Source organism: Neotabrizicola sp. VNH66, assembly GCF_049445895.1.
Classification (GTDB): Bacteria; Pseudomonadota; Alphaproteobacteria; order Rhodobacterales; family Rhodobacteraceae; genus Pseudogemmobacter.
Genome location: NZ_JBMSDW010000006.1, coordinates 52,621 through 108,973 on the forward strand (window position 1 = coordinate 52,621; position 56,353 = coordinate 108,973).

51 protein-coding genes (2 of these 51 running past the window's edge) are annotated in these 56,353 nt (G+C 66.4%); 28 read left to right on the forward strand and 23 right to left on the reverse strand.

What is annotated here, in order from left to right; genetic code table 11:
* From dapD to ACO2Q5_RS10495, 3 genes are all read left to right on the forward strand, one after another.
* Window positions 1–230: the 3' end of a 2,3,4,5-tetrahydropyridine-2,6-dicarboxylate N-succinyltransferase gene (gene dapD, locus ACO2Q5_RS10485; protein ID WP_423290689.1), read on the forward strand. Its footprint begins 595 nt before the window's first position; 230 of the gene's 825 nt are visible here — the last part of the coding sequence; its start codon lies beyond the left edge, outside the window; the stop codon is at window positions 228–230.
* 200 nt (window positions 231–430) lie between these two features.
* The gene (locus ACO2Q5_RS10490; protein ID WP_423290691.1) at window positions 431–1,108 is read left to right on the forward strand and encodes a DUF421 domain-containing protein; all 678 of its coding nucleotides are present in this window, start codon (window positions 431–433) and stop codon (window positions 1,106–1,108) included.
* 46 nt (window positions 1,109–1,154) lie between these two features.
* Window positions 1,155–1,529: a hypothetical protein gene (locus tag ACO2Q5_RS10495; RefSeq protein WP_423290693.1), complete on the forward strand. Its 375-nt coding sequence runs from the start codon at window positions 1,155–1,157 to the stop codon at window positions 1,527–1,529.
* A gap of 108 nt (window positions 1,530–1,637) precedes the next feature.
* On the opposite strand, the gene ACO2Q5_RS10500 is transcribed toward ACO2Q5_RS10495, so the two are convergent.
* Window positions 1,638–2,663 (reverse strand): Hint domain-containing protein, encoded by a 1,026-nt coding sequence (locus ACO2Q5_RS10500; protein ID WP_423290695.1) that lies wholly within the window; start codon window positions 2,661–2,663, stop codon window positions 1,638–1,640.
* Between the two features lie 184 nt (window positions 2,664–2,847).
* On the opposite strand from ACO2Q5_RS10500, the gene dapE reads away from it, so the two are divergent.
* Window positions 2,848–3,999, forward strand: a complete 1,152-nt coding sequence (gene dapE, locus ACO2Q5_RS10505) for a succinyl-diaminopimelate desuccinylase (protein WP_423290697.1) — start codon at window positions 2,848–2,850, stop codon at window positions 3,997–3,999.
* The gene (locus ACO2Q5_RS10510) at window positions 3,996–4,421 is read left to right on the forward strand and encodes a GNAT family N-acetyltransferase (protein ID WP_423290699.1); all 426 of its coding nucleotides are present in this window, start codon (window positions 3,996–3,998) and stop codon (window positions 4,419–4,421) included. Before dapE ends, ACO2Q5_RS10510 begins: the two co-directional genes overlap by 4 nt.
* 164 nt (window positions 4,422–4,585) lie before the next feature.
* On the opposite strand, the gene ACO2Q5_RS10515 is transcribed toward ACO2Q5_RS10510, so the two are convergent.
* Complete coding sequence (locus tag ACO2Q5_RS10515) at window positions 4,586–5,821, reverse strand: lytic murein transglycosylase (RefSeq protein ID WP_423290701.1); 1,236 nt, start codon at window positions 5,819–5,821, stop codon at window positions 4,586–4,588.
* The gene (rnr, locus tag ACO2Q5_RS10520; protein WP_423290703.1) at window positions 5,818–8,070 is read right to left on the reverse strand and encodes a ribonuclease R; all 2,253 of its coding nucleotides are present in this window, start codon (window positions 8,068–8,070) and stop codon (window positions 5,818–5,820) included. Before rnr ends, ACO2Q5_RS10515 begins: the two co-directional genes overlap by 4 nt.
* 142 nt (window positions 8,071–8,212) lie before the next feature.
* On the opposite strand from rnr, the gene ACO2Q5_RS10525 reads away from it, so the two are divergent.
* Window positions 8,213–8,650 carry a c-type cytochrome gene (locus ACO2Q5_RS10525; protein WP_423290705.1) on the forward strand — a complete coding sequence of 146 codons (438 nt, stop codon included), beginning with the start codon at window positions 8,213–8,215 and terminating at the stop codon, window positions 8,648–8,650.
* Window positions 8,651–8,718: 68 nt separating this feature from the next.
* On the opposite strand, the gene ACO2Q5_RS10530 is transcribed toward ACO2Q5_RS10525, so the two are convergent.
* Window positions 8,719–9,015 carry an I78 family peptidase inhibitor gene (locus tag ACO2Q5_RS10530; protein WP_423290708.1) on the reverse strand — a complete coding sequence of 99 codons (297 nt, stop codon included), beginning with the start codon at window positions 9,013–9,015 and terminating at the stop codon, window positions 8,719–8,721.
* A 94-nt stretch (window positions 9,016–9,109) separates the two neighbouring features.
* Window positions 9,110–10,729, reverse strand: coding sequence for a CHASE domain-containing protein (locus ACO2Q5_RS10535; protein WP_423290710.1), 1,620 nt, complete (start codon window positions 10,727–10,729; stop codon window positions 9,110–9,112).
* Between the two features lie 185 nt (window positions 10,730–10,914).
* Here ACO2Q5_RS10535 and ACO2Q5_RS10540 point away from each other — a divergent pair, with 185 nt between their 5' ends.
* On the forward strand, window positions 10,915–11,649 hold the full coding sequence (locus tag ACO2Q5_RS10540) for an NYN domain-containing protein (RefSeq protein ID WP_423290712.1): 735 nt from the start codon (window positions 10,915–10,917) through the stop codon (window positions 11,647–11,649).
* Window positions 11,650–11,742: 93 nt separating this feature from the next.
* Entirely contained in the window at window positions 11,743–12,777 is a 1,035-nt protein-coding gene (locus ACO2Q5_RS10545) for an LLM class flavin-dependent oxidoreductase (RefSeq protein ID WP_423290714.1), read from the forward strand.
* Here ACO2Q5_RS10545 and ACO2Q5_RS10550 read toward each other — a convergent pair.
* Window positions 12,774–13,697, reverse strand: coding sequence for a rhodanese-related sulfurtransferase (locus ACO2Q5_RS10550; RefSeq protein WP_423290716.1), 924 nt, complete (start codon window positions 13,695–13,697; stop codon window positions 12,774–12,776). The two genes, ACO2Q5_RS10545 and ACO2Q5_RS10550, sit on opposite strands and share 4 nt — an antisense overlap.
* A 117-nt stretch (window positions 13,698–13,814) precedes the next feature.
* On the opposite strand from ACO2Q5_RS10550, the gene pncA reads away from it, so the two are divergent.
* Window positions 13,815–14,426: a bifunctional nicotinamidase/pyrazinamidase gene (gene pncA / locus ACO2Q5_RS10555; RefSeq protein WP_423290718.1), complete on the forward strand. Its 612-nt coding sequence runs from the start codon at window positions 13,815–13,817 to the stop codon at window positions 14,424–14,426.
* Window positions 14,427–14,496: 70 nt separating this feature from the next.
* Window positions 14,497–15,789 carry a nicotinate phosphoribosyltransferase gene (pncB, locus tag ACO2Q5_RS10560; protein WP_423290720.1) on the forward strand — a complete coding sequence of 431 codons (1,293 nt, stop codon included), beginning with the start codon at window positions 14,497–14,499 and terminating at the stop codon, window positions 15,787–15,789.
* A gap of 19 nt (window positions 15,790–15,808) precedes the next feature.
* On the opposite strand, the gene arfB is transcribed toward pncB, so the two are convergent.
* The 6 genes from arfB to ACO2Q5_RS10590 all read right to left on the reverse strand — a co-directional run bounded on the left by arfB (window position 15,809) and on the right by ACO2Q5_RS10590 (window position 21,162).
* Entirely contained in the window at window positions 15,809–16,231 is a 423-nt protein-coding gene (arfB, locus tag ACO2Q5_RS10565; RefSeq protein WP_423290722.1) for an alternative ribosome rescue aminoacyl-tRNA hydrolase ArfB, read from the reverse strand.
* 442 nt (window positions 16,232–16,673) lie between these two features.
* Window positions 16,674–17,294 (reverse strand): queuosine precursor transporter, encoded by a 621-nt coding sequence (locus ACO2Q5_RS10570; RefSeq protein WP_423290724.1) that lies wholly within the window; start codon window positions 17,292–17,294, stop codon window positions 16,674–16,676.
* A gap of 103 nt (window positions 17,295–17,397) precedes the next feature.
* Window positions 17,398–18,294, reverse strand: a complete 897-nt coding sequence (locus ACO2Q5_RS10575; protein WP_423290726.1) for an esterase-like activity of phytase family protein — start codon at window positions 18,292–18,294, stop codon at window positions 17,398–17,400.
* Window positions 18,267–19,178: a penicillin-insensitive murein endopeptidase gene (gene mepA / locus ACO2Q5_RS10580; protein WP_423290728.1), complete on the reverse strand. Its 912-nt coding sequence runs from the start codon at window positions 19,176–19,178 to the stop codon at window positions 18,267–18,269. The genes ACO2Q5_RS10575 and mepA overlap by 28 nt, the downstream gene beginning before the upstream one ends.
* Entirely contained in the window at window positions 19,175–20,545 is a 1,371-nt protein-coding gene (locus tag ACO2Q5_RS10585) for an MFS transporter (protein WP_423290730.1), read from the reverse strand. The genes mepA and ACO2Q5_RS10585 overlap by 4 nt, the downstream gene beginning before the upstream one ends.
* Before the next feature lie 83 nt (window positions 20,546–20,628).
* The gene (locus ACO2Q5_RS10590; RefSeq protein WP_423290732.1) at window positions 20,629–21,162 is read right to left on the reverse strand and encodes an acyl-CoA thioesterase; all 534 of its coding nucleotides are present in this window, start codon (window positions 21,160–21,162) and stop codon (window positions 20,629–20,631) included.
* 142 nt (window positions 21,163–21,304) lie between these two features.
* On the opposite strand from ACO2Q5_RS10590, the gene ACO2Q5_RS10595 reads away from it, so the two are divergent.
* Both ACO2Q5_RS10595 and recQ read left to right on the forward strand, forming a co-directional pair.
* Window positions 21,305–21,592 carry a YggT family protein gene (locus ACO2Q5_RS10595; protein WP_423290734.1) on the forward strand — a complete coding sequence of 96 codons (288 nt, stop codon included), beginning with the start codon at window positions 21,305–21,307 and terminating at the stop codon, window positions 21,590–21,592.
* Window positions 21,592–23,622 carry a DNA helicase RecQ gene (gene recQ, locus ACO2Q5_RS10600; protein ID WP_423290736.1) on the forward strand — a complete coding sequence of 677 codons (2,031 nt, stop codon included), beginning with the start codon at window positions 21,592–21,594 and terminating at the stop codon, window positions 23,620–23,622. The genes ACO2Q5_RS10595 and recQ overlap by 1 nt, the downstream gene beginning before the upstream one ends.
* Window positions 23,623–23,738: 116 nt before the next feature.
* On the opposite strand, the gene ACO2Q5_RS10605 is transcribed toward recQ, so the two are convergent.
* On the reverse strand, window positions 23,739–26,285 hold the full coding sequence (locus tag ACO2Q5_RS10605) for a response regulator (RefSeq protein ID WP_423290737.1): 2,547 nt from the start codon (window positions 26,283–26,285) through the stop codon (window positions 23,739–23,741).
* A gap of 177 nt (window positions 26,286–26,462) precedes the next feature.
* On the opposite strand from ACO2Q5_RS10605, the gene ACO2Q5_RS10610 reads away from it, so the two are divergent.
* Together ACO2Q5_RS10610 and pbpC are read left to right on the forward strand one after the other, a co-directional pair.
* Entirely contained in the window at window positions 26,463–31,913 is a 5,451-nt protein-coding gene (locus ACO2Q5_RS10610) for an alpha-2-macroglobulin family protein (protein ID WP_423290739.1), read from the forward strand.
* Complete coding sequence (pbpC, locus tag ACO2Q5_RS10615) at window positions 31,910–33,949, forward strand: penicillin-binding protein 1C (protein ID WP_423290741.1); 2,040 nt, start codon at window positions 31,910–31,912, stop codon at window positions 33,947–33,949. Before ACO2Q5_RS10610 ends, pbpC begins: the two co-directional genes overlap by 4 nt.
* A gap of 89 nt (window positions 33,950–34,038) precedes the next feature.
* Here the strand turns inward: pbpC and ACO2Q5_RS10620 are convergent, their stop codons facing one another.
* From ACO2Q5_RS10620 to ACO2Q5_RS10635, 4 genes are all read right to left on the reverse strand, one after another.
* Entirely contained in the window at window positions 34,039–35,208 is a 1,170-nt protein-coding gene (locus tag ACO2Q5_RS10620; protein WP_423290743.1) for an acetyl-CoA C-acyltransferase family protein, read from the reverse strand.
* Between the two features lie 91 nt (window positions 35,209–35,299).
* A complete protein-coding gene (locus ACO2Q5_RS10625; RefSeq protein ID WP_423290745.1) occupies window positions 35,300–36,049 on the reverse strand; it encodes a metallophosphoesterase in 750 nt (249 codons plus the stop codon).
* 172 nt (window positions 36,050–36,221) lie between these two features.
* A complete protein-coding gene (gene serA, locus ACO2Q5_RS10630) occupies window positions 36,222–37,817 on the reverse strand; it encodes a phosphoglycerate dehydrogenase (protein ID WP_423290747.1) in 1,596 nt (531 codons plus the stop codon).
* A 77-nt stretch (window positions 37,818–37,894) separates the two neighbouring features.
* Complete coding sequence (locus ACO2Q5_RS10635; RefSeq protein WP_423290749.1) at window positions 37,895–39,049, reverse strand: phosphoserine transaminase; 1,155 nt, start codon at window positions 39,047–39,049, stop codon at window positions 37,895–37,897.
* Between the two features lie 41 nt (window positions 39,050–39,090).
* On the opposite strand from ACO2Q5_RS10635, the gene ACO2Q5_RS10640 reads away from it, so the two are divergent.
* The 4 genes from ACO2Q5_RS10640 to ACO2Q5_RS10655 all read left to right on the forward strand — a co-directional run bounded on the left by ACO2Q5_RS10640 (window position 39,091) and on the right by ACO2Q5_RS10655 (window position 43,193).
* Window positions 39,091–40,227, forward strand: coding sequence for a helix-turn-helix domain-containing protein (locus ACO2Q5_RS10640; protein WP_423290751.1), 1,137 nt, complete (start codon window positions 39,091–39,093; stop codon window positions 40,225–40,227).
* Window positions 40,214–40,813, forward strand: a complete 600-nt coding sequence (locus ACO2Q5_RS10645) for a hypothetical protein (RefSeq protein WP_423290753.1) — start codon at window positions 40,214–40,216, stop codon at window positions 40,811–40,813. Before ACO2Q5_RS10640 ends, ACO2Q5_RS10645 begins: the two co-directional genes overlap by 14 nt.
* 87 nt (window positions 40,814–40,900) lie before the next feature.
* Complete coding sequence (locus tag ACO2Q5_RS10650) at window positions 40,901–41,416, forward strand: DNA packaging protein (protein WP_423290755.1); 516 nt, start codon at window positions 40,901–40,903, stop codon at window positions 41,414–41,416.
* Complete coding sequence (locus ACO2Q5_RS10655; protein ID WP_423290757.1) at window positions 41,406–43,193, forward strand: phage terminase large subunit family protein; 1,788 nt, start codon at window positions 41,406–41,408, stop codon at window positions 43,191–43,193. The genes ACO2Q5_RS10650 and ACO2Q5_RS10655 overlap by 11 nt, the downstream gene beginning before the upstream one ends.
* Before the next feature lie 135 nt (window positions 43,194–43,328).
* Here ACO2Q5_RS10655 and ACO2Q5_RS10660 read toward each other — a convergent pair whose 3' ends face one another.
* The gene (locus tag ACO2Q5_RS10660; protein ID WP_423290759.1) at window positions 43,329–44,015 is read right to left on the reverse strand and encodes a hypothetical protein; all 687 of its coding nucleotides are present in this window, start codon (window positions 44,013–44,015) and stop codon (window positions 43,329–43,331) included.
* A gap of 225 nt (window positions 44,016–44,240) precedes the next feature.
* Between ACO2Q5_RS10660 and ACO2Q5_RS10665 the strand changes: the two genes are divergently transcribed.
* From ACO2Q5_RS10665 to ACO2Q5_RS10710, 10 genes are all read left to right on the forward strand, one after another.
* Window positions 44,241–44,714 carry a hypothetical protein gene (locus tag ACO2Q5_RS10665; RefSeq protein WP_423290761.1) on the forward strand — a complete coding sequence of 158 codons (474 nt, stop codon included), beginning with the start codon at window positions 44,241–44,243 and terminating at the stop codon, window positions 44,712–44,714.
* A 5-nt stretch (window positions 44,715–44,719) separates the two neighbouring features.
* The gene (locus ACO2Q5_RS10670; RefSeq protein WP_423290763.1) at window positions 44,720–46,048 is read left to right on the forward strand and encodes a phage portal protein; all 1,329 of its coding nucleotides are present in this window, start codon (window positions 44,720–44,722) and stop codon (window positions 46,046–46,048) included.
* Window positions 46,045–47,796, forward strand: coding sequence for a prohead protease/major capsid protein fusion protein (locus ACO2Q5_RS10675; RefSeq protein WP_423290765.1), 1,752 nt, complete (start codon window positions 46,045–46,047; stop codon window positions 47,794–47,796). The genes ACO2Q5_RS10670 and ACO2Q5_RS10675 overlap by 4 nt, the downstream gene beginning before the upstream one ends.
* Window positions 47,796–48,017, forward strand: a complete 222-nt coding sequence (locus ACO2Q5_RS10680) for a phage head-tail joining protein (protein WP_423290767.1) — start codon at window positions 47,796–47,798, stop codon at window positions 48,015–48,017. Before ACO2Q5_RS10675 ends, ACO2Q5_RS10680 begins: the two co-directional genes overlap by 1 nt.
* A gap of 2 nt (window positions 48,018–48,019) precedes the next feature.
* Window positions 48,020–48,340, forward strand: a complete 321-nt coding sequence (locus ACO2Q5_RS10685) for a DUF2190 family protein (protein ID WP_423290769.1) — start codon at window positions 48,020–48,022, stop codon at window positions 48,338–48,340.
* Between the two features lie 231 nt (window positions 48,341–48,571).
* Complete coding sequence (locus ACO2Q5_RS10690) at window positions 48,572–49,579, forward strand: tyrosine-type recombinase/integrase (protein WP_423290771.1); 1,008 nt, start codon at window positions 48,572–48,574, stop codon at window positions 49,577–49,579.
* A gap of 195 nt (window positions 49,580–49,774) precedes the next feature.
* Window positions 49,775–50,560 carry a tetratricopeptide repeat protein gene (locus tag ACO2Q5_RS10695; protein ID WP_423290773.1) on the forward strand — a complete coding sequence of 262 codons (786 nt, stop codon included), beginning with the start codon at window positions 49,775–49,777 and terminating at the stop codon, window positions 50,558–50,560.
* 98 nt (window positions 50,561–50,658) lie between these two features.
* Entirely contained in the window at window positions 50,659–51,534 is an 876-nt protein-coding gene (gene serB, locus ACO2Q5_RS10700) for a phosphoserine phosphatase SerB (RefSeq protein WP_423290775.1), read from the forward strand.
* A complete protein-coding gene (locus tag ACO2Q5_RS10705; RefSeq protein WP_423290777.1) occupies window positions 51,531–51,998 on the forward strand; it encodes a GNAT family N-acetyltransferase in 468 nt (155 codons plus the stop codon). Before serB ends, ACO2Q5_RS10705 begins: the two co-directional genes overlap by 4 nt.
* Window positions 51,999–52,763 carry a TSUP family transporter gene (locus ACO2Q5_RS10710; RefSeq protein WP_423290779.1) on the forward strand — a complete coding sequence of 255 codons (765 nt, stop codon included), beginning with the start codon at window positions 51,999–52,001 and terminating at the stop codon, window positions 52,761–52,763.
* Here ACO2Q5_RS10710 and zapE read toward each other — a convergent pair.
* The 5 genes in view from zapE to ACO2Q5_RS10735 are tightly spaced (at most 59 nt apart) and all read right to left on the reverse strand, a layout consistent with a single transcriptional unit that may run on beyond the window.
* Complete coding sequence (gene zapE, locus ACO2Q5_RS10715; protein WP_423290781.1) at window positions 52,751–53,848, reverse strand: cell division protein ZapE; 1,098 nt, start codon at window positions 53,846–53,848, stop codon at window positions 52,751–52,753. The genes ACO2Q5_RS10710 and zapE overlap by 13 nt on opposite strands.
* Before the next feature lie 59 nt (window positions 53,849–53,907).
* On the reverse strand, window positions 53,908–54,306 hold the full coding sequence (locus ACO2Q5_RS10720; protein WP_423290783.1) for a RidA family protein: 399 nt from the start codon (window positions 54,304–54,306) through the stop codon (window positions 53,908–53,910).
* Window positions 54,303–54,710, reverse strand: coding sequence for an acyl-CoA thioesterase (locus ACO2Q5_RS10725; protein ID WP_423290785.1), 408 nt, complete (start codon window positions 54,708–54,710; stop codon window positions 54,303–54,305). Before ACO2Q5_RS10725 ends, ACO2Q5_RS10720 begins: the two co-directional genes overlap by 4 nt.
* Window positions 54,707–55,843 (reverse strand): acyl-CoA dehydrogenase family protein, encoded by a 1,137-nt coding sequence (locus ACO2Q5_RS10730; RefSeq protein WP_423290787.1) that lies wholly within the window; start codon window positions 55,841–55,843, stop codon window positions 54,707–54,709. Before ACO2Q5_RS10730 ends, ACO2Q5_RS10725 begins: the two co-directional genes overlap by 4 nt.
* 55 nt (window positions 55,844–55,898) lie before the next feature.
* On the reverse strand, window positions 55,899–56,353 hold the 3' portion of the coding sequence (locus ACO2Q5_RS10735) for an enoyl-CoA hydratase family protein (RefSeq protein WP_423290789.1). It continues 358 nt past the right edge of the window; the window shows 455 of its 813 coding nt (coding positions 359–813); its start codon lies beyond the right edge, outside the window — the gene reads right to left on this strand; it ends in the stop codon at window positions 55,899–55,901.

Consider the following 56,353-nt stretch of genomic DNA (forward strand, 5'->3'; position numbering starts at 1 on the left):
TCCGCGAAGGCTCGGTCCTTGGGATGGGCGTGTTCATCGGCAAATCGACCAAGATCCTGGACCGAGACACCGGTGAGGTGACCTATGGCGAGGTTCCCGCGGGTTCGGTCGTGGTGGCAGGCTCGCTGCCCTCGAAGGGGGGCGTGAACCTTTACTGCGCGGTGATCGTGAAGAAGGTTGATGCGCAGACCCGGTCCAAAACCTCGATCAACGAGCTGCTGCGCGACTGATCGCGCGAGGCTGATTGGACGGCGCGCCCTGCCGCGCCCGACGGGGGGCTTTGCGCCCCCCGCACCCCCCGCAGGATATTTTGGCCAAGATAAAGGTCGCCGGGGCAGGCCCGGGGCCACCCGGCCACCGGCCCTTTTCTGCGGGCGCCTGCAACCCTTCGCCCTGTCGTGCGTTCTTCTCCGCCCCATCGGAGAACCCCATGCAGGACATCGTCCCTTTCGACTGGCAGCGCATGCTTCTGGGCGATGCGCCGCCATTGTTCCTGCTGGAGATCCTGTTCCGGGTCGTGGTGATCTGGCTCTGGACCGCGGCGCTGTTGCGCTGGATCGGCGGGCGGTCGATTTCGCAGCTGTCCATCGTCGAGTTTCTGCTGGTCATCGCGCTCGGCTCGGCGGTGGGGGATGCGCTCTTCTATCCCGAGGTGCCGCTGCTGCATGCGATGCTGGTCATTCTGGCCATCGTCTGTCTGGACAAGGCGGTGGATATTGCGATCCGCCGCTGGAGCCGGGCGAAGACCCTGATCGACGGCAATCCGGTGCAGGTGGTGGCGGAGGGGCGCATCCTGCATGACAGGATCGGCGCGCGGCAGATGGGCGCGCTGGAGCTGATGGAAATGCTGCGGATGAAGGGTGTCGAAAATCTGGGCACCGTCCGGGCGGCCTGGCTGGAGCCTTCGGGCGGCTTGTCGGTCTTTCCGGCTGATCCGCCGCGGCCCGGTCTGCCCATCGTGCCGCCGGTGGAGGTGGCCGCGCTGCCGCCGCCCGGCAGTGACGGCGCCTGCTGCACCTGCTGCGGCCGGGTTCAGCCGCGGCCTGCGCCCGCCTGCCCGGACTGCGGCGGCAGCGGCTGGACTGCGCCGGTCACTGTGCCGGGTTGAAACCGCGGCCCGTCACTGGCAAGGCTGGCAGCGACAGGAGAGCGCCATGGCCGATGACAGCGACGACATCCCGCCCGAAGACGGTGCGGCGGACCGCCCGAAGAAGGAAAAGCGCCCGCAGCGGGTGTTCACCCTGATCGTCGAGGTCGGGCGCAAGGCGGGCGACGGACTGCCGGACAAGGCCACGGGCGCGGCGCTGATGTGCTATGCCAGTGGCGTGGACGAGGCCGAGGCGGTGCGCGAGACGGTGGCGCTGCTGAAGGATGCCGATCTGGCACCGCTGGAGGTTCAGGGCCTTGGCACGCTGGAGGAACGGCGCAAGGCAGGCGAGGAGATCGACGCCACCGAAGAGGCGCTGATGGAACGGGCCTTGGCGGAAAACTCGGTCGTGGTGGCGCAGATGTCGCCGTTCTACGACTAGCGCGGGGGCACGGCCTGGGTCCGCCCGCAGCGGGAGCCAGCCTGGCGGCCCGGTTTCTGACGCGGGTTCTCCGCCCCTTGGGTGATCCCGGCGCCGGGCTGCGAGTGTTCAGGCGGCATCCGCCGGGCGCATGCGGCGCAAGAGATCCATCAGCGGCAGCGCCTCGTAATCCATAAGGAGCCGCAGCGGTGGCAGCGCCGGGCCGGGCGCGGTCATCAGCAGGCAGCCGCCGCAGTCGATCAGATGCGGGGCGCCAAGGTCCAGCGACACGCAGGCGGTTGTGGCGCGGCGGTTGTCCGGCAGGGCGCTGCGCCCGTCGGCCAGCGCGCCCGCGGCGACCAGCACCTCATCCTCATCGAACAGATATTCCACCTCGGCCCCGGACAATGCCACCGGCTGATCGGCGGAGACCAGCAAATCCTGCCCGCGGGCGAAATAGGGTGCGCGCAGCACAACCGGCGCATGGCTGCCGCGACCGGGCATCCGCAGGTGATGTACGGCCTGCAGCCGCAGCGGTCCGGCATCGCGCGTCAGCACCCATTCGCCGGGTTTCAGCAGCGCCGCGGGCACATCACCTGCGGGCGTAGGCACCGGGGTGGCCCGGCCGATCCATGGCCGCCGGCGCGGTGGCCTGTCGCCTGCGGTAACCCCGAACCACAGGACCGAAGGATCGCGCCGCGCCACCCCCTGACCGGCACAGAGCGCGGCCAGGGCGGCCAGAGGGAACCCGGCCGGCGCCGTGCCGCAGGTCGAGGCGATCACCCGCTCTGTCCCGTCGTCCAGCCGCAGCGTCCAGAGATCATGCGCCAGATCCCAGCCCAGATGCAGCCGCGCCAGCCGCCCCTCGGCCCAGAGGGGGCCGGGCAGGAGATGGCGTGTCAGCCGGGCGCCCTCGCGCCAGAGGAGGATCAGGCCCCGCCCGCCGTCATGGAACAGCGACAGCGCGCGACCCGCGTCATCCTGCCAGTCCAGCAGCACATCCGAGGCGAGGGGCCAGGCCAGTTCCATGACCAGCAAACCGCGGTGCAGCCGCCCTTCGGCCCGGGGTGGTGCGCGCAATACATCGGACAGGAACAGCCATCCGGCCGTTTCCGCCCCGTCCTTGCCCACCATGGCCATGCTCTGCCCGCTCATCCGCCCTGCCTCACGGTCCGTCTTTTTCTTGCAGCCTAAGGGTGTTGCGGCCCGGCTGTCAGCTCTTCGCCCGCAGCTTGCGGCCGGAATGTGGCGAAAGGGTGGCGGCCTTGCCACGATCTGCGCGGCTGTTGCCCTTTCCGGGGCCGCGGCCTATCCCTTTTTCCAACAGAAAGGACCGCCCATGCCCGCCTCTCCCGTCGACCCGGTCGATCTGACCGCCCGCCTGATCCGCTGCGCCTCGGTCACCCCGGCCGAAGGCGGCGCGCTGGTCCTGTTGCAGGACCTGCTGGAGGGCGCGGGCTTCGAATGCCACCGGGTGGACCGCGGCGGGATTGCGAACCTTTTCGCCCGCTGGGGCAAGCGCGGCGCGAACCGCAGCTTCGGCTTCAACGGCCATACCGATGTGGTGCCGGTGGGGGACCTGTCGGCCTGGACGGCGGACCCGTTCGGCGCGGAAATCCGCGACGGCTGGATGTATGGCCGCGGCGCGACCGATATGAAATCCGGCGTGGCGGCCTTTGCCGCCGCCGCGGTGGATTTCGTCCGCGACACCCCGCCGGACGGGGCCGTGATCCTGGCCATCACCGGTGATGAGGAGGATGTGGCGCAGGACGGCACCGTGGCGCTTCTGGACTGGATGGCCGGGCAGGGTGAGCGGATGACCCATTGCCTTGTGGGCGAACCGACCTGCCCCGAAACCATGGGCCAGATGATGAAGATCGGTCGCCGCGGCAGCCTGACCTGCCGGTTTACGGCCACCGGGGTGCAGGGCCATTCTGCCTATCCGCATCGGGCAAAGAACCCGATGACGGCGCTGGTTCGTCTGCTGGCCCGGCTGGAAGAGGCGCCGCTGGATCAGGGCACCGATCATTTCGACGCCTCGACGCTGGCCATCACCACCATCGACTGCGGCAACCCGGCCACCAATGTGATCCCCGCCCGCGGCACCGCCACGGTGAACATCCGCTTCAACGACCTGCACAGCGGCGCCAGCCTCACGGACTGGCTTCAGACCCATGCCGCGGCGGTGGCGGCGGAAACCGGCGTGCGGATCGAGCCGGCGATCAAGGTCTCGGGCGAAAGCTTTCTGACCCCGCCGGGCAGTTTCTCGGCCCTTGTGCGGGCGGCGGTGCAGGCGGAAACCGGGGTCGTGCCGGAATACTCCACCTCCGGCGGCACTTCGGATGCGCGCTTCGTCAAGGATCACTGCCCGGTGGTGGAATTCGGGCTGGTGGGCAAGACCATGCATCAGGTGGACGAACGGGTGGAGGTGGCGCAGATTCATCAGCTGAAAGCGGTCTACGCCCGGATCCTGCGGGATTATTTCGCATGATCCGCCGCGCCGTGCCCGCCGAACTGCCCCTGTGTCTGGCGCTGCGCCGCACCGTTTTCATCGAGGAACAGGGTGTCAGCGAGGCCGATGAGGTGGACGGGCTGGACGACAGTGCGACCCATCTGCTGGCCTTTGTGGACGGGGCGCCCGCCGGCACCGCGCGGCTGTTGCAGGTGGGCGATACGGGCAAGATCGGCCGTGTCTGCGTCCTGCCCATGGCCCGCGGCACCGGCCTTGGTGCCGCCCTGATCCGCGCCGCCGTGGCAGAGTTCCGCGCCTGCCCGGGGATCACATGCGTCAAGCTGGGCGCCCAGACCCATGCGCTCGGCTTCTACGAACGGCTGGGCTTCACCGCCTTCGGCCCCGAATACCTGGATGCAGGCATTCCCCATCGTGACATGGTGCTGCCGTTGCAAAATTGAGCCGCTGGCGCGGCACGCCTTTTATGTCGGCTCTGGCGCGTGCCGCGCCAACCGCCTCCGTGATTTTTGGATATTTGGACAAAGTGGAAAGGCCATTCCAGTTTGCCCAAATATCCCGGGGGAGTCAGCCGGAACGGCTGACGGGGGCAGCGCCCCCTGCGCGATCAGCCGCCCCGCAATCCGGCCAGAACATCCGGGCTGGCATAACCGTCGGACGTCAGGCCACGCGCCTTCTGCCAGGCCTTGACTGCCGCCACCGTTTTGGGGCCGATCCGCCCGTCCACCCCGCCGGGGGCGAGGTAGCCCGCGTCGGTCAGCCTTTGTTGCAGTTCCTTGCGTTCGTCCAGCGTCAGCGCGCGCCAGTGGCGGGGCCAGTCCGCGGCGAAGGCGGGGCCGCCGGCCAGCCGGTCGGCCAGATGGCCGATGCCGATGACATAGGCGTCGGCCAGATTGTATTTCTCGATCACCTGGAAATTCGGGAAGATCAGGAAGGCCGGGCCGGTCGCCCCCGCGGGCAGCAGGACCGAAGCCTCCGGCCCGTCGGGCAGGGTGCCCCCGGCGGCGGGAACGACGCCGAGGGCGCGCCAGTCTGCCACAGGTTTCTTCACCCGTTCGCTGGTCTGGTCATAGTCAAAGCCTTCGGGTAGCCGCACCTCCAGCCCCCATTTCTGGCCGCGGGTCCAGCCCCAGTGGCGTAGGTAATTCGCAGTCGAGGCCAGCGCGTCCGCCGGATCGTCGCCCCAGAGGTTGCGGCGCCCGTCGCCATCGGCATCCACCGCGAATTCAGCCCAGCTCGTTGGCATGAACTGCGTGTGGCCCATGGCCCCGGCCCAGCTGCCCTGCATGTCTTTGCGGCTGACATGGCCTTCGGACAGGATCTTCAGCGCCTGCACCAGCTGAGCCTCGAAAAACGCCGCGCGGCGGCCGTCATAGGCCAAAGTCGCCAGCGCGCTGAGCGTATCGGTATTGCCGCGGAAGGTGCCGAAGCCGGATTCCAGCCCCCAGACGGCGGCGATCACCTCTTTCTCGACGCCGTATTCTGCCTCCAGCCGATCGAACAGCGCGGCATGGCGGGCCAACGCCTTCTGTCCCATCGCAACCCGCTCGTCTGACACGGCGATGTCGAGGTAATCCCAGATCGTCTTGGTGAATTCGTTCTGGTTGCGGTCGCGGCGGACCACATCGGGCAAAAGCGCGGCTGTGCGCATCTGCCGGTCATACTCCGCCCCTGGAACGCCCGCTTCCAGCGCGGTGGCGCGGAAGGCCGCGATCCAGTCGCGGAAACCCGCTTCGGTGACCTCTGCCCGGGGTTCCGCCATGGTGCTGCCCTCTGCTTCTTCGATGGTCTGCGCTGCGGCGGGCGCGGCGGCCAGCATCAGCGCAAGGGCCAGCCCCTTCATTTTCGCTTCCGCACCACGCGGCGCTTGGCGGCGGCGCGGGTTGCATCGGCCCGGCCTGCCATGCGCCGCGGGGCCTTGCCGCCCTTGCCACGGCGGCCGGGGGGCAGGGCGCCGCCGTCGATCTCCAGAAGCTCAAGGATCAGCCCGCCGGTGACCGGCACGGCCTCAGACAGGCGGACGGTGACCTTTTGCCCGATGCCGATGGTCAGCCCGGTGTCGGCGCCCATCAGCGTCTGGCTGTCGGCGTCGAAATGGAAGAATTCGCGCCCCACCTCGCGGATCGGGACCAGCCCGTCGGCGCCGGTTTCGTCCAGTTTCACGAACAGGCCGAAGCGCTGCACGCCCGAGATGCGGCCGGTGAAGGTGGCGCCCACCCGGTCCGACAGATAGGCGGCAAGGTAGCGGTCCACGGTTTCCCGTTCCGCCGCCATGCTGCGCCGTTCGGCGTCCGAGATCAGCTTGGCCGTCTCATCCAGATTTTCGATGTCGAATTCGGACAGGCCATCGGGGCCCCAGCCATGACCGCGGATCAGCGCGCGGTGAACGATCAGGTCGGAATAGCGCCGGATGGGCGAGGTGAAATGCGCATAGTTGCGCAGGGCCAGCCCGAAATGCCCGAAATTCTGCGGATTGTAATAGGCCTGCGTCATCGACCGCAGGGTCGAGATGTTCAGAAGCTCATCGAACTCGGTCCCCTGCGACTGTTTCAGCAGGTTGTTCAGGTGGCTGGTCTTCAGCACCTGCCCCTTGGCCAAGGTAAAGCCCGAAGCCTCAGCCACTTCGCGCAGGGCGTCCAGCTTGTCGGGGCTGGGCTCTTCATGCACGCGGAACAGAAGGGGCTGCTTCAGCCGGACCAGTTCCTCGGCGGCGGCCACATTGGCCAGCACCATGAATTCCTCGATCAGCTTGTGGGCATCCACCCGGTCCTTGAAGGCGACGGACAGCACCTTGCCTTCGTCCGACAGGACGATTTGCCGTTCGGGCAGGTCCAGCTCCAGCGGCTGACGCAGGGTGCGGGCGCGCTTCAGCGCGTCATAGGCGGCGTAAAGCGGGCGGAGCACCGGGTCGAGGAGGGGCGCCGTGCCGGCATCCGGGTCGCCGTCCACCGCGCGCTGCACCTGCGTGTATTCCAGACTGCCCTTGGACCGCATCACGCCGCGCACGAAACGATGGCCGATCTTCGCGCCGTCCGCGCTGATCCGCATGCGGACGGCCAGACACGGCCGGTCCACATGTTCGTGCAGAGAACACAGATCGCCCGACAGCACATCGGGCAGCATCGGCACCACCCGGTCGGGGAAATAGGTGGAATTGCCGCGCCGCCGCGCCTCGCGGTCCAGAGCGCTGCCGGGGCGGACATAGGCGGCGACATCGGCGATGGCCACCCAAAGGACATGGCCGCCGGGATTGCCCGCTTCGGTATCCGCCATGGCCAGAACCGCATCGTCGCGGTCGCGCGCATCGGCGGGGTCGATGGTGACCAGCATCAGATCGCGCAGATCCTCGCGGTGGTCCATGCTGAAAGGCGGCGCATTCTCCGCCTCTTCCATGGCCTTGTCGGGGAACTGGTCGGGGATGCCGTGCTGGTGGATGGCGATCAGGCTGACCGCGCGGGGACCGGCGGGGTCGCCCAGACGGGCCACGATCTTGGCCTGCGGCAGGCCCAGACGGCGGTTGCCCACCGCCTCGCCCTCGACCAGTTCGCCATCGCGGGCGCCCATGTCATTGTCGGCGCCGACGCGCCATTCCTTGTCCTGCCCCTTGTCGATGGGGACGATGCGGCCGCCTTCGGATCCCTTGCGGAAGACGCCCAGCACCTTCAGGGGATTGCTGCCGATCCGGCGGATCAGCCGCGCCTCCCAGACGTAATCGTCAAGGTCCACCTTGGCCAGCCGGGCCAGAATGCGGTCACCCCCGGCCAGCGCGGGATCGCCCTTTTTCGGTATGATCAGGATGCGGCCCGCGTCCTTGTCCACGCCCTCTTCCATCGGCTCGGCGTAGAGGTCGCCCGCCGGATCGGGCGGAAGCACTTTCAGCAGCGCCACCGGCGGCAGTTCGCCCTTGGGCTGGAACCGGCGGGCGCGCTTTTCCAGATCGCCCTCGGCCTCCATCTCGCGCAGAAGGCGCTTCAGCTCGGCACGCTGGTCGCCTTTCAGGCCAAAGGCCTTGGCCAGATCGCGTTTGGACGACAGGCCGGGATTTTCGCTGATCCACTGGCGGATCTGGTCTTTGGAGGGGAGCGGGGTCATGGCCCATGGCTAGCACGGCGCGCGCGGCCCGGAAAGCAAGGATAAACCCCCGGCGGATATCCGGCGCTCACGCAACCGTGAAACGGACCCTTGCCGTGCCGTGCTTACAGTGACCGGAATGTCCAGCCATCGGAGCCAGATCATGAATTTTGCCAGAATCGTCCTTGCCGGAGCCATCGTTGCCGTTGCCGGGGTTGCCTTTGCCAAGGGCGAACGGACCGAACCCGAGGCCAAGGCCCGGGCCGAAACGATGCAGACCATTGCGGCGCAGACCAAGGTTCTGGGCGACATGGCGGGTGGCAAGGTGGCGTTTGACGCCGCCGCGGCCGAAGCGGCAAAGGCGGCCCTTGTCGCGGCCGCAGGCAACATTCCCACGGCTTTCGAAACCCAGGGCGCCACGGATCCGGCTTCGGAAGCCAAGCCCGATGTCTGGACCAACTGGGATGAGTTCCTGGCCGATGCGGCTGCGCTGAAGACCGCGGCCGAGGCGGTCGACGTGTCCTCGGTGGACGGGATCAAGGCCGGAATGGGCGGCATCGGCGGGGCCTGCAAGGATTGCCACACCGATTTCCGCATGTAATTTCCGCACAAGGCCGTCAGGTGTGCGGCGGAAGGCCCCGGGCATGACCCGGGGCCTTTCTCTTTGGTTCAGCCGCAGCTGACACGCTCGATCCGGCCGTTTTCGGCGATCCAGATGTTCAGCCGCCCGGCCTGATAATCCATCGTCACGGCCATGCCTGGTTCGATGATCCGGGTGGTCTGGCCGAAGCGCATGGTGGCAAGCACCGTCCGCGGCTGGCCGACCAGCCCCTGCAGGGCAGACGCACCACAGGCGTCCTCGGCCGGGACGGTGGGGGGCACCTCTTCGATCACACAGGCGGACAGCAGCAGCGGAAAGGCCAGCAGCGGAAGCCAGCGGGTGCGGATGGGGGCAGTCTGGGTCATCTGATCCTCCTCTGAACGGGAACACGGTCTTCTTCGGTCTGACGCGAGGGCACCGGCGATCCTTGGTCGAATCTTGGCCGGCACGGAAAAAATGTCAGCCGGGCAGGGCCGCGGGTTCCGCCGTCTGTCCCAGCGGGACATGCAGTTCCACGGTCAGGCCGCTGGCGTGATACCGACGCGCGACCGTGCCGCCCAGTTCCCCGCGGATGCAGCTGTCGATCAACTGGCTGCCGAAGCCCTTGCGTTCCGGCGCGGCGGCGGCGGTGCCGGTCTCCTCGTCCCAGATCAGATGCAGCTGCGGCCGCGCGCCGCTGTCAACGGTCCAGCTGATCGACAATTGCCCGCCCTCGACCGCGCCCGCCCCGTATTTCAGCGCATTGGTGGCCAGCTCGTGGAAGGTCAGGCCAAGCGCCCGCGTCTCATGCGCGGTCAGCTGCACCTCCGGCCCGGTCATCGCGGGCAGGGCAGCATCCTCGCCCAGGATCTGCCGCAGCTCGGATGCCAGCAGCGCACGCAGGGCGATCTGCCCCGAGGCGCGGGTCAGCATGTCCTGTGCATTGGCCATGGACTGCAGCCGCCGCGTGACCGAGGCCACGAATTCCTCTTTCGTCTCGGCGCCACGCGCGGCCTGCCGGGTCATCGCCACCACCCTTGCGAGGGCGTTCTTGAGCCGGTGGGACATTTCCCGCAGATGCAGGTCTTTCTCGCGCACCAGCCGGTCCTGCGCGGCATTCAGGCTGCGTTCCTTGCGCACGGCCGCGGTAAGGAACTGAACCGAAAGCCCGATGCTGACCGACAGCAGCGCCATGGCCGCCGCGGCAAGCAGCGTGAACGGGTAAAGCTGCAGATAGCCGTCGCCTTCCCGCGACTGTGCGGTCAGCAGCCAGCGGCGCCCGGCAAAGCGGACCTCGGTATCCACGCTCAGGTGCCGTAGGCTGCGGCCGGTCTGAAACCCGTCCGTGCGGAACAGCGGCACGTCCGGCGCCTCGATATCCACGGCCATCAGATCATAGGCCATCCCCACCCGCGACAGGGCGGTATTGAACAGCTCTCCGGCGCGGATCGGTGAATAGACGAAGCCGGCCGGGACGGCGGCGGCGCGCTCCTCGGGGAGGTAGAGATAGATCAGGAACCCGGCCTGCTTTTCCGCGGTGATTTCCTGCACCAGCGTGACGGGCGCGGTGGCCGCGGGCTCCCCGGTTTCCATCGCGGTTTCCATGGCTGCGCGGCGATGCGGCTCGGTTGCCATGTCATAGCCGAGGGCTGCGCTGTTGCGCGGGTCCGACGGCTCCAGCAGGACAATGACGCTGCGCAGGTTTCCTGCCGGTTCGGGCCAGATTCCGCGGTCTGTGCCATAATGGCGGCGCAGCCGCGCGGCCGTGGCGGGTTCGTCCTCTGGCAGCAGGATCTGGGCAAAGCCCACGCCCATCAGCCCGTCCATCGGGGCGGAAAGGCCCAGTCCCGCCACGAAAGCTGCAAAGGGAGCCCGCTCCGGCACGCCGGTCTGGGTGGTCAGGAAGGCGCGGGTCGCAGTCAGATAGGCCATGTCCTGCGCCAGCTGGCGGCCCAGGCTGGCGGCGGCTGCATCCAGATGCTGCCGGAACTCGGCCTCAGCCCGGGCCCGTTCCGAGAGATGTACGCTCCAGGTCACCGCGCTGCCCAGAAGGGCGGAGCAGCCGAAGGCGACAAGGGCGACAAGGGGTTTTCTGAACACGTCCGGTCCCGCATCCCGGCGGGGGCCAAAGGGGCCGGGGCTTTCCCCCGGACCATAGGGCCATCCGGAAACCCGCGCAACGCCACCGGGAAGTTTCCGCCATCTTTCCGTGCATTAGCCGCGCAGTGCATGTGCTGATCGCGCAAGGGCTTTCCGCGGCGGCCATTCTCGCGCAGGATGTGGCCATGGCCAACGAACGCTCCCCCCGCCTGTGTGTCCTGATCGACGCCGACAATGTGCCCGCCGCCTATGCCGAGGTGATCTTCGAAGAGATCGCCGCCTTGGGCGAGGCTTCGGTGCGCCGGATTTACGGCGACTGGTCGGCGATCCGGCTGAACGCCTGGGCCAAGAAGGTGGCCGCGCTTGGCATGGTCGCGGACCAGCAGTTCGCCAACACCAAGGGCAAGAATGCCAGCGACATCGGCCTTGTCATCGCGGCGATGGATTTCCTGCATTCCGGTCTGTTCGACGGCTTCGTCCTTGTGTCTTCGGACAGCGATTTCACCCGGCTGGCCGCGCGCATCCGCGAGCAGGGCCTTGATGTCTACGGCATCGGTGAGAAGAAAACGCCCGAGGCCTTCCGCATGGCCTGCAAGCGGTTCATCTATGTTGAGAACCTCGGCGAAACGGAGCCGGAACCCGCGCGCCCCGGGGCCGCCGCGACCGAAACGCCGCGCGCCGCAGGCGGGAAAGAGCCGCCGGTGAATGCGACCCCGCTGATCGCCGCGGCCATGCGCGCCATCGACCCCGAGGGGGAGTGGTTCTCGCTGGGCCAGATCGGCCAGTTCATCACGCAGGCTAATCCGGATTTCGACACCCGCACCTATGGTTCGGCCAAGCTGTCGGACCTGATCCGCAAACTGGCCCGGTTCGAGGTGCGGCAGGACGGCAACCAGCTGATGGTGCGGGACAAGGCCTGATCTCTGCGTCTCCGCCACGGGCTCTCTGCGGGAATGCAGAGTTGGTTGCCGCGGATTTCTGACTATGTTCGCCTCTGAACAGGAGGCTTTGCCATGACGCAACAAGTCGAACTCGGTCTTCATACCTTTGGCGATGTGACGGTGGATGCCGCCGGTCTGCCGGTGCCGCAGGATCAGGTCCTGCGCGATGTGGTGGAACAGGCGGTAGTGGCTGACCAGACCGGGGTGGATTTCATCGGTCTGGGGGAACATCACCGCGACGATTTCGCCATTTCCTCGCCCGAGGTCATTCTGGGCACCATCGCGGGCCGCACCTCGCGCATCCGGCTGGGCACGGCGGTGACGGTGCTTTCGACCGACGATCCGGTCCGGGTGTTCCAGCGGTTTTCCACCCTGCATGCGCTGTCGGGCGGCCGGGCCGAGCCGATCGTGGGCCGCGGGTCGTTCACCGAAAGCTACGGCCTTTTCGGTCATGACATGGCCGATTACGACACCTTGTTCGAAGAGAAGCTGGATCTCTTCGCCAAGCTGGTGAAGGAGGAGCGTGTCACATGGTCCGGCCAGACCCGCACGGGGCTGAAGGATCAGGTGGTTTATCCGCCCCTGGCACAGCCGATGCCGGTCTGGGTCGGCGTGGGGGGCAGCCCGGAATCGGTCGTGCGCGTGGTGCGGCAGGATCTGCAGCTGATGCTGGCGATCATCGGCGGCGATCCGAAGCGGTTCGTGCCCTATGTGGACCTCTATAACCGCGCGGTGGAGCAGATGGGCCGCACCGCCCGCCCGGTGGGGGTGCATTCCCCCGGCCATGTGGCCGCGACGGATGCCGAAGCGCAGGAGCAGGCCTGGCCCGCCTATAAGGAAATGTATGGCCGGATCGGGCGCGAACGCGGCTGGTCGCCGGTGACGAAGGCCAGCTTCCTGTCTGAGGTCAACCACGGTTCCAGCTATGTGGGCAGCCCCGAGACGGTAGCGAAAAAGATCGCCGCCACGGTCAAGGCGCTGAACCTGCAGCGGTTTGACCTGAAGTATACGACCGGCCCCATCCCCCATGCGGTGCAGATGGAGGGCGTGCGGCTTTACGGTGAAAAGGTCATCCCGATGGTGCGGGACATTCTGTCGGGCCGCTAACCCTCGGCCAGATCGGGGTTCGCGCCCAGATGGCGGGTGCCCCGGTCCTCGGCCAGCCGCATCTGCCGCTCGCGCTCGCGGAACCGGGCGCGGTCGGCTTCGGAATATTCGCCGACGCAGGCCGGGCAGCAGACGCCGGGTTCAAACGCCGGATGGGTGCGATCCTCGCGGCTGACCGGGCGGCGGCAGGCCCCGCAAGAGGTATAGTCGCCGGGCACCAGACCGTGACCGACCGAGACCCGTCCGTCGAAGACGTAGCATTCGCCCTGCCATGCGGATTGCGCGGCGGGCACTTCCTCAAGGTATTTGAGGATGCCGCCCTTCAGGTGGAACACCTCTTCCACCCCCTGCGACAGCAGATAATTCGTCGATTTCTCGCACCGGATGCCGCCGGTGCAGAACATGGCGATGCGCTTGTTGTGAAAGCGCTCGCGGTTCGCCTCCCACCATGCGGGAAAGTCGCGGAAGCTGCGGATGTCGGGGTCCACCGCGCCGGTGAAGGTGCCGATAGCAACCTCATAGTCGTTGCGGGTGTCGATCACCGCCACATCGGGGGCCGCGATCAGGTCGTTCCAGTCGGCGGGCGCGACGTAATGGCCCACGGCGGCGCGCGGGTCCACGCCTTCGACGCCCATCGTCACGATCTCGCGCTTCAGTTTCACCTTCATCCGGCCGAAGGGATTGGCGGGGGCGGTGCTTTCCTTCCACTCCAGCCCCGCGCAGCCGGGCAGGGCGCGAAGATGGGCCAGCACGGAATCCACTCCGGCGCGCGGGCCCGCGATGGTGCCGTTCACGCCCTCAGCCGCCAGCAGGAGCGAGCCGCGCACGTTTGCCGCCTGACACAGGGCCAGAAGCGGTTCGCGCAGGGCGGCCGGATCGTCGAACCGGGTGAAGTGATACAGTGCGGCAATGATGAACATGCGGGCGGAATGAACCCCTTCGCCCCTGAAATCAAGGGCCGCGCTTGACGCAGGGCGGTGGGGAACCTAACCCCGGGGCAAGGGGTTTTCCGACGGACCCAATGGATGGAGGCCAGAATGCGCGACATCACCGAAGCCCTGATCGTGATCGACGTGCAGAACGATTTCTGCCCCGGCGGCGCGCTGGCGGTGGCAGACGGCGACAGCATCGTTCCCGGCATCAACGCCCTGATGGACGAGTTTCAGACCGTCGTCCTGACGCAGGATTGGCACCCCGCGAACCATGCCTCTTTCGCCGCCAATCATCCGGGGGCCGAGCCGTTCGGCGTGACCGAAATGCCCTATGGCCCGCAGGTGCTGTGGCCCACGCATTGCGTGATCGGCACACCGGGCGCGGCGTTGCACCGCGATCTGCGCACCGATCCGGCGCAGCTGGTGATCCGCAAGGGGTTCCGCCCCGAAATCGACAGCTATTCGGCGTTCTTCGAGAATGACCGCGAAACCCCCACGGGGCTGGAGGGGTATCTGGACACCCGCGGTATCACCCAGCTGACCTTTGTCGGCCTCGCCACGGATTACTGCGTGGCTTATTCCGCGCTGGATGCGATCCGTCTGGGTTTCAAGGTCTCGGTCCGGCAGGATCTGTGCCGCGGCATCAATCTCAACGGCTCGCTCGAAGAGGCGCGGGCGCAGATGCGCGATGCGGGCGTGGTGCTTCTGGACGCCTGAAGGCCGCCTGACCGCTGGACAGTGCCTGCGCGGGTTGCTTTAACGGCTCATCCGTCCGGAGGAGGCCCGCATGGTCGATATCGCCACCCGTGTCCATAATCACAACTGGAAGATCGACCCGGTCGTCCGGTCGCTGATCGACACGGACTTCTACAAGCTCTTGATGTGCCAGTCGATCTTTCGGAACCGGCCGGACACCAACGTCGTCTTCAGCCTGATCAACCGGACGAAATCCGTCCGTCTGGCCGAGCTGATCGACGAAGGCGAATTGCGCGAACAGCTGGACCATGTCCGCAGCCTGTCGCTGAAGCGGGGCGAAAGCACATGGCTGCGGGGGAACACCTTTTACGGCAAGCGCCAGATGTTCCGCCCCGATTTCATGGAATGGTTCGAGAATCTGCGCCTGCCCGCCTATCACCTGGAAAAGCGCGACGGCCAGTATGAGCTGACCTTCGAGGGCAAATGGCCCGAGGTCATGCTGTGGGAAATCCCCGCGCTGGCCGTGATCATGGAGTTGCGCAGCCGCGCCATCCTGAAGGACATGCGCAAGTTCGAACTTCAGGTCCTTTATGCCCGCGCGATGACCCGGCTTTGGGAAAAGATCGAACGGCTGCGGAACATCCCCGATCTGAAGATCGCCGATTTCGGCACCCGCCGCCGCCATGGCTATCTGTGGCAGGACTGGTGCGTGCAGGCGATGCAGGAAGGGCTGGGCAGCGCCTTTACCGGCACGTCGAACTGCCTGATCGCCATGAAGCGCGACATCGAGGCAATCGGCACCAATGCGCATGAACTGCCCATGGTCTATGCCGCGCTGGCCACCGACGATGCCCGTCTGGCGCAGGCGCCCTATCAGGTGCTGGCCGACTGGCACGAAGAACATGACGGCAATCTGCGGATCATCCTGCCCGATACCTATGGCACCGAAGGGTTCCTGAAGAACGCCCCGGCATGGCTGGCCAGCTGGACCGGCATCCGCATCGATTCGGGCGATCCGGCGGCAGCGGCGGAAATCGCCATCCGCTGGTGGAAGGATCAGGGCGAAGACCCGCGCGAGAAGCTGGTCATCTTCTCGGACGGGCTGGATGTCGAGATGATCGAACGCCTTTACGCCCAGTTCAACGGCCGGGTGAAGGTGTCTTTCGGCTGGGGAACCAACCTGACCAACGACTTCCGCGGCTTTGTGCCGGGTGATGCGCTGGCGCCGTTCAGCCTTGTCTGCAAGGCGGTGTCCGCCAATGGCCGCCCCACGGTAAAACTGTCGGACAACCCGAACAAGGCGATGGGTCCGAAGGACGAGATCGCCCGCTACAAGCGCGTCTTCGGCGTGGGCGACCAGATCGCGCGCGAGGTGCAGGTCTGACCGGTCGCGCTGCGGCAGGTCAGTCCTCGCCCTCAATCCGGCCACGCAAGGCCTTTACCTCGCCGCGCACCGCCTTTGCCGTCAGACGGCGCCGTTGGCTGCCCAATGTGGGTTTGGTGGCGATGCGTTTTTTCGGTGCGACCAGCGCGGCGCGGATCATCTCGGCCAGCCGTTCGCGCGCGATTTCGCGGTTGCGGGCCTGGCTGCGGGTGTCGTCCACCTGAATGACCAGCGCGCCCTCGACCGTCCATTTGCGCCCGGCGATCCGCCGCAGCCGCGCTTTGACGGGCGGCGGCAGATGGGGCGACCGCTCGGCCTCGAACCGCAGTTCTACGGCGGTCGAGACCTTGTTGACATTCTGCCCGCCGGGACCCGAGGCGCGCATGAAGCTTTCGCTCAGCTCCCAGTCGGCAAGGGCAAGGGTTTCGGTGATATACAGCATGGCGGTTCAGCGGCAGGGGCGGCCCGCCCGAAGAGAAGGCGAAGCCGCACGAGAAGGCTGCGCAAGGCACCACACAGCCACAAGAGAAAGGGTCGCCTGAACGGCGACCCCTTCCGAGTTCCAAGGAGATGGGCCAGTTAGGAAAAAGCCCAACCAGGTTCGGTGCACTGAGGGGCTGCCCTCAGAAAACATGCCCCCTGACTGTCCCGACGCTTCTCTCCAATATCCCTCTAGACACTGGATCACCTCCTTTCAATGGGTTGCCGATAAGCTCAGCCTGCCACAGATATGGTGTCGGTCAACTGAATTTCCGCTACAGATACGTCACATCCTGTGATGTGGCCGGAAAACAACCCCGGGGCCGGAATAGGGCGCCCAAAATATGAGCAATCCATATCTGGCACATCGAATCTGCCCGGTTTGCGGGCAGATTCGGGGGTAATCAGACCGGACGGGCGATGAAACGCCCGACGATCAGGCGGAATGGCACCAGCGCGACCAGCGCCAGCAGAAGCTTCACCCCCCAATCCGCCAGGGCGAGCGACACCCAGAACGGCGCGTCGGGGCCGATGCCCAGAAGCGGCATGACCTCGCCCGCCCAGGACACGTCATCGGCCGGATGGATGAAGGCCAGCGTGGCCGAGAAGGCGATGGAGAAGAAGATCACCGTATCCAGCGTCGAGGAGACCAGAGTGGAGACGAGCGGCGCCTTCCACCATTTGTCGCGACGGAACATGGTGAAGACGGAGACATCGGTCATCTGGCCGACCAGATAGGCCAGACCGGACCCTATGGCCACGCGCAGGGTGACCAGCGGGCCGAACTCTCCCATGATCTGGGTGCCAACGAAGGAACAGGCCAGGCCGGTGACGAAACCGGCCAGCACCACCTTGCGCGCGGCCGAGGGTCCCTGCAGGCGGTTCACCAGATCGCCCACCAGAAAGGCGAAAGGATAGCTCCAGGCGCCCCAGGTCAACCAGGCGCCCATGGGAAACTGCACAAGGATGTTCGAGGCCAGCACGATGGCGGCCATGGCAAGAATGCCGGGCAGAAGACGGGTCATGTTGTTTTCCGTTTTGACAAGGTAGCGGACACTTGGCCCTGCCGCGCAGGGCGGGTGGGGACGGCGCGGCATAATCCGCTCGCGTGGCTGCGTCAACGGTTCGTCAGCCCGGGGGCAGGCGGTATTCCACAATCTCGTTGCGCAGGAAGAACTGGTGATTGTCGTCCGACACCATGGTCAGGCGGATCGCGCCGGTTTCGTCCTGCCAGACCGACAGGCCTTCAAGGTTGTCATGCGCGCCGGCGGGCGTTTCGACGACGACCTCTTCGGCGGCGATCCCGTCCGTGGTCAAACGCAGCGCCCGCACCCGGCTGGCAAAGCCGCCCAGCCCGTAGAAGGCGCGCTCTAGAATATACAGCCGCCCGTCCGGCCCGAAATCCGCACCGACCGGCAGATAGGGGCCACGGCGGGGCAAAGAGAAGGGTTGGGTCCAGCGTTCGCCGTCAAAGCGGTAGAACGGAAAATCCTGCGTCTTGTCGCGGGTGTCTTCGGGCAGGGTCCAGAGGGCGCCCGAGGCATCCACCGCCAAAGCCTCCAGCGAGGCATTCTTCGGCATCAGGGCAAAGGCCTTGGCATCGGGCAGGTTCACCGCCGGGCCGCCGAAACGGTCGTAGCGCAGCACCCGGGCCACGCCCTCGAACGAGACGTAAAGCGTGCCGTCCGGGGCCATCGCGATTCCCTCGCTGTCCGAACGGGATTTCTTCAGCGGTGCGTCGCCGGTGGCGCGCAGTTCCTGCATCGGCTCCAGCTCCACCCCGGTGATCCGGCCCAGCCCGTCGCGGCTGACCGTGCCACGGGTCCAGGTGCCGCGGTCCGACAGCACAACGATCTGGCGCCCATCTTCCGACAGTTCCACGCCGGAAAACCCGCCAAAGCGGGGATCATCGGATTTCCAAGCATAGGACGACACGAAACCGGCGGGGACAAAGGGGCTGGCGCCCCCCTGCAATCCCACCGCCAGCAGTGCCGCCGTCAGTCCGAGGCGAGCACGTCTTTGCATTGCTTGGGCAGGTCCGCCATGGTGAATTCGCGCGGCCCCTTCTTGCGGGGCTGGTCTTCGTCCTTGGGCTTTTCGGCCCCTTTCTTGGGCGGGTTCAGATAATCCGTCACCCACCAGGTCAGCGTCTCGTCACAGCCGTCGCCGCCATTCGACAGGTCGGCCACCGTGGGCGTCTGCGTCTCGCACATGCGGGCGCCGGGCGGGCATTTCAGCCGCACGTGGAAATGGGTGTCATGCCCGGCCACGGGGCGGATCTTCTGCAGCCATTTCTTGTCGGATTTCTTGGCAGTCTTGCACATCTCGATCTTGATCGAGGCAGCCACGAAGATGCGGTCCACCCGCGGATCCAGCGCCGCCGTCTTCAAGAGGCGCGCGGCCGTCGGTCCCCAGTTTTTGGTGACCGACTTCTGATCGGCCGAGCGCATGGGGATGGAAGAAATATTCTCCCGCTCTTTCACCGACAGCTTCAGGCTTTTGGGGGCAAGCCACCAGATATCCGCATCCAGCCCGATCTGGTGGCTGGCATGGCCGCTGGTCATCGGCCCGCCGCGCGGCTGGCTGATATCGCCGACATAAAGTCCCTTGCCCCAGCCCATGGCCGCCGCCTCGGACGACAGGTCGGCCAGAAACTGGATCATGACCGGCTGGCCCCAGTTGCGGTTGCGCGACAGCCGCATCGCCTGCCAGGTCGGCCCCGTCTCGGGCAGCACGATCAGCCCCGCGGCGCAGCCCCGCGCATAGCTGCCCACCGGCATCGACTCCTGATTGGACGGGGTCGTATGCGCGCCGAAGAGCTTGTTGGCCAAGGGTTCGGCCACGGCAGGCATGGGCAGGGCAAGTGCGGCGCACAGGATCATGCGCCGGACGGTCGTGCGAAGGGTCATCGGGTCTGCTCACCTCTGGAATTGACGAAGAGTAGCAGGATCAGGCCCAGAAGAAACAGCACGATCAGCGGCACCATGCCGATGCGCTGTGATCCGCTGATCGTGGTGGCCAGCGCGATCATTGCGGGCGAGATGAAGCTGGCCACCTTGCCGGACAGCGCATAAAGCCCGAAGGCTTCGGTCGCGTGGTCCGGATCGGTATGGCGCACCATCATCGTCCGGCTGGCGGCCTGAATCGTGCCCCCCGCCGCGCCGATCAGCGCCCCGCAGAGGAAGAACAGGTTGTCCGAGGCGGCCGAGGCCGGGTCCAGCGGAATGCCCCAGACGCTTTCCCGGGTCAGGCCGACGATGACCAGAACGATGGCGCTCAGCACAAGGATCGACACGACGATCACCGGCTTCGGCCCCCATTTCCGGTCCGCCCGGCCGCCGACCCATGAGGCCGCCACCGCGGTGATCGCCCCCACCACGCCAAAGATGCCGATCTGTCCGATGGACCAGCCCAGCACGCCCGAGGCATAGACCCCGCCGAAGGCATAAAGCGCATTCAGCGCATCGCGGTAGAACAGCGAGGACAACAGATAGGCCGACAGGCTGCGGCGGTAGCGCAGCGAGGCCAGCAATTCCTTCAGTTGCGCCAGCGCGCGGCCCAGATGCATTTGCTGCGGTGTGGTCTTCGGCTCCTTCACCCACAGGAAGAACGGGATCATGAAGACCGCGAACCACAGCGCCGTGAAAGGCCCGACGATGCGGGTGCCGATCTGCGTCTCGCTGTCCTCGCCCAGCACCGGCGGCAGGCCCAGATAGGTCAGGCCGGTTTCGGGGCTGGCCACGAAGAAGCCCAGCATGATGATCAGCGCGATCAGCCCGCCCAGATAGCCGAAGGCAAAGCCGGAGCCGGAGATCGCGCCCATATCCTCATGATCCGACAGCGAGGGCATCAGCGCATTGGTGAATATCGTGGCGAATTCCATACCGATGAAGCCCAGGCCGAAGAAGCCCACGGCGAAATACAGCATGCCCACGCCGCCGCCGGGGGCCACCCACCACAGCGCCCAAGCGCCGATGACGTAGAGGGCCGAGAAGATCCAGACCCAGACCAGCCGCCGCCCGGTCGTGTCGGCCACCGCACCCAGGATGGGCGCCAGAACCGCGATGATCAGCGACGACAGCGTCAGCCCCACACCCCAGAAGCTTTGCGCGGCGGCGGCGGCGGTCTCCGCCTCCATCCCGGTGCCCATGTAATAGCCCCGGGCGACCTCGGCGAAATAGGGGCCGAAGACAAAGGTCAGCAGCAAGGTGTTATACGGCTGGCTGGCCCAGTCGAAAAAATACCAGCCCCAGATGCGCTTGCGTTTGCTGATCATGTCCCGCCCTCTTTTGGCGCGAGTGAATCCGCAAAACGGCGGCGGCGCAAGCCCGCGTTGTGGCAGACAGAGGGGGAGGCCGCTCAGGCCTGCGGTGGCCAGGGCCGTTCGGCATCGGCGTCGATCCAAGCCCGCACCCATGCGGGCAGGGCGGGGCTTTCGCCGGGCAGACCAAGCGCCACCGCCATCTCGGACGGCGGCACGATCCCGCGCTTGCCCTGCGTGATGGCCGAGCGGATCAGCACCTGCGAGGTGCAGTCCCCCCGGACCCACATGCTCTGATCCATATAGACGAACCGCCCGTCCCAGCCCAAAAGCCGGGTCTTCATTTCGATCCGGTCGAAGGCCTTCACCCGCTTGCGGTAGCGGACCGAGGCGCCCGCGACGGCCAGCCCCCAGCCTTTCGCCCGCGCCAGCTTGTCCAGCCCGGTGCGGGTGGCCATCGGGATACGCCCCAGATCATACAATGTCAGCGTGCGACCGTTGTTCAGCTCCATCCACGGGTCGATGTCCCACGGCCAGCAGAGGTGGTGGCTGATGTGGGTGTCGAACGGGTGCAGGCGGGGCGCGCTGCGGAACTTCACCACTTCCTTGACCAGCCGGAACCATGGATACATGCCGCCGCCTCCTGCTTTGCGGGTTCCGGCCTGCCGCGATGCGGCGAAAAGGTCAAGCATGACCCCGCGTCCGCCGCCTATGGCATTGCCCTTGGGCGCTGCCCGCGCTACCTCTTTCGCCATCCGGAAAAGCGAGGGCGCGATGAAGTCTGTCTACGACATCTTGATGCTGATACTCGGCGTGGTGCAATTCGTTGTGCTGGCGCATGTGATCATGTCGTGGCTGATCAACTTTCAGGTGCTGAACCTGCGCCAGTCCCTGGTGGCACAGATCTGGTACGGCCTGAACCGCATGCTGGAGCCGATCTACAGTCAGGTCCGCCGCATCCTGCCCGCCACCGCGGGAATCGACTTTGCGCCGCTGGTCGTGCTGCTGGCCGTCTATGCCCTGCGCATCATCCTGATGAACAACATCGCCGCCTTCTACTGATGGCCGATCCCGCGGCACTTCTGGCCCGGGTCTTCGGCTTCCCGGAGTTTCGTCCCGGGCAGGAGGAGATCGTCTCTGCCGTAACGGCGGGGCAGAACACGCTGGCCATCATGCCCACCGGCGGGGGCAAATCGCTGTGCTATCAGCTGCCCGCGCTGTGCCGGTCCGGGGTGACGGTGGTGATCTCTCCGCTGATCGCGCTGATGCGCGATCAGGTCCGTTCCCTGCGCGAGGCCGGGGTGGAAGCGGGGGCCCTCACCTCCGGCAACACCGAGGATGAGACGGAAGATGTCTTCCGCGCGCTGGACGAGGGGCGGCTGAAGCTGCTTTACATGGCGCCGGAACGGCTGGGATCGTCGCAGCCGCTGCTGCGGCGGATCGGCGTTTCGCTGATCGCGGTGGATGAGGCGCACTGCGTCAGCCAGTGGGGCCATGATTTCCGCCCCGATTACCTGCGCATCGGTGAATTGCGCCGCGCGCTGCGGGTGCCTCTGGCCGCCTTTACCGCCACCGCGGATGAGGAGACCCGGGCCGAGATCGTCAGCCGTCTGTTCGACGGAGAGACGCCCGCGACCTTCCTGCGCGGCTTTGACCGGCCGAACATCCATCTGGCCTTTGCGGCCAAGGACTCGCCGCGCGAACAGATCCTGCGCTTTGCCGCCGCGCGGAAGGGGCAGTCCGGGATCGTCTATTGCGGCACCCGCGCCAAGACCGAAACGCTGGCGCAGGCCCTGCGCGAGGCGGGCCATCCCGCGCTGCATTATCACGGCGGGATGGAGGCCGACGACCGCCGCCATGTGGAAACCCGGTTCCAGCGCGATGACGGGCTGATCGTGGTGGCGACGGTGGCCTTCGGCATGGGGATCGACAAGCCGGACATCCGCTGGGTCGCTCATGCCGACCTGCCGAAATCCATTGAATCCTATTATCAGGAAATCGGCCGTGCGGGTCGGGACGGGTCCCTGGCCGAGACGCTGACGCTGTATGGTGCGGATGACATCCGCTATCGCCGCACCCAGATCGACGAAAGCGCCGCGCCTGCGGAGCGCAAGATGGCCGACCACGGTCGGCTGAACGCGCTTCTGGGGCTGGCCGAGGCTTTGGCCTGCCGCCGTCAGGTGCTGCTGCGCTATTTCGGCGAAGATCCGCGGCCCTGCGGCAACTGCGATCTTTGCGACCGCCCGGCCGAGGTGTTCGACGGGACCGAGCCGGTGCGCAAGGCGCTGTCCGCCGTGCTGCGGACCGGGGAAAGCTATGGCGCGGGCCATCTGATCGACATTCTGACCGGCACGATGACCGACCGCATCCGTGAACGCGGCCACGACGGGCTGCCGACCTTCGGGGTGGGGCGCGAACGGTCAAAGGCGGCCTGGACCGGCATCTTCCGCCAGATGATGGGCCGCGACTTCCTGCGCCCCGATTTCGAACGCCATGGCGCCCTGCGGATGACCGACAGTGCCATTCCGGTGCTGAAAGGGCAGGAGCAGGTGCTGCTGCGCAAAGAGGTGGCGCCCGACCGCCGCATCGCCGTGAAGGCGATGGTGGCCGAAGAGGATGCGCCGCTCTTGTCCGCGCTGAAGGCCAAGCGCCGCGCTTTGGCCGAGGCGGCGGCCGTGCCCGCCTATGTGATCTTCACCGACCGCACCCTGATCGAGATGGCCGAACGGCGGCCGGCGACGCTGGACCAGATGGCAGGCATCACCGGGGTCGGCGCGAAGAAGCTGGAAAGCTATGGCGCGGCGTTTCTGGCGGTCATCACCGGGGCGCAGGACAGCACCCATCCCGCCCGTCGCGCGCTGTCCGGACGGCCCGAGGGCGACCTGTTCGACCGGCTGGCCGAGGCGCAGGCCCGGCTTGCACGGGGCGAAGACGGCACGGAAAAGCCGATGTCCTGCACCCACAGCACGTTGCGCCAGATCGCCGAACGCCGCCCCCGGACCCTGGAGGAGATAGAGCGGGTGCAGGGCATGGGACCACAAAAGGCGGACCGCTTCGGCCAGGCCTTTCTGGCGGTTCTGCGCGAAATCTGATCTTCGGTTCGGACGGCGCTATCCACGTGCAGATTCAGCTGAACTCTACGTCCGCACTCCGCAATTGTCCGCGGCGGACGGCTTCGGCCCCGTGAGGGCCGCCGCGGCGCAAGCTTTCATGCCGCATCCTCGGCAGCGGCGGTCACGGGCAGGGCACCTTCGGGGCAATGTTCGGCCAGCGCGGCCAGGATCTCTCCCCGCCGCAGCGGCTTGGTCAGATAGCGGTCGATCCCGGCCGCCAGGATCGCCTCGCCATCGCCGTCCATGGCATGGGCGGTCAGCGCGATGATCGGGACATGCGCCCCGGCCGTTTCCGCCTTGCGGATGGCGGCGGCGGCCTCCTTCCCGTCCATCTCGGGCATGGAGATGTCCATGAACACCAGATCGGGGCGGAAGCTGTGCCATTCCTCGACCGCCGCGCGCCCGTTGGCCGCGAAGCGGAGGTCGATCTCCAGCCCGCGCACCATCTTCTGGAACACCAGCTGGTTGGTCTTGTTGTCTTCGGCTGCCAGAACCCGCATCCGCCGCGGCGGCCCGGCCGTGACGGCGGCGACGGGTGCCTCGGCCTCCGGCTCGGCGGTCAGTGCCCGCAGGCGGCGGTAAAGCTCGGCCCGCAAAGCGGGTTTCTGCAGGATCGCATCCAGCGCCGCTGCACCCTCCCGCTCCCGCGCGGCGGCGGGATGGGCCGAAAGCAGCACCACCGGCATGGTGAACCCTGCCGCCCGCATTCGCACGGCGAGAGTAACTCCGTCCATTTCCGGCATCTCATGATCTGTCAGCACCAGATCAATGCCGGGATCGCGGTCCAGCAGCGCCAGCGCCTCCGCGCCGGAGCGGCACTGCACCACCTCCACACCGCAGGGAACCAGCTGGCGTTCCAGAATGGTGCGGTTGATGAAGCGGTCATCCACCACCAAAGCGCGGCGGAAGGCGGCGGGCGGCTGCGCCGGGGCTGCGGGTTCCCCGGGTTGCAGCGTCAGCCGGAAGCCGAAGACCGAGCCGGTGCCCTTGTCGCTGTCCACCCAGACCGCGCCGCCCATCCGCTCGATCAGGCGGCGGGTGATGGCAAGGCCAAGGCCGGTGCCCTCATATTTGCGGTTCCGCTCCTCCTCGACCTGATTGAACTCGCCAAAGATGTGGTCAAGGTGTTCGGGCGCGATGCCGATGCCGGTGTCTTCCACCGTCACATGCAGCTGCTGGCGGCCATCCTCCACCTCCATCCCCACGACGCGGGTCAGCACATGGCCCTGATCGGTGAATTTCACCGCATTGCCGATCAGGTTGGTCAGCACCTGCCTGAGCCGCCCCGGATCGCCCACGAAAAGCGTGGGCAGGAACACGTCGTAGTCGATGGTCAGGTCGATTCCCTTGGCACGTGCCTGCGGCTGCAGAAGCATGGTCACCTCATGGATCGTGCGTTCCAGATCAAAGGGTTCCGGGCGCAGGGTGACGCGCTCTGCCTCCAGCTTCGAATAGTCCAGAATGTCGTTGATGATGACCAGCAACGCCTCTCCGGACGAGCGGATGGTGTCGGCGAACAGCCGTTGTTCATCGGTCAGGCTGGTGTCGCACAACAGCTCTGCCATGCCGACCACGCCGTTCAGGGGCGTGCGGATCTCATGGCTCATATTCGCGAGAAAAGCCGATTTCGCCCGGCTTGCCGCCTCAGCCGCGCGGCGGGCGGCATCCAGTGCGGCCTGCTGTTCGCGCAATTGGGTGATGTCGCTGCGCAGGCCCACGCGGCCGCCGTCCGGCGTGGCATGTTCCTGCTCCATGATCCAGCGGCCGTCCGACAGCTGGCAGATGCTGTGGCCCTTTGCCGCGCGCATCTGGGCCAGCCGTTCGGCCAGCCATTCTTCCTCGCGCCCCTGCGCCTCGGGCACATGACCCCGGTTCAGCCCGTCGCGCAGGAGCTGTTCGAAACTGATGCCGGGCACCATGCCGGCAGCGCTGTCCGGGAACATGTCGCGATAGCGTTGGTTGAAGGCCAAGAGCCGTTCCTCCCTGTCGAAAAGGACAAAGGCATCGGGCAGCGCCTCAATCGCGGCCCAGATGCGCATCTGTTCGGTGATGTCGATGGCAAGGCTGACCAGATCGCCGCCCTGCGTGCGCCGCTCCACCAGGCGCACCCATGCGCCCGAGGTGAATTCCAGCGTCTCGGACGGGATGGGGTCGCCGTCCAGCCGGCCGATCATGCGGGCGATCCAGTCTGGGCCGTCAAGACTGCCGGTCTGCACCAGTTGCCGGTCGACCAGCATGTGCAACAGGGTGCCGTAGGACAGGCCCGGGGGCATTCCCGTGCGGCCGAACCCGTCCAGCCAGGAGCGGTTGGCCGAGACGAGAGCAAGCTTGCTGTCGAAGACGGCAAAGCCGTCGCGGATCGTGTCGATCGAATCCCAAAGCCGCCGCTCTGCCATGACGGCCTGGGTGTTGGCGCGGTCCAGCGCGTCCAGAACCCGGCTGTTCTGGCCTTTCAGACTGGCCGCCTCATGCTGGGCGGTGCGCACCACCTCGCGCTGTTCGACGATCTGTTCGGACAGGGAGCGGGCATGCAGCGCAAGCTTTTCATTGGCGGTGAAAAGCTCACGCGTGCGCTGTTCCAGCAGGCGTTCCGCCGCCAGCCGTGCCCGCCGTTCCTTTGCCAGTCTTTCCGTCAGGTCCATGTATCCCAGCCGACATCCTGCCGTGCCCGGTGACGGCGGAAAGGGGCCGACGTCCGGATTTCGCGACTACCTTCGCCGCTTCCGGTGAACCAAGACTTAACGCAAACCGCTCCTCGTTGCGCTTGCCCCCCGCCGGGGCGGCGTGCCAGAGTTGCGCCATAACAGGAGGGATTTCCGATGCGCCGTTTTGCCAGAGCCGCCGCCGCGGCGCTGCTTTTCGCCATTCCGACGCTGGCCGCCGGACAGGATCTGATTCCGCAGAAACGCACCATCGTGACGGTCGATTCGGATTTTCCGGGCGGCGATATCTCTTCAATCTTCGACACCACGCAGGATGCCTGCGAGCGGGCCTGCCTGACCAACACGCGGTGCGAGGCCTATACGTTCAACACCCGCAACGGCAGCTGTTTCCTCAAGGCTGACCCCGGCCAGCCCACGGCGTTTCAAGGCGCGCAATCGGCCATGGTCGTGGCGGCCGATCCCGCGGCGGTGATGCGCGCCGCAACCCGGCGGCCGGAACTGACCTTCGTGCCGGACTGGGACATTTCCTCGGCTCTGGACATGGCGCAGACGCTGGGCCGCACCCATACGACCGGCCCGTGGAGCGCGGAAGAACATCTGCAAGCCGCGGCTGAGAATGAAGCGAACGGCGATTGGGTGATGGCCACGGCCTTCACCGGGGCGGCCCTGAACCGCGACGATTCGGCGGATCTGTGGCTGGAATATTCCCGGCGTGCGGCCCGCGCGGCCGAGAGCGTCTCGGACAAGTGGTGGTATCAGAGCCGCGCCTTCTATGCCGCGGTCAACGCCTATCTGCGCGCCGACAGTGCCGCGCAGCGCCACACCATCCTTGTGCAGATGGCGCAGACGCTGGAGGTGATCGGCCGCGGGCGTGACATGGTGCAGGCGCTGCGTCTGGCGCAGTCGCTGCAGCCGCGGGACGACACGGCGGCGCTGCTGGACGATGCCATCGGCAAATACGGCTTCCGCATGGCCGAGAACCGGGTGGAAGCCGATCTGGCCCGCCCGCGGATCTGCGCCTCCTTCACCGAGGATCTGGTGACCTCGGGCGTGGATTACGGCGATTACGTCAAGCTTCCCGATACCGGCATGGCGGTCGAGGCGGGGGGCTACCGCGAGCTGTGCGTGACCGGCGTCACCCATGGCCAGCGCTATACCGTCACCTTCCGCGAGGGGCTGCCCGCGGCGGATGGCCAGACGCTGGCCAAGGATGTGGAGCTGACGCTTTACGTGCGCGACCGCAATCCCGGCGTTAAATTCCCCGGCCGCGGCTATGTGCTGCCGAAGTCCGACGATGCGGCGCTGCCGGTGGAGACGGTGAACACCGAAAAGCTGGATCTGGTGCTCTATCAGGTCACGGACCGCAATCTGTTGCGGGCCATCCAGAGCAGCTATTTCGGCCGCCCAATCTATACCTATGACGAATACACCTTCTCCGATGAGATCGGGCAGGAGGTCTGGACCGGCACCGCCACCGTCACACAAGAGGTGAACCGCGACGTGACCACCCGCCTGCCGATGGGTGAGGCGCTGGCAGGCCGCCCCGCGGGCATCTATGCGCTGAAGGCCAGCGTGCCGGGCGTCGACCCCTATACCATCGGGCCGGGCTGGCAGTGGTTCGTCGTCTCAGACCTTGGCGTCACCACGATGACCGGGGTGGACGGGCTGCATGTCTTCGTGCGCAGCCTTGGCACCGCGGGCGCCAAACCGGGCGCTACGGTCGATCTCCTCAGCCGTGGGAACGCGGTGCTGGGAACGGCGACGACCGACGATCAGGGCTATGCGCGCTTTGACGCCGGGCTGGTGCGCGGCACCGGCTCTTCGGCGCCGGGCATGGTCGTGGTGCGGGACGGCGAGACCGATCTGACCTTCCTGTCGCTGACTGATCCGGAGTTCGATTTGTCTGACCGCGGGGTCGAAGGGCGCGAGGCCGCGCCGCCGGTGGATGTGTTCCTGACCACGGACCGCGGCGCCTATCGTGCGGGCGAAACGGTCTATGCCACCGCGCTGGCCCGCGATCCGCAGACCGAGGCGGTGGAAGGCCTGCCGCTGACCGCCGTGCTGAACCGCCCGGACGGCGTGGAATATTCCCGCCAGCTGGTGCAGGACGGCGGGGCGGGGGGCCATGTCTTTGCCCTGCCGGTGGCGGGCAGCGCGCCGCGTGGCGTCTGGACGCTGGCCATTCTGGCCGATGCCGATGCGGCCCCGCTGGCGCAGACCACCTTCCTCGTCGAAGATTTCCTGCCCGAACGGATCGACTTCACCATTGCCGCCGATGAGGCGCCGGTCTCGCTCGCCACGCCGGTGGTGCCGCTGACCGTTTCGGCGAAATACCTGTTCGGCGCCCCGGGGGCCGGGCTGGCGGTCGAGGGCGAGGTCTCGCTCCGCGCGGCCACCGGTCTGCCGCAGTTCCCGGGCTATGTCTTCGGGCGCAGCGACCGCCCGTTCTCCACCCTGTTCGAGACGCTGCCCGCGGCCGAGACATTGGAGGATGGCACGGCCTATCTCGACGCGGCCCTGCCGCAGACCGAAGACCCGGGCCGTCCGCTGCAGGCGACCTTCACTGTCCGCGTGGCCGAAGGCTCGGGCCGGCCGGTGGAACGCCGGATCACCCGTGATGTGGTGCCCGCGGCGGCGATGATCGGGGTTAAGCCGCTGTTCGACGGCGTGGCCGGCGAAGGGCAGGATGTCAGCTTCGAGGTGCTGGGCATCGGCCCGGATCTGGCGCCTGCGCCGATGGACGTGAAGTGGACCCTGACCCGGGTTGAGACGGATTACCAATGGTATCAAAACTATGGCAACTGGTATTGGGAGCCGGTGACCTATCGTTCCCCGGTGGCCGAAGGCACGGCGACACTGGGCACGGACCCTGTGCAGGTGACGGGCCGGGTGGACTGGGGCCAGTATGAGCTGGCGGTGACCCGCACGGATGCGGGCGGCCGGGCCGAAACCTCGACCACGTTCTGGGCGGGCTGGTATGCGCCCGCCGATGTTTCGGCCACGCCGGACACGCTGGAACTGACGCTGGACAAGCCCGCCTATGCGCCGGGTGAAACCGCGCAGCTGCGGATCGTGCCGCGGGCGGCGGGCACGGCGCTGATCACGGTGCTGTCGAACCGGCTGGTGCATATGCAGGCGGTCGAGGTGAAGGAGGGCGAGAACCTGATCCCGCTGACCGTCACCGACGATTGGGGCGCGGGCGTCTATGTCACCGCCTCGGTTCTGCGGCCAATGGATGTGGCGGCGGGCCGCAACCCGGCGCGGGCGCTTGGCCTGTCTTATGCCAGCATCGCGCCCGGCAAGCGGGCGCTGACCGCGACGGTCGAGATGGCGGTCGAGTCGGCGCCCCGTGCACCGCTGGACGTGGCGGTGAAGGTGGAGGGTGTTCAGCCGGGTGAGACGGCCTATGTCACCATCGCCGCGGTGGATCAGGGCATCCTGAACCTGACCGGGTTCAAGGCCCCCGATCCGCAGGGTTATTACTTCGGCCAGCGCAAGCTGGGCGTGGGCATCCGCGATGTCTATGGCCGGCTGATCGACGGGCTGAACGGCGCCACGGGCGAGGTCCGCTCTGGCGGGGATGCGGGGGCACAGGCGCGGTTGCAGGCGCCGCCCCCCACAGAGGAGCTGGTGGCCTATTTCACCGGCCCTCTGCCCGTGGGCGAAGACGGCTATGCCCGCACCAGCTTTGACCTGCCGGCCTTCAACGGCACTGTGAAGGTCATGGCGATTGCATGGTCGAAGACCGGCGTCGGGCAGGCCAGCGCAGATGTGCTGGTGCGCGATCCGGTGGTGGTGACGGCCAGCCTGCCGCGCTTCATGGCGCCGGGGGATGAAAGCCGGGTGCTGTTGGAGATCGTCCATGCCACCGGCCCGGCGGGCAAGATGGCGCTGGCCGTTGCGGGTGAGGGCGTGACCCTTGGCCCCGTCCCGGTGGAGGTCACCTTGGCCGAAAAGGGCAAGCAGGTGGTCGAAGTGCCGCTGACCGCAGGCAGCCCCGGCATTCATCAGGTGAAGGTCACGCTGACCACGCCCGACGGCAAGGCGCTGGAAAAGGTGCTGACCCTGCCGGTGCAGGTGAACGATCCGGAAATCGCCAAGGTCAGCCGTCTGGACCTGAAGAAGGGGCAAAGCTTCACCTTCGATCAGGCGGTATTCGCGGATATGATTCCCGGTTCGGGCAAATCGGTCATGGCGATTGGCCCGATTGCGCGGCTGAACGCGCCGGGGCTCCTCGCCTCGCTGGACCGCTATCCCTATGGCTGCACGGAACAGATGACTTCGGTCGCGCTGCCGCTTCTCTATTTCGATGAGGTGGCGCGGGTGATGGACCTGAAGGGCGCGGAGAATATCCAGACCCGGATCGACCAGGCCGTGGCCGAGATTCTGACCAATCAGGGCAGCGAAGGCGGCTTTGGCCTGTGGTCCCCCGGTTCGGGCGACATGTGGCTGGATGCCTATGTGACCGACTTCCTGTCCCGCGCCCGGGCGCAGGGTTATGCGGTGCCGGATCTGGCCTTCCGCAACGCTTTGTCGAACCTGCGCAATCAGGTGAACTACGCGCCGGATTTCGACGCGGGCACCAATGGCGGCGGCACGGCGCTGGCCTATGCGCTGATGGTGCTGGCCCGCGAGGGGGCGGCGGCCATCGGCGATCTGCGCTATTACGCCGATGTGAAGGGCGACGACTTCGCCACGCCCTTGGCGCAGGCGCAACTGGGCGCGGCGCTGGCCTCCTACGGCGATCAGACCCGGGCCGATGCGATGTTCCGTAAGGCTGGGGCGAAGCTGAACGCACTGCCCGCGACCGAGAAGGAACAGCTGTGGCGCGCCGATTATGGCACGACCTACCGCGATGCTGCGGCGCTGTTGGCGCTGGCGGTGGAGGCGGGTTCCACGGCGGTGGACCGCGAGGAACTGACCGATCGGGTGTCCCGTCAGGGCGCGCATCTCTCCACCCAAGAGGCGACATGGGCGCTGATGGCGACCAATGCGCTGATTGACCGGCCCGATACCGCGGGCGTGTTGATCGACGGCCAGCCCGCCGATGGCCCGCTGGTCAAGGTGCTGACCGACGGCGCCGCGCCGGTGGTGGTGACCAACGAGGGCGCGGATACCACGATCACCGTCACCACCTACGGCGTTCCGGCCGAACCGGAACCCGCGGGCGGCAACGGCTATGCGATCACCCGCAGCTATTACACGCTGGACGGTGAGCCGGTGACGCTGGAGGGGGTGAAGGTCGGCGACCGGCTGGTCACGGTGGTGGAGGTGACGCCCTTCGCTTATTCCGAAGGGCGGCTGATGGTGGCCGATCCGCTGCCCGCCGGGTTCGAGATCGACAACCCGAACCTGATTTCCGGCGGCTCCACCTCGCAGCTGGGTTGGCTGGATGCCTTGCAGGACGTGCGCCATTCCGAATTCCGGCAGGACCGATTCCTGACGGCGGTCGACTGGACCTCGGACCAGAGCTTCCGGCTGGCCTATATCGTGCGGGCGGTGTCGCCGGGGACGTTCCACCACCCCGCGGCCTCGGTCGAGGATATGTATCGCCCTGACTTCCGCGCCCGCAGCGACGTGGGCACGGTGACGATCGCCGGCAAGTGATGCGCGCGCGCTGGATCTTCGGGCTGGCGGCGGGGCTCATCCTCGCCGCCGCCGGGCGCGACCGGTTCGATGACTGGATCGACGCCACGGCGCTGCCATCCCTGGTGCTGGAAACCTCGGTCGAGGTGACGGATCGCAATGGCGCGCTGGTCCGCGCCTATACGGTGGCAGACGGGCGCTGGCGGCTGCAGGCCGATCTGGCCGATGTCGATCCGCGCTATATCGCCATGCTGCTGACCTATGAGGACCGGCGGTTCTACGACCACGGCGGCGTGGACCTGCAGGCCATGGCCCGCGCGGTGGCGCAGGCTTTGTGGAACGGGCGCGTCGTCTCGGGCGGGTCCACGCTGACGATGCAGGTGGCGCGGCTGCTGGAGGATGGCACCACCGGCCAGATGGGCGGCAAGCTGCGGCAGATGCGTGTCGCGCTGAAGCTGGAGCGGGAGCTGACCAAGGATCAGATCCTGTCGCTTTATCTGCTGCTGGCGCCCTTTGGCGGCAATCTGGAAGGGGTGCGGGCGGCCAGCCTGTCCTATTTCGGCAAGGAGCCTTTGCGCCTGACCCCGGCGGAGGCGGCGCTTCTGGTGGCGATCCCGCAATCGCCGGAAAGCCGCCGCCCCGACCGGGCCGCCGACCGGGCCGAGGCCGCGCGCGACCGGGTGCTGGCCCGCGCGGTGACCTTTGATCTTCTGGAGCCGGAGGAAGCCACAGCCGCCCTGCGCGAGCCGGTGCCCGGGGTGCGCAAGCCCTTTCCCGCCCATGCCCCGCATCTGGCCGACCGCGCCCGGGCCGAAGATCCGGCGGCCCGCGAACATCATTTGACCATCGACCTTTCGCTGCAGAAAAAGCTGGAAGAGCTTGCCGTGCAGGCGGTGACCGGCAAGGGGAACCAGCTGCAGATTGCCATGGTGGTGGCCGATCACCGCTCGGGCGAGATTCTCGCCTCGGTGGGTTCCGCGGGCTTCAAGGCTGATGCCCGGCAGGGATTCGTCGACATGACCACGGCGCTGCGCAGCCCCGGGTCGACGCTGAAACCTCTGGTCTATGGCTTGGCCTTTGATCAGGGCCTCGCCCATCCCGAGACGCTGGTGGATGACCGGCCGATGACCTTCGGCACCTATGCGCCGCAGAATTTCGACCGGCAGTATCGCGGCGAAATCCGTGTGCGTGAGGCGCTGCAACTGTCGCTGAACATCCCCGTCGTGGCGCTGACCGATGCGCTTGGCCCGGCGAAACTGCTGTCGGCCATGGGCAAGGGTGGCATGCGCTATGCCCTGCCGGGCGATCAGCCGGGACTGGCCGTGGCACTTGGCGGGGTAGGGGTGACGTTGCAGGACATGGTGCAGCTTTACGCCGCGCTGGCCCGTGGCGGGGTGGCCCTTCCGCTGACCTGGCGGATGGAGGGCGACCGGGCGGAGGGGCAGCGCCTGATCTCCGCCGTGGCGGCCTGGCAGGTGGGCGACATTCTGGCCGGGCTGGCCCCGCCACCGGGCGCGCCGCAAAACCGGCTGGCCTACAAGACCGGCACCAGCTACGGTCACCGCGACGCCTGGGCCATCGGCTATGACGGGGCGCATGTGATCGGGGTCTGGATGGGCCGGGCCGACGGCACACCGGTACCCGGCGCCTTCGGGGCCGAGGTGGCCGCGCCGGTGCTGTTTCAGGCCTTCAGCCGGCTGAAGCTGCGGCTGGACCCGCAGCCGCCCGCGCCTGCGGCCACGCTGCTTGTCTCCAACGCGCAATTGCCGCAGCCCTTGCAGCGGTTCCGTCCGCGCAACGGCGCCTTCGTGGCCGAAAATGCACCCGCCGTGGTCTTTCCGCCGGACGGGGCCGAGGTGGAGCTGCTGGCACGGGGCCTGAAGGTCAAGGTTGAGGGGGGGAAAGCCCCGTTCACCTGGATGGTGGACGGGACGCCCGCGGCCACCGCCTCATCCGACCGCGAAACGCTTCTGTCCCTGAACGGGACGGGTTTTGTCACCGTGGTGGTGATCGACGCCGAGGGCCGCTCCGCCCGGTCACGCGTAAGGGTCTGGTAGAACGCAGGCTCGTCAATGCCCTGCGGGCACTTCTAAGATGCCTCCCCCGAGGCTTGCCCGAAGGGCATCGACGAGGGAGGTTGCGGGGATTACACCCGTTCGATGGCCAGCGCGATGCCCTGACCGCCGCCGATGCACATGGTCACCAGCGCGGTCTTGCCGCCGGTCCGCTCCAGCTCATACAGCGCCTTCGTCGTGATGATGGCACCGGTTCCGCCGATCGGATGGCCAAGCGCGATGGCCCCGCCGTTCGGGTTCACCTTGGCCGGGTCCAGATCCAGCGCGCGGGTCACCGCCAGCGCCTGCGCGGCAAAAGCCTCGTTCGATTCAACGACATCAAAGCTTTGCGGGCTGACCCCCAGCTTGGCGCAGAGCGCCTGCACCGCCGGGATCGGGCCGATGCCCATGATCTTCGGATCCACACCCGCCACCGCATAGCCCATGATCCGCGCCCGCGGCGTGCGGCCCGCCAGCGCATCGCCCCGCGCCAGGACCAGCGCCGCCGCCCCGTCATTCAGGCCCGAGGCATTCCCGGCGGTCACCGTCCCGTCCTTCTGGAAGGCCGGTTTCAGCTTGGCCAAAGCCTCGGCCGTGGTGGCCTTTGGATGCTCATCGGTGTCAAAGACCACAGTGCCCTTGCGGCCTGCCATCTCCACCGGGACGATCTGGTCGCGGAAGCGGCCTTGGGCGATGGCTTCTGCCGCCCGCCGCTGGCTTTCCAGTGCGAAGGCATCCTGTGCCTCGCGGGTGATGCCGTCCCGGGCGGCAACATTTTCCGCCGTCACGCCCATATGACCGGTGCCGAAGGGGCATGTCAGCGCGCCGGTCATCATATCCACGACCTTGGTGTCGCCCATCTTCTGGCCCCAGCGGGCGGTGGTCATCGCATAGGGCGACCTGCTCATGCAGTCCACGCCCCCCGCCAGCGCCATTTCGGCATCGCCCAGCATCAGCGCCTGCGCGGCCGAGACGATGGCCTGCGCGCCCGACCCACAAAGGCGGTTGACGTTCATCGCAGGCGTCGTCTCCGGCACGCCCGCGGCCATGGCGGCGACGCGGGACAGATACATGTCGCGCGGCTCGGTGTTGATGACATGGCCAAAGACCACGGTGCCGATCTCGGCGCCCTCAACACCGGCACGGGAAAGGGCGGCCTTGGCGGCCACCGTGGCCACATCGCAGGGCGCCAGCGCCGACAGCGCGCCGCCAAAGGTGCCGATGGCGGTGCGGGCGGCGGAAAGGATATAGATGTCGGTCATGGCTCACCTCAGGCTGATGCCGCAGCGCGGCTTTGGTGGCAGTCTAGCGCCGGGGGCGGTGAAGGGCAGGCTGACGTTACGTCAGACCGCGTCACCGCACCGGCGCACCGGGGGTCACGGGCAGCGGCTGGCGCCCCTCGGCCGTCAGCAGAAAGACCTCGCGCCCTTCGATGGCCACGGCGGTCAGCGGCCCGCCATAGGCGGCGGAACTGTCGATATTGACCCGATGGCCGTAGTGCACCGCCGCGGGCAGGGCGGTATGGCCGTGCACGATCAGCGGGCCCGGCACCGGCGGCGCATCCAGCCAGCCGTCGCGGATCCAGACCAGATCGGTCTCGGCCTGATCGGCAATATCTATGCCGGGCCGGATCCCGGCATGGACGAACAGCACGTCTCCCGCGCGGTGCCACGTCGGTCGGGTCTCAAGGAAAGCCGCATGGTCCGGCGGCACCGCGGCCAAAGCATCGGCATGGACGGGCGCCACCGGCCGGTCCCCGGCAGACCGCACCCCGTAAGAGGCCAGCGTTTCCACCCCGCCCAACCGCGGATGCAGCCAGGACAGATCGGGGCGCAGGCCCGGCTCATGCTCCTGCGGATCGCGCAGAAACCGGCTGAACATCCGGTCGTGATTGCCCTTCAGCACCACCCAGTCTTCCCCCGCGGCGATACCCTGCCGCAAATGCTCCACCACGCCGCGGCTGTCTGGGCCGCGGTCCACCAGATCGCCCACATGGATGACCGGGCCGGAGCCATGGCGGTCCATATCGCGGCGGATCAGATCATGGGCGGCGGTCAGCAGGGCCAGATGGCCATGAATGTCGCCGATGGCATAAAGGGGCATCGCATTCTCCTGTCGCCGCCCCGGTGTAGGCGCGGGTCTGCGTCGCGGCAACCGGCATCCGGCCGCGCAGCACATGAAAAAGGGGCCGCACTCCGGCCAGCCCCTTCATCTTGGCTCAAATATCCCACGGGGGTGCGGGGGTGTGAAACCCCCGCTTCCGCGGGCGCGGCGGTCACGCCACGTCGAACTCCAGCGGCTTCACCTGCTGGAACATGCCGGTGTTTTCCAGCGTCTCCACCACCTTGGGGTCCAGCGCTGCATCCAGATAGAGGATGGCGATGGCATCCTGCCCGATCGAGGTCCGGCCCAGCGTGAAGTTCGCGATATTCACGTTGTTCTTGCCCATGGTCATGCCCAGAAGACCGATGATGCCCGGCACGTCCTCGTTCGTGGTGTAAAGCATGTGCTGGCCGATCTCGGCGTCGATATTGATGCCCTTGATCTGGATGAACCGCGGCTTGCCGTCCGAAAAGACGGTGCCCGCGACCGAGCGTTCGCGCTGGTCGGTCACCATCGTCACCTTCACATAGGCGTCGAAGGCGCCCGACTTGTCCTGCCGGGTGGTGGAGAGCTGGATGCCCTTTTCCTTGGCCACGATGGGCGCCGAGACAAGGTTCACATCCGGGTTCGCCGCTTTCAGCACGCCCGCGATCACCGCCTGATTCAACGCGGCCAGGTTCATGTCGGCGACGCGGCCGTCATAAAGGATGTTGATCGCCTTGATCGGCTCCTCGGTCATCTGGCCGATGAAGCTGCCCAGATGGCCGGCCAGCTTGATCCAGGGGCCCATCACGGCGGCCTCTTCGGCGGTGACGTTCGGCATGTTCAGCGCGTTCTGCACGGCGCCGGTCAGCAGATAGTCCGACATCTGCTCGGCCACCTGCAGCGCGACATTTTCCTGCGCTTCGGTGGTCGAGGCGCCGAGGTGCGGGGTCACCACCACATTGGGCAGGTTGAACAGGGGGCTGTCCGTCGCGGGTTCGGTTTCGAACACGTCAAAGGCAGCGCCGGCCACCTGACCGGATTTCAGCGCCTCGGCCAAAGCCGCCTCATCCACCAGACCGCCGCGGGCGCAGTTGATGATGCGGACACCCTTCTTGGTCTTGGCGATGTTCTCGGCGTTCAGGATGCCCTTGGTCTTGTCGGTCAGCGGCACATGCAGGGTGATGAAATCGGCGCGGGCCAAGAGCTCGTCCAGTTCCACCTTCTGCACACCCATGGCCTTGGCCCGCTCTTCCGAAAGGAAGGGGTCATAGGCCACGACTTTCATCCGCAGGCCCACGGCGCGGTCGCAGACGATGCCGCCGATATTGCCCGCACCGATCACGCCAAGGGTCTTGTTGAACAGTTCAACGCCCATGAACTTGGACTTTTCCCACTTCCCGGCATGGGTCGAGCTGCTGGCCTCCGGCAATTGCCGGGCCACGGCGAACATCATCGCAATCGCATGTTCGGCGGTGGTGACCGAATTGCCGAAGGGCGTGTTCATCACGATCACGCCGTTCTTCGACGCGGCGGGGATGTCCACATTGTCCACGCCGATGCCCGCACGGCCCACGACCTTCAGCTTCGTGGCGTTCTGAAGCAGCTTTTCGGTGACCTTGGTCGCCGAACGGATGGCAAGGCCGTCGTACTGGCCGATGATCTCGGCCAGCTTTTCCTTGTCCTTGCCGAGTTTCGGCATGTAATCGACCTCGACCCCACGGTCGCGGAAGATCTGGACGGCGGTTTCACTCAGTTCGTCAGAGACGAGAACGCGGGGGGCCATGGCAGGCTCCTGTAAATTGGGTTTTCCGGGGAAAGGGGGCGCGCAGCGAGGCGCCCCCGGAAAGATCGCTTCAGGGATCAGGCGGCTTTCGCCAGCGCCTCGATCTCGGCGGTGAAGGCATATTCGATCCACGGCATCAGTGCCGCGACATCAGCCTGTTCCACCGTGGCGCCGCACCAGATCCGCAGGCCCGGAGGCGCATCGCGATAGGCGCCGGCGTCCAGCGCCACGCCCTCTTTCTCCAGACGTTTTGCAACATTCTTGGCGAAGGTTGCCCCGTCCGTGATGCGCGGATCTGTGAATTTCAGGCATACGCTGGTGCAGGACGCCGTCGCCGGATCCACCGCCAGATTGGCGATCCAGTCCTTCGTCGCGATGAAATCGGCGATGGTCTTGGCATTGGATTCCGACCGCGCGATCAGCGCCTTCAGGCCGCCCAGCGACTTGGCCCACTTCAGCGCGACGAGGTAATCCTCGACGCAGAGCATCGACGGCGTGTTGATCGTCTCGCCCACGAAGATGCCTTCGCTGATCTTGCCCTTCGATGTCAGGCGGAAGATCTTCGGCAGCGGCCAGGCGGGGGTGTAGGTCTCCAGCCGCTCCACCGCGCGCGGGCTGAGGATCAGGACGCCATGGCCGCCCTCACCGCCCAGCACCTTCTGCCAGCTGAAGGTCACCACATCCAGTTTCGCCCAATCCATGTCCATGGCAAAGGCGGCGCTGGTCGCGTCACAGATGGTCAGACCGGCGCGGTCCGCCGGAATGGCATCGGCATTCGGCAGCCGCACGCCCGAGGTGGTGCCGTTCCAGGTGAAGACCACATCCTTGTCGAAGTCGACAGTGGCGAAATCGACGATCTCGCCATAGGGGGCCTTCTTCACGGTGGCCTCCAGCTTCAGCTGCTTCACCACATCGGTGACCCAGCCTTCTCCAAAGCTCTCCCAGGCCAGCATTTCCACCGGGCGGGCGCCCAGAAGCGACCACAGCGCCATTTCGACGGCGCCGGTGTCCGAGGCGGGCACGATGCCGATGCGGTAATCCGCAGGCACGCCCAGAATGTCACGGGTGAGGTCGATCGCCTCTTTCAGCTTTGCCTTGCCGACGGCGGCACGGTGCGAGCGGCCCAGAGGCGCATCAGCCAGCATGTCGAGGGAGAAACCGGGGATCTTCGCGCAGGGGCCCGAAGAAAAGCGCGGATTTGCCGGCCGCACAGCCGGAGCGGTATTCGCCATATCTGGTATCCTTACAGATATATGCCCTTCGTTGGGGAAGGGTGTCCCACCCCGGGCAATACGCTTCCCCTGAAAAAAACGCAAGAAGCAAAGACTTCTGCGAACAGCAAGATGCAGTATCGGGCATCATCACGCAGTTTGAAGTCGGAAAAAACGGGTCCGGCTGGCACAAAACTGACACGCCGGCGTTTGGCGACTGCGCTGATTCGCAGCCGTTCGGGATAGAAAGCGACCTGACAGGAGAAACGGAAAACCCCGGCGCGCTGGCGGGCGCGACCGGGGCTGATGTGGATGAGGAAAATATCCACCCGAACGATACCCCGAAACTGCCAATCGTCGCAAGCGGCAATGGCCTGCGCGGCGAGTGGAGTAAGGTCCGCTGGGGATGGAAGCGCGCAGTTAAGCGTGACGCGCGCCTGAGCAAGACCGCCAAGCTGATCGCCGTGACGCTGGTTGACGAGTTCGCCAATCATGCCAACGGCAGGTGCAACCCGTTCATCGCGACCCTAGGCGAGGCGACCGGCGACCCCGAGCGCACAGTCCAGCGCGCCCTTGGCGATCTGGAAGCCTGCGGCTGGATCATCCGCAGCAAGGGCAACGGGCGGGGGCGACCGTCCTCGATCACCTTCACCTCAGACAGCGCAAAGGGTGCCATTGCGCCGCCGAATGTCAGCGAAATCACCGCCCGTCACACCGATAACCGGGGTGCCGATATGTCCAAAGGGGTGCCATCGGTGGCACCCGTTCGCGGGGCTTATAGGGTGCCAGAAACCGCACAAAAGGGCGTCACCGGTGGCGGGTCTCATAGTGAACCACGAAAGAACCAAAAACTGCGCGCCTATGCGCAGACACCTGCGGGAGGGGCTTCGAAAATAGATCGCATCCCAGCGACACACACCCAACTGCCGAGCCGGATACCGGAACGGCCCCAGCTGAACCTCGCCGCTGTCGCCCATCACGGCAGCGACCGCGAACGGGTGTGGGATGATTGGCTGAGAAGAAGGGGCTTCCCGAAGCTGGTCGATCTCGGGGTGAAGTCCAGCGATGCCGAGGGCCGAGGGTGGGAGATCCCGTGCCGATACCCCCCAACAGAACACAACGCGGTTGAAAGCATGATGGCGCACCGCTGGGCAACATGGGCGACAGCGAGAATGGAGGCTTGCAATGTTCGAGCGTGATCACGACCAAATCGGGTTTATCGGGCGGCACGTCAACCGCAGCGCAGGAGCGCCATCACCGGCTTCGCACTTCGACTGGCTGGACGTGGTTCTGCGCTGGCCGAGGCTGCGGGCGCGCGAAAAGGTGCTTGGATCGACCATCGCAACATGGGCGATCGACCCGGTGACGGGCGAAACGGATTGGCCCGTGGAGCGCATGGCAGAGGCTTGCGGATCGACCGTGCGGAGCATGGAGGTTGCCTTGACCAACCTTGCCGCAGGCGGCTGGATCGAGCGGCGCGAGACAGCGGACGGCAGGACCGTGCATCGGCTCACGCTGCCGATCTTCGACGGCGCCCATCCCGATTTCGAACCGATGGCGCGGCTATCGGCGATCACGGTGGGCGCGGCGATGGAACATCTGGAACACCATGACGGCATCCCCCGCGAGGCGATCCTTTCCGGTGCGCTGGCGGCTGTCGCGGCAGCGATAGGGTTCCATCACGGCGACGCCGAAACCGCGCATCGCTTGCGTGACCTTGCCCTGATGCTGACTGACCCCGAGGCATGGGCCAGTGCCCCGCTCACGGGTCCTTCCGGGGGGTAGCCGTATACGGGTGGCGAAGGCGCGAGGCATCCGGCTTTGCAAGGTTTTACAAGGGCTTGAAACAAGCTGCTGAAAAGGAAAGGCAAAATGCGGATCGTATCGGAATTGGACCTTGGCGGCGTGGGAAATCCTGTCCATCGCATCGACGGGCCGGGCCTGTGCGAACTGCTGGGCATTTCCCCTGCGATGCTGACGGAGTTGAAAAACCGGGGCATCGCCAAGCACCTTGGCCGCGATGCGTGGGACATGGCCGCGACGGTGCGGGGCTATTGCGCCCATCTGCGCGGCACGGCCAGCGGGCGAGGCGGTGAGGAGGAAGTGGCAAACCTGACCGCCGAACGCGCCCGGCTGGCGCGGGAACAGGCGGATGCGCAGGCCCTCAAGAATGCCGCCCTGCGGCGCGAACTGGTGCCGGTGGCCGAGGTCGCGCGGGAATGGGGCGATGTGCTGCGCGGCGTCCGGGCCCGCATCCTTGCCGTGCCGTCGCGCGTCCGGTCTGCCCTGCCGCACCTGACCGCCGCCGATGTGGCGGTGCTGGACCGCGAAGCCCGCGCTGCGCTGGCGGAACTGGCCGGGGACAAGGGGGCCGATCATGCCGCTTGACCAGATCGCCGCCCTTCGGGCCGAGGCGCTGCGCGCCCTGATGCCGCCGCCGAAGTTGATGCTGTCGGAATGGATCGAGGCGGAAATGATCCTGCCCGAGGGCGTCAGCGCCACGCCCGGCCCGGTGCGGCTGTGGTCTTTCCAGAGGGGAATCGCCGATGCCATTGGCGACCCGATGGTGGAGCGGGTGACGGTGTTGAAGCCCGTGCGGGTCGGCTATTCCATGCTGCTGTCGGCCACCATTGCGGGGTTCATCGGCAATGATCCGGGGCCTGTCCTGATGGTGCTGCCTACCGAGGCCGATGCGCGCGGCTTTGTGGTCGATGACCTGGAGCCAGCTTTTGCTGCATCTCCCGTGCTGGCATCCGCGCTTGCCGATGATCGGGACGAGGCCGAGCGCAACACGCTCACTTCGCGCCGCTTTCCCGGCGGCAGTTTGAAGGTCGTGGCCGCGCGCAGCCCGCGCAACCTGCGCCGGCACAATGTCCGGTATCTGCTGCTGGACGAAATCGACGCGATGGAAATGACCGCAGAAGGCTCGCCCATCGCCCTTGCCGAGCGGCGCACCCTGAGTTTTGCGGATCGCAAGATCATCGCGGGCAGCACCCCGACCTTTCAAGAAACGTCGCATGTGCTGAAACTCTATGCCGCATCCGACATGCGGGTGTTCGAGGTGCCATGCCCCGATTGCGGTGCATTCGCGGAAATCCTGTGGTCTGGCATAGTCTGGGATGCGGGCCAGCCCGAAACCGCCCGCTGGCGCTGCCCGCATTGCGCATCCGAGGTGGCCGAGCGGCACAAGCCCGCCATGGTGGCCGCCGGGCAATGGCGCGCAACCCGCCCCGAGGTGCAGGGCCATGCCGGTTTCAAACTGACGGCGCTTGTCTCGCCCCATGCCAATGCCAGCTGGGCCAAGCTGGCAGCCGAGTTCCTGGCGGCGAAGGATGATCCATCGCTGATGCAGGTGTTCGTCAACACGGTGCTGGCCGAGGGCTGGCGATCCGAGGGCGAGGAACTGGACGAGGCCGCACTTGCCGGGCGGGCCGAGGCGATCAGCCTTGATCCGGTTCCCGCCGAGGTGCTCGCGATCACGGTTGGCGTGGATGTGCAGCGCGACCGGCTGGAAGCTGTGGTTATCGGCTGGGCGGAAACGGGCGCGATGCTAGTGCTGCATCATGTCGTGATCTGGGGGGCGTATGATGATGATGACACATGGGCGGCATTGGACGCGCAGCTGACGACACGCTGGCCCCATGCCCTCGGGGGGCGGATCGGCGTTGATGCCTGCGCCATAGATGCGGGCGACGGCGTGTCCATGCCGAACGTCATGGGTTTCTGCGGCCCGCGTTTCCGGCGCCGCGTGGTGGCGATCAAGGGGGCACCGGGCGCAAGCCGCCCGGCGATCGAGCGGGCAGGCAAGGCCAAGGGGCGCGCGCCCTTGTGGATTGTCGGGGTGGACGGCCTGAAAACTTCGCTTTTCGCGCGCCTGCCGCAGGCCAGCGCCGTGCGGTTTTCCGACACGCTGCCGCCGGTCTGGTTTGAACAGCTGGCATCCGAGCGGGCCGTGGTGCGCTATTCACGGGGCCAGCCGGTGCGCAGTTTCGAGCGTATCCCCGGCCGCCGGGCCGAGGCGCTGGACGCGGTCATCTATGCCATTGCGGCCCGTGCGCTGGTGACGATTAACCCCGATCAGCGCCGCGCCGATCTGGCCCACGCGGAACCAGTCGCATCGGCCCGCCGGCCGGTTCTGGAAAGCGCGTGGATGCGGCGCGGATAGTTCGGGCCGAAGGGGGCGTTTCTGGGCGAGTGGCCCCCCCGGCTTCTGCGGCACCGATCCGCCGCAGAGCATTTTCAACCCCCAGAGCGCGCGGATTTTCTCCATGAAATCGCGGCGCGCAATCGCTCACAAAAATTAGTTACCACCAAGCATTTCACAGCGCCGATCCGCTGCGCATGAAAGAAGTAAAGTAATGTGCAAAAATGCCTGCTTTAGCTCTCTGAATCTTTCGGGATCTTCGCTCGTATCAATCGGGTTCATGCTAATGTGGTGCATTAATAAGCTGCCATCATCTAGAAGGCTTCTCTCAGATTGGTCAAAGACCTGTCGAATGTGAAAGTCTGAGAAATGAATCGCGCCCGATGCGCTCTTGTAGACATTTTCGATCCACGGGGCTAATGGTTTGATTTTATTAATCAGCCACCAATCTTGAGCCTTCCCTGGAGCGCCTTGGAACTGAAAATCTTTTATCTGCTTTCCAAGGAATACCTCTTTGGCAAAATTTTCAGCGTCCATGCCGATAGTGCCATCTGCCCAATAAAGAGTGTAGAAGCGCGCAACCGTATCAAGGTTTAGTCTAATGAGAGTTAGAGACATTTGGCCATTTTTAGATTCGATGGCCTGTCGAAATGCTAAGGAAAGAGAGTGGTTTCGACGAATCGCACCCCAAATAAATGATCTTTGATACTCGCAGTCATCGGGAAGTTTCGTGGACCTTTCGAATATTCTCTCCAATATCTCTTTTGCGCGATCATGTTGCGCGAAGTCGCCAAAGATTTCCCCTTTGCCTACAATCTTAGATATTTCATAGTCATGAATCATTTGTTGTCACCTAAACCAATGAATTTTCAGGGTTTACAACTTCGAATCGCGGCTGTGATGCAACTGCTATGCTGCAAAGCCCTGCATCCCGTCTGCAAGACTTGTGTTCTGTTATAGTATTGGCGGGTAGGCCTTAGGCAACTATGGGCGCGACAGCTTAGCGCAAGCGCGTCTAGTCTGGTGCCGGAAAACCACAAAACCTGCATCACAACAAGGACTTGCCCCATGGCATCCCTCGACAGCTTCACTGTCGGGACAGCGCAGTTCTGCGCCATGTTCCCGCTGCCCGCCTCGACCTTCTCCTCCTTGCGCGAACGGGATGGCCTGTTCTTCACCCGCACCGATGCCCGCCGGGGCGTGGCGAACGACTGGACGCTTTCCGATGCCCTGCGCCTGGCGCTGGCCTTGAAGCTGAAAGAGACCGGCATCCCGTCGCGCGATGCCTGCGTGGTGGCATCCGCCGCCGATCCGTTGTCCGCCTTCATCGCCGGGGCGCCCATCCGGTTCGGCTTTGCAGCCGGGCGTCTGTCGAATGTGTTCGACCCTGCACGAGATCCGGTCCTGTCCATGCCGATGGAACAGGACGCGCAGGCGTTGGTGCTGCAATTCACCACGGCCATGATCGAGGCCCAGGGCGGCCCGGCCGCACAGGCTGCGCTTGACGCTTTTGACGCCCGCCTGCGCGAATCCTGGGCCTGATCCGCATGGCGTGGCCCTTCACTATCCTTGGCCGGGTGTTCCGCCGGTCCGGCATCGAGGCCGGGGCGGGTGGCCGCCGCTGGCAGGGGGCGCAGATGTTGGCCGCGCCGCAACAGGCCGCGCTTGCGGCCCGTGGCCCTGCAAAGGCCCGCGCTGCTGCGCTGACGGTGAACACGCCTTACGGCGCGCGGATCGTGGAGGGCTGGGTTGCGGCGCTGGTCGGCAAGGGCTGGCAGGTGCGCGCAGGCCATACCGATGCTGAAACCCGGCGACAGCTGAATGACGGTTTCGAGTCCATGCTGTCGCCTTTGCTGGTGCCGCTGGTGCGCGCCCTTGTTCGTGACGGTGAGGCGTTTGTGCATTTGCGGGTGTCCGGCGACGGCCAGCTGCGCCCGAAGCTTCTGCCTGCCGATCAGATCGACCCGGCCCTGTCGCGCGACCTTGGCGATAGCGGCAGGATCATTGCCGGGGTGGAGTTCGACGCCGAAGAACAGGTTGCGGCTTACCATGTTCTGCGCGAGGCCCCCGGTTCGCCCTTCGGCGCCTGGGGCGAGGCTGTCCGCATCCCCGCCTCGGATATGCTGCATATCTTCGACCCCCTCTTTCCCGGGCAGGTTCGCGGGCTGTCATGGCTTGCGCCCGTTCTGCTGAAACTGCGCGACCGCGACGAGGCTTCCGACGCGCTGCTGATGGCCCTGAAGGTGCAAAGCCTGATCACCGGCTTTGTCTCCGACCCCGAGGGCGGCGCGGCCGGGTTCGATGCCGAAGCCTCGGGCGGCGTGAATGTTTCGCTTGAACCGGGTGCGATGCGTATTCTACCACCGGGGGCCGAGGTCAAGTTTTCAACGCCCGGCCAAGGCCTTGCGCAGGCGGTGGACTTTCTGCGCGCGCAGGATCGCGAAATCGCCGCCGGTGTCGGCCTGACGTTTGAGATGCTGACCGGCGACTTGGGCGAGGCGAATTATTCCAGCGCACGGGTCGGCTTGCTGGACTTCCGCCGCCGCGCCGAAATGCTGCAACGTCTGTTGATCGAGGGGCAATGCCTGCGCGCGCTGTGGTCGCGCTGGATTGACGTGCAGGCTTTGGCCGGCGCGATCCCCCCTGATCCTGCCACGCTGGCCGAATATCGCGCCGTGCGCTTTGTGCCGCCCGGCTGGCAATGGGTCGATCCCCGCAACGAGGTGGAAGCCGAGGTTGCGGCGATCGGTGCAGGCCTGAAATCGCGCGAGGAAGTGGTGGCCGCGCGAGGCCGCGACATTGACGAACTGGATGCCGAGCGCGCCCGCGACCGTGCGCGCGATGCTGGCGGCGACAACAAGGAAACCCCGAAATGACCTTGCATCTGCGCGCAGCGACCCCGCGCCCTGCGACATTCAACGCCGCGTCCCGCACCATCGAGGCAATCGTTTCGACGGGTGCCGACTATCCGCGCGCCGGTTTCATCGAACGGCTTGATCTGTCCGGGGCCGATCTGTCGCGGTTGATCGGTGCCCCGGTGCTGGACGCCCATCGCAGCGGATCGACCCGCGATCAACTTGGCGTGGTCGATGCGGCCGAGGTCCGGTCCGAAGGCCTGTGGGTCCGGCTGCGCTTCCGGTCGAATGAGGCGGCGCAGGCGGTGCTGTCTGACATTGGCGACGGCACCCTGCGAGGCCTGTCCATCGGCTACGGGGTCACCGTTTGGCGCGAACGGCGCGATGGCAACCGCCGCATCCGCATCGCAACCCGCTGGGCCCCTGTGGAGGTGTCCATCGTTCCCGTGCCCGCTGATCCGGGCGCACATTTCCGCAACGGAGAAATCACCATGCCGGAAACCCCGGAAAACCATGACGCGGGTAATCAGACCCGTGCGCAGATCAACACCGAAATCCGCAGCATTGCCATCACGGCAGGGCTGACCCGCGAATGGGCAGACGCCCAGATCGACGCCGAGGCGACGCCGGAAGCGGCGCGCGAAGCTGCTTTTACGGCGATGCAGGCGCGCAGCGCGGCGACCACCACCCGCAGCACCCGTGCGACGATCACCGCGGATCACGACGACCCCGCGGTGATCGCCACCCGCGCGGGCGAGGCGCTGTTCGCGCGGATGAACCCCGGCCACGAGCTCAGCGCGCCGGCGCGGCAGTTTGCCCATATGACCTTTGCCGACCATGCCCGCGAAGCCCTGCGCCGGGGAGGCGTCAGCGTCACCGGCCTATCGGCCGACACGATCCTGACCCGGGCGCTGCATTCCACCTCGGATTTCCCGCTGATCCTGGGCGATGCGGTTGGCCGCGAACTGCGGCAGGCCTATCAGGCCGCGCCTTCGGGCGTCCGCCAGGTTGCCCGCCAGACCACAGCCCGCGACTTCCGCGCCAAGCGCAAGATCGGGCTGGGCGATGCGCCCGGCCTTGAAAGGGTTGCCGAGGGCGGCGAGTTCAAACACGGCACCATCGGCGAGGAAGGCGAGGCTTACCGGCTGGAAACCTTCGGCCGCATCTGGGGTGTGTCGCGGCAGGCCATGGTCAATGACGATCTGGGAGCCTTTGCCGATGTGACCCGCCGCATGGGGATTGCCGCGCGCGAGGCAGAAAACGCCGCGCTGGTCGCGCTGGTGACGGCGAACCCGGCGCTGTCCGACTCTGTGGCGGTGTTTCACGCCAGCCACGGCAACCTGACCGACACCTACGCCGCGCCCTCTGTCACGGCTTTGGGCGCAGCCCGGCTTGCCATGCGCCGGATGAAGGGCGTCGGCGGCCAGCCCATCGACGTAACCCCGGCCTTCCTGCTGGTGCCGCCGGAACTGGAAACCGTGGCCGAGCAGGTCTTGGCGCAGATCGCGGCCGCAACCACGGATGACGTGAACCCCTTCGGCGGCAAGCTGAAACTGCTGGTCGATCCCCGCCTGTCGGATGACGAACAATGGTATCTGGTGGCCGATCCTGCCGCCGCCGAGGGACTGGAATTTGCCTATCTGGAAGGCGCACCCGGCCCGCAGATCGAAACCCGGGCCGGGTTCGAAGTGGACGGCTTGCAGATCAAGGTCCGGCTGGACTTCGGTGCGGGCTGGGTCGATTTCCGCAGCTGGCATCGGGTCGGCTGATGCCGCTGGATGCCGCAGAACTGGCCGCGATGCGTGACGCACTTCTCAGGGCGCGCGCAAAGGGCACCCGCGCTGTGCGTTTCACGGACGGGCGGGAAGTCACCTATGCCAGCGGCGCGGAAATGGCGGCCGCGATTTCCGACCTTGAACGCCGCATCGCGCAGGCGACCGCCCCCGGACGGGGCGGCGCTGTCACCTTCTCCACCTCGAAAGGGCTCTGACCATGAAGAACTATCTGCAATCCGGCGACGTTCTGACGATCCCGGCCCCGGCCACCATCGTCTCGGGCGCGGTCGTGATCGTCGGCCAGCTGAAAGGTGTGGCGGTGTCCGATGCCGCCAGCGGTGCCCCGGTGGCGGTGCAGACGCGGGGCGTGTTCACCCTGCCCAAAGAGGCCGCGCAGGCCGTCACCTTGGGCGCGGCGATCTATTGGGACGCGACCCCCGGTGTCGCCACCACCACGGCGACCGACAACACCCTGATCGGCTATGCCACGACCGCCGCCGGTGCTTCGGCGGCCACGGTGGACGTGAAAATCGGCTGACCGGGCGGCGGGCCTGCCCGCCGTCCCTATCCCACGGAACCGCGCTATGACTGATGCCAGATCCACCCCCACGTTGCCTGCGGTTCGGTCGCCGGCGGAATTGGCGCAGCATCTTGGCGTTTCAGAGCGCACCTTGCGTTCCATGGCGCGGAAGCTGGGGATTGGCCGCATCATCGGAAAGACGCTATTCTTTCTGCCCTATGACGTTGATGCTATTATGGAGGCCGCCCGATGCCCCTCAAGCTCGCCCGCCGTGGGGACACAGGCATATGGCAATGCATCGGAACGGTTGCCGGTCGGCGGATACGGCGATCTACAGGCACGACTGAACGAGCTCTCGCCCAAGAAATCGCAGCGAAGATCGAAAGCGATGAGCATCGGCAAAGGCTCTACGGTGCCGAAGCCGTAGCAACCATGTCGCAGGCTATGCTTGCGTATCTTGAGGCTGACAAGCCCACACGTTTCCTCAATAGGATAGCGGGACACTGGAAGGATACGCGGCTTTCGGCGATCAAGCCCGAGACGATCCGCAGGGCGGCGCGGACGCTCTATCCTGATGCATCGCCCGCAACCTGGAACCGGCAAGTTATCGTGCCAACGCAGGCGGTGATCAACTATGCGGCGGGTTTGGGCTGGTGCCATCCGATCAGGGTTAAGCGTTTCCCTGTCGACCCGAAGCTGAAAACCCCAGCGACCGTTGAATGGGTCAGGGCTTTCGCCTCGCAGGCCGTTGTTGATGGGTTGCCGCATCTGGCGGCCCTTGCCTTGTTCATGTTTGCGACGGGTTCTCGGGTCGGCCAAGCCTGTTCCCTGACGTGGAATAAGGTTGATCTGGCCGCGTGCAAAGCCGTGCTTTACACCGCGAAGCCGAAGCCTTGGACGCGCATTGCCCACCTGCCGCCCGAACTTGTGGCAGCAATCGCGCGTATTCCAAGCAACCGGCAGGGCGATGAAACTGTGTTCGGCTATGCCGAGCGTAGCAGCCTGAAAGACCCATGGAAAAACGTGATCAAACGCGCAGGGATCGCATACCTGTCGCCCCATTGTTGCCGCCATGGTTTCGCGACAAGCATGTTGCACCGCGGGTATGATGTGAAGACCGTTGCTGCGCGCGGCGGCTGGAAGGATGCTACAGTGGTATTGCGGACCTATGCTCACGCGCAGGAAGATCAGACCGTAACAGATGCCCTTTTTGGCACAAACTTGACACAGCCTGAAAATCAGGCCTCTGTAACTTAAGATAATTAAAAGGAAAAGTCGGCATGACAACCCACCTTCGTTGGGGAAGGGTGTCCCGCCGCCGCAGATACAGCGCCTTGCGACGCTTTGCAACGGGATTCCGACATGTCCCGTGCTGCCGCTTTCGGTTCATATTCATGCCCCATTCCGGGGGCACGACCGTCGGGTCCGATCAACCCTTGTGCTGCGCTGCCGATGATCCGCTTTCTTGCCGGTTTCCTGACCGTTCCCCTTCTGGCCGCGCTGGTCCTTGCCGTGACGCCCGGCCCTGAGACCGGACCGTTTCCCGGTCCGCTTGCCGCCGGGGTGCGGGCGGTCGTGCAGCGGGCGGCGGCCGGGGATACGGCGGCGCAGCGGCAGATTGCCGGTTGGCTCTGGCACGGCACGCATGGTCCGGCAGACCGGGTGCGGGCGGCGGAATATTACCGGCAGGCTGCGGCGGCGGGCGATGCACTTGCCTTACACGAACATGGCGCCAACCTTGTGGCGGCGGAACCCGCGGCGGGGCTTGCCCTGATCGAACAAGCGGCCCAGGCGGGCGTGCTGGAGGCGCAGCTGTTTCTGGCCATGCGTCTTGATGCCTCTTCCGATCCGGACCGCGACCGGAAGGCGGCGGAATGGTATCTGCGCGCGGCAGAGCAGGGTGATCTGCATGCGCAGGTGATGGCGGGCTTGATGCTGCTGCACGGCCGCGGGGTGGAGCAGGATGCCGCTGCGGCCTATGGCTGGTTCGACAGGGCCGCCCGCGCGGGGGCGGCCAATGCGCAGCGGGAACTGGCGGCCGTTCTGGCGGCGGGGGCAGGGGTGTCGGCCGACCCGCTCCGCGCGCTGGTCTGGGCCACGCTGGCGGCCGAAGGCGGGGCCGAGGGTGCGGCTGCCCTGCGCGACAGCCAGTCGGCAGCCCTGACAGAAGAAGACCGGGCGCGTGCTGCGGAGATGATCAGGGCCTGCCATGCGGGCGGGCTGGCCAGCTGCGGCTGAAGCGGCACTCTCTGGCCAGCTGCGGCTGAAGCGGCACTCTCTGGCCAGCGGCGCGCGGGCGCGCTATGTCGCAACCGCCGTTGCCGGAGGGACCGCCCATGTTCACCGTTACCCTGCTGACCAACCCCGAGACACCGGTTCTGGACCGCGTGACCGTGGAGAGCCTGCGCAATGCCTGGGGCGGGGGGGATGCGCGCTGGCTGGATCCCGGTCTTGCCGCCGAATTTCCTGTGCCGCAGCTGCCGGAAAACCGCTGGGCTGTGTGGCAGGATCTGCAATCGCTGCGCATCGACATGGCGGTTCAACCCGCTGCAGGGCGGCGCAAGAAGCTGCTGATCGCCGATATGGATTCGACGATGATCCGGCAGGAATGCATCGACGAACTGGCCGATGAGGCCGGGGTGGGCGCCTATGTCGCCGGGATCACCGCCCGCGCCATGAATGGCGAGCTGGATTTCGACGCCGCCCTGCGGGAGCGGGTCGGCCTCTTGAAGGACCTGCCGGAGGAGGTGATTGCCCGCGTGATCCGCGACCGCATTACCCTGATGCCGGGCGGGCCGCAGCTTCTGGCGACGATGAAGGCGCAGGGCGCCTATGCCGCGCTGGTCTCGGGCGGGTTCACTGCCTTCACCGGGGCGATTGCCGAGAAACTGGGCTTTGACGAGAACCGCGCCAACACCTTGCTGACCGAAAGCGGGCGGCTGACCGGCGCCGTGGCTGTGCCCATTCTGGGCAAGGAGGCCAAAGTTCAGGCGCTGGAAGAGATCACCGCAAAACTGGGGATCACCGAGGGCGAGGCGATTGCCGTGGGCGACGGGGCGAATGATCTGCCGATGCTGAAACGCGCGGGCACGGGCGTGGCGCTGCATGCCAAGCCGCGGGTGCAGGCGGAATGTGACATCCGGATCAACCATGGCGATCTGACGGCGCTGCTGTATCTGCAGGGCTATGCGCGTGAGGAGTTTGCGCTGTGATCACCCGTCGCGCCCGGCCCGAGGATGCGGAGGCGATGGCCGCGCTCCTGAATGACATCATCGCCATCGGCGGCACGACGGCCCATCAGCACCCGAAATCCGTGGAAGCCGTGGGGGTGGATTACATCGACGGGCCGGAAGTGCAGACTTCTGTCGTGGCCGAGGACGGGGGCCGGATCATCGGCTGGCAATCCATCAGCCTGTACCAGGGCGAATCGCATATCGGCACCTTCGTGCAGCCGGGCATTCAGGCGCGGGGCGTGGGGGCGGCGCTCTTCGCACTGACCCGTGAACAGGCGCAGGGGGCGGGGATCACGCGGATCGCCGCCACGATCCGCGCCGACAACGCCCCGGGGCTGGCCTATTACGCGCGGATCGGATTCCGCGACACCGGATCGGATCCGGATTTCGCGCTGGACGACGGCCGGGTTGTCGGGCGCATCCATCGCCATCTGGATCTGTAAATGTTCGAAATTGCTACGGATACCGCGCTTCTTCTGGTTCTGGCGGCCTTTCTTGCGGGATTTGTGGATTCCATCGCGGGCGGCGGCGGGCTGATTACGGTGCCTGCGCTGCTGCTGGCGGGCGCCAGCCCGGTGGAGGCTTTGGGCACCAACAAGCTGCAGGGCAGTTTCGGATCGGGCACCGCGGCGCTGGCCTATGCGCGGGCGGGGCATGTGCGGCTGAAAGATCAGCTTGCCATGGCGGCCATTGCCGGGTTGGCCGGGGCCGCGGGGGCGCTGATCGCCCATCTGATCCCGGCGCATGTGCTGCGGCTGATCATGCCGGTCATCCTGATCGGGATCGCGGCCTTCTTCGCGCTGCGCAAGGGCCTGTCGGATCAGGACCGGGTGCAAAGGATGAAGCCTGCGGTCTTTGCCCTGACCGCGGTGCCGCTGATTTCGGCTTATGACGGGTTCTTCGGCCCCGGAACCGGCAGTTTCTTCATGCTGGGGTTCGTCCTGCTGGCGGGCTACGGCGTATTGAAGGCCACGGCGCATACCAAACTGCTGAACTTCGCCTCCAACCTCGGCTCGCTGCTGGTGTTCGTCCCCACCGGGGCCATCTGGTGGATGACCGGGCTGGCCATGGCGGTGGCGCAGACTGCAGGGGCGCTGGTGGGCGCGCGGCTGGCCATGCGGATCGGATCGCGGCTGATCCGGCCGCTTCTGGTCGTCACCTCGGCCGGAATGGCGTTGCGGCTGTTGTGGCAGGCCTATTCGGGCTGAGGCGCGCCCCAATCCGCGCTTTGCATCTCACGCAACCGGCTGGCCGTGCGTTCGAATTCAAAGGCACCTTCGCCCTCGACATACAGCCGTTCGGGAACATCCGCGGCCGAGCAGATCACCCGCACCTTCGCCTCATAAAGCGCATCAATCAGCGTGACGAAGCGTTTCGCCTGATTGAAGTTCGACGACGACAGCTGCGGAATGTCCTCAAGGATCAGCACCCGCACCGCCTGTGCGATGGCCAGATAATCCCCCGGCCCCAAGGGCTTGGCACACAGGTCCCAGAAACTGGCCCGGCCCACGCCATTGGCGAAACGCGGCAGTTCCGTCTCGCGCCCGTTCACCGGCAGGCGCAGGACCTCGCCCTTCGCGCCACCGGTCAGGTCGTTCCAGATCGCCTCGATCTGGCCGCGGCTGGCGCCCGCGGGGTGGAAATAGACCTGCGCCCCGGTCAGCCGGTGCTGACGATAATCATTCGGACTGGCGATCTCCTGCACCACCAGCTTTTCGCGCAGCATGGCGATGAAGGGCAGGAACAGCTGCCGGTTCAGTCCGTTCTTGTACAGATCCTCGGGCGGGCGGTTCGAGGTGGTGACGATCACCACCCCCCCGGCGAACAGCTTTTCAAACAGTCGCCCGACGATCATCGCATCGGTGATGTCGGTGATCTGCATCTCGTCAAAGGCCAGCAGACGCAGCTCACGTATGATCTTGTCGGCCACCGGGGCGATGGCATCTTCGACCCCGGTCTTGCGCGCCTCATGCATGGCATGGTGGATTTCCTGCATGAAGGCGTGGAAATGCACCCGCCGCTTGGCGGCGATGGCGGTCGCATCGGTGAACAGGTCCATCAGCATGGACTTGCCGCGCCCGACGCCGCCCCAGAGATACAAGCCCGGCGGCGGAGGCGGCGGCGCCTTGGCGAACAGCCCACCCAGAAAGCCGGATTTCTTCGGCGCGGGATTGTCCTCCAGCCATTGCCGCAGCCCCTCCAGCAGGGGCAGCAGACCATGCTGCGCCGGATCGGGCCGCAGGGTGCCTTCGGCCACGCGGGCGTCGTAAATCTCGGTCAGGGTCTTGCGCATGCCGTTGTATACCGCCGCACCCGCCTCGGGGGAAGCCTCCGGTCTCAGTCTGCCGCACGTCAGTCCGGGATCACCGCCGTGGCCTCGATCTCGACCTTGGCGCGGTCCTCGACCAGACCCACCACCTGCACCAGCGCCATCGCCGGGTAATGCCGCCCGATGATCTCCTTATAGGCGCGGCCCAGCTCCTTCAGCCCGGCCAGATATTCGGCCTTCGACGTGACATACCAGGTCAGCCGCACGATATGCTCCGGCCCGGCACCCGTCTCGGCCAGCACGGCCACGATGTTGCGCAGCGCCTGCGCGGTCTGGCCGACGAAATCGTCGGTCTCGAACTCGGCCTCGGCGTTCCAGCCGATCATGCCGCCGGTGAACACCATCCGCCCGCGTGCGGCCACGCCGTTGGAATAGCCGATGGCGGGCTTCCAGCCCTTGGGATGCAGGAATTCGGTGGTCATATGCGCTCCATGAAGGCGGTGATCCGGTCACGGATCGGCTGCGGCCAGGCCTCGGGCCCGCCGGTGAAGGTGACGAAGACCAGCGTCATATCCACCGTCACCCGGTGGCTGCCGCCGCAATGCGCCTCCAGATGCAGGCCAATGGACGTGCGGCCCAGCTTTGTGACCGTCAGCCGCCAGTCCAGCACCTCGCCCAGCCGGGTGGGCGCATGATAGGCCGCGGTCAGCCCGGCCGTGGGCACGCCCTGACCGGCGGCCATCATCTCCTCATAGGGGAACAGCGCCACCTCGCGGAAGAAATTCTCCGAGACCGAATTCGTCATCTCGAAATAGCGCGGGTAGAACATGATCCCCGCGGGGTCGCAGTGGTTGAATTCGACGCGGATCGGGCGGCTGTAGGTCATGCAAGGATGCTCCGGGCAATCACGACGCGCTGCACGTCGCTGGCGCCTTCGTAAATGCGCAAGGCGCGGATGTCCCGATACAATTCCTCGACCTTGACGCCATGGCGCACGCCGTCGCCGCCATGCAGCTGCACCGCGGCATCAATCACCTCCTGTGCGGCCTCGGTGGCGTAAAGTTTCGCCATCGCCGCCTCGCGCGTGACCCGCGCCGCGCCCTGATCCTTGGTCCAGGCCGCGCGGTAAACCAGCAGCGCCGCCGCATCCACCTTCAGCGCCATATCCGCCAGATGGCCCTGCACCATCTGCAGCGCGGCCAACGGCTCGCCCTGAATCCGGCGGGTCTGCGTGCGGGCCAAAGCCTCGTCCAGCGCGCGGCGCGCCATGCCAAGCGCCGCTGCGCCCACGGTGGACCGGAACACATCCAGCACCGACATGGCCAGCTTGAACCCGTCCCCTGCGGCCCCGATCCGCGCCGCTTCGGGCAGGACCACGCCCTCCAGCCGCAGATGGGCCAGGGGATGCGGCGCGATCACCTCGATCCGGCTGGCGACCGACAGGCCCGGCGTCTCGGCGGGCATCAGAAAGGCCGACAGCCCGCGCGCGCCCGGCGCCTCACCCGTGCGGGCGAAGATCACATAGACATCGGCAATCCCGCCGTTGGAGATATAGGTCTTCTCGCCCGTCAGCCGATATCCTCCGGGCATCCGTTCGGCCACCGTCGCCGTCGCCGCCACGTCAGAGCCGGACCCCGGTTCGGTCAGCGCGAAAGCGGCAATCGCCGTTCCCGCCCGCGTGCGGTCCAGCCAGCGGCGCTGGTCCGCCGTGCCGAACAGCGACACCGCGCCCATGCCCAGCCCCTGCATGGCAAAGGCGAAATCGGCCAGCGCATCATGCCGCGCCAGCGTCTCGCGGATGAGACAAAGCGAACGGACATCCAGCCGTTCCCCCTCCGCCGCGCCTGAATGGCGCAGCAGCCCCGCTGCGCCAAGCGCCGCCACCAGCCCGCGGCAGGCCGCATCCACATCGCCATGATCCACGGGCAGATGCGCGGCGGCCCAAGCCTCCACCTCCGCCGCCAGGGCGCGGTGGCGGTCTTCGAAGAAAGGCCAGTGCAGGAAACTCTGATCGCTCATTTCATCTGTTCACAAATATCCTCTGGGGGTCCGGGGGGCGAAGCGCCCCCGGCGCTCAGTCACCCGCGAAGACCGGTTTCTCTTTGGCCACGAAGGCGTGGTAGGCGCGTTCGAAGTCCTTTGTCTGCATGCAGATCGCCTGCGCCTGGGCCTCGGCCTCGATCGCCTGCTCCAACCCCATGTTCCATTCTTGGTTCAACTGGGTCTTGGTGATGCCATGGGCAAATGTCGGACCCGCTGCCAGCCGCAGCGCCAGTTTGCGCGCCTCACCCTCCAGCGCTCCGGCGTCGTGCAGGGCGTTCCAGAAGCCCCAACGCTCGCCCTCTTCGGCGCCCATCACCCGGCCGGTGTAGAGAAGTTCCGCCGCCCGCCCCTGACCGATGATCCGGGGCAGCATGGCGCAGGCCCCCATATCGCAGCCCGCCAGCCCGACGCGGGTGAAAAGGAAGGCGCATTTCGCCGCCGGTGTCGCCAGCCGCAGGTCCGAGGCCATGGCGATGATCGCGCCTG

Coding starts and splice junctions, on each gene's coding strand:
- ACO2Q5_RS10490 (WP_423290691.1), top strand. CDS start 431: ATGCAGGACATCGTCCCTTTCGACTGGCAGCGCATGCTTCTGGGCGAT.
- ACO2Q5_RS10495 (WP_423290693.1), top strand. CDS start 1,155: ATGGCCGATGACAGCGACGACATCCCGCCCGAAGACGGTGCGGCGGAC.
- ACO2Q5_RS10500 (WP_423290695.1), bottom strand. CDS start 2,663: ATGAGCGGGCAGAGCATGGCCATGGTGGGCAAGGACGGGGCGGAAACG.
- dapE (WP_423290697.1), top strand. CDS start 2,848: ATGCCCGCCTCTCCCGTCGACCCGGTCGATCTGACCGCCCGCCTGATC.
- ACO2Q5_RS10510 (WP_423290699.1), top strand. CDS start 3,996: ATGATCCGCCGCGCCGTGCCCGCCGAACTGCCCCTGTGTCTGGCGCTG.
- ACO2Q5_RS10515 (WP_423290701.1), bottom strand. CDS start 5,821: ATGAAGGGGCTGGCCCTTGCGCTGATGCTGGCCGCCGCGCCCGCCGCA.
- rnr (WP_423290703.1), bottom strand. CDS start 8,070: ATGACCCCGCTCCCCTCCAAAGACCAGATCCGCCAGTGGATCAGCGAA.
- ACO2Q5_RS10525 (WP_423290705.1), top strand. CDS start 8,213: ATGAATTTTGCCAGAATCGTCCTTGCCGGAGCCATCGTTGCCGTTGCC.
- ACO2Q5_RS10530 (WP_423290708.1), bottom strand. CDS start 9,015: ATGACCCAGACTGCCCCCATCCGCACCCGCTGGCTTCCGCTGCTGGCC.
- ACO2Q5_RS10540 (WP_423290712.1), top strand. CDS start 10,915: ATGGCCAACGAACGCTCCCCCCGCCTGTGTGTCCTGATCGACGCCGAC.
- ACO2Q5_RS10545 (WP_423290714.1), top strand. CDS start 11,743: ATGACGCAACAAGTCGAACTCGGTCTTCATACCTTTGGCGATGTGACG.
- ACO2Q5_RS10550 (WP_423290716.1), bottom strand. CDS start 13,697: ATGTTCATCATTGCCGCACTGTATCACTTCACCCGGTTCGACGATCCG.
- pncA (WP_423290718.1), top strand. CDS start 13,815: ATGCGCGACATCACCGAAGCCCTGATCGTGATCGACGTGCAGAACGAT.
- pncB (WP_423290720.1), top strand. CDS start 14,497: ATGGTCGATATCGCCACCCGTGTCCATAATCACAACTGGAAGATCGAC.
- arfB (WP_423290722.1), bottom strand. CDS start 16,231: ATGCTGTATATCACCGAAACCCTTGCCCTTGCCGACTGGGAGCTGAGC.
- ACO2Q5_RS10570 (WP_423290724.1), bottom strand. CDS start 17,294: ATGACCCGTCTTCTGCCCGGCATTCTTGCCATGGCCGCCATCGTGCTG.
- ACO2Q5_RS10575 (WP_423290726.1), bottom strand. CDS start 18,294: ATGCAAAGACGTGCTCGCCTCGGACTGACGGCGGCACTGCTGGCGGTG.
- mepA (WP_423290728.1), bottom strand. CDS start 19,178: ATGACCCTTCGCACGACCGTCCGGCGCATGATCCTGTGCGCCGCACTT.
- ACO2Q5_RS10585 (WP_423290730.1), bottom strand. CDS start 20,545: ATGATCAGCAAACGCAAGCGCATCTGGGGCTGGTATTTTTTCGACTGG.
- ACO2Q5_RS10590 (WP_423290732.1), bottom strand. CDS start 21,162: ATGTATCCATGGTTCCGGCTGGTCAAGGAAGTGGTGAAGTTCCGCAGC.
- ACO2Q5_RS10595 (WP_423290734.1), top strand. CDS start 21,305: ATGAAGTCTGTCTACGACATCTTGATGCTGATACTCGGCGTGGTGCAA.
- recQ (WP_423290736.1), top strand. CDS start 21,592: ATGGCCGATCCCGCGGCACTTCTGGCCCGGGTCTTCGGCTTCCCGGAG.
- ACO2Q5_RS10605 (WP_423290737.1), bottom strand. CDS start 26,285: ATGGACCTGACGGAAAGACTGGCAAAGGAACGGCGGGCACGGCTGGCG.
- ACO2Q5_RS10610 (WP_423290739.1), top strand. CDS start 26,463: ATGCGCCGTTTTGCCAGAGCCGCCGCCGCGGCGCTGCTTTTCGCCATT.
- ACO2Q5_RS10620 (WP_423290743.1), bottom strand. CDS start 35,208: ATGACCGACATCTATATCCTTTCCGCCGCCCGCACCGCCATCGGCACC.
- ACO2Q5_RS10625 (WP_423290745.1), bottom strand. CDS start 36,049: ATGCCCCTTTATGCCATCGGCGACATTCATGGCCATCTGGCCCTGCTG.
- serA (WP_423290747.1), bottom strand. CDS start 37,817: ATGGCCCCCCGCGTTCTCGTCTCTGACGAACTGAGTGAAACCGCCGTC.
- ACO2Q5_RS10635 (WP_423290749.1), bottom strand. CDS start 39,049: ATGGCGAATACCGCTCCGGCTGTGCGGCCGGCAAATCCGCGCTTTTCT.
- ACO2Q5_RS10645 (WP_423290753.1), top strand. CDS start 40,214: ATGTTCGAGCGTGATCACGACCAAATCGGGTTTATCGGGCGGCACGTC.
- ACO2Q5_RS10650 (WP_423290755.1), top strand. CDS start 40,901: ATGCGGATCGTATCGGAATTGGACCTTGGCGGCGTGGGAAATCCTGTC.
- ACO2Q5_RS10655 (WP_423290757.1), top strand. CDS start 41,406: ATGCCGCTTGACCAGATCGCCGCCCTTCGGGCCGAGGCGCTGCGCGCC.
- ACO2Q5_RS10660 (WP_423290759.1), bottom strand. CDS start 44,015: ATGATTCATGACTATGAAATATCTAAGATTGTAGGCAAAGGGGAAATC.
- ACO2Q5_RS10665 (WP_423290761.1), top strand. CDS start 44,241: ATGGCATCCCTCGACAGCTTCACTGTCGGGACAGCGCAGTTCTGCGCC.
- ACO2Q5_RS10670 (WP_423290763.1), top strand. CDS start 44,720: ATGGCGTGGCCCTTCACTATCCTTGGCCGGGTGTTCCGCCGGTCCGGC.
- ACO2Q5_RS10675 (WP_423290765.1), top strand. CDS start 46,045: ATGACCTTGCATCTGCGCGCAGCGACCCCGCGCCCTGCGACATTCAAC.
- ACO2Q5_RS10680 (WP_423290767.1), top strand. CDS start 47,796: ATGCCGCTGGATGCCGCAGAACTGGCCGCGATGCGTGACGCACTTCTC.
- ACO2Q5_RS10685 (WP_423290769.1), top strand. CDS start 48,020: ATGAAGAACTATCTGCAATCCGGCGACGTTCTGACGATCCCGGCCCCG.
- ACO2Q5_RS10690 (WP_423290771.1), top strand. CDS start 48,572: ATGCCCCTCAAGCTCGCCCGCCGTGGGGACACAGGCATATGGCAATGC.
- ACO2Q5_RS10695 (WP_423290773.1), top strand. CDS start 49,775: ATGATCCGCTTTCTTGCCGGTTTCCTGACCGTTCCCCTTCTGGCCGCG.
- serB (WP_423290775.1), top strand. CDS start 50,659: ATGTTCACCGTTACCCTGCTGACCAACCCCGAGACACCGGTTCTGGAC.
- ACO2Q5_RS10710 (WP_423290779.1), top strand. CDS start 51,999: ATGTTCGAAATTGCTACGGATACCGCGCTTCTTCTGGTTCTGGCGGCC.
- zapE (WP_423290781.1), bottom strand. CDS start 53,848: ATGCGCAAGACCCTGACCGAGATTTACGACGCCCGCGTGGCCGAAGGC.
- ACO2Q5_RS10720 (WP_423290783.1), bottom strand. CDS start 54,306: ATGACCACCGAATTCCTGCATCCCAAGGGCTGGAAGCCCGCCATCGGC.
- ACO2Q5_RS10725 (WP_423290785.1), bottom strand. CDS start 54,710: ATGACCTACAGCCGCCCGATCCGCGTCGAATTCAACCACTGCGACCCC.
- ACO2Q5_RS10730 (WP_423290787.1), bottom strand. CDS start 55,843: ATGAGCGATCAGAGTTTCCTGCACTGGCCTTTCTTCGAAGACCGCCAC.